The following is a 57671-nucleotide window of genomic DNA, read 5'->3' on the forward strand; positions in this document are numbered from 1 at the left end:
CGCTACGTCTGGAAATATTCTTCTCTGTCGTAACCGATGACATTCTTCAATCTTTTAATGCTTTTAAGACCCGTTTAAGCACGGAAAGCTCGTAGAGGAAACAGGAGAAAACAGCGAAGATCTTTGGTACACCGACCGAGACGGAATGCAAAAAGGGAAACATGCCCTTAAGCGTCCACCTCTGAATTACATCCTGAAATGACCACTTTGGACGCGGTTTCGCTTTTTGCATGGAGGCGGGCAGTCAATCCCACAGCGGGTGGGACAAGAAGCTGAGCGTTTTCTCCTGTTTCCTCCCCACGACTACAGTAACGTTATACTTGTTCTCTCTTTTAAGATTCTCTATTCATACGGTGGCTATGTGCATGAGACGAAAACTTGGCGCAGAAGTAGTGGTTGAGGTTCCTCGTCAAGAAGCGTACAATTAGTACGAATTGAAAGGCCTACAAGCAATGACGTGCTTGTTCTTCATAGGAGAGCGCACCGATAAAAGGAGTCAATCAACATGTTAAACGACTGGCGTATGTATACAGATGGAAGTGGAATGGAGCAAAAGCATGTAGCTTGGCATGAAGTGCTGAAGGAAATCGCTCAATTGGACGGAGTAACGCGGACGTTGGTACACGCAGCGTATGGAGACCATGTGGATTTGGTCGTAGCAGGCGGGAACAACGGCAAAGTATTAGTGCAATGGAAAGAACACGAGCCGGTTGAGCAGCACTTTGTACTTGCGGCAGACAAGCAATCGGCGGTAATGTCCACGCTCGTCATCGAGGGTAGTGAAGTTGCCTTTCCCCTTTCCTGGTGCGTTCCGCTTGAGCAAGTTGTTCCTTTGTGCGGAGATTTACTACGAACATGTGAAAAAGGGGAGCCAACCGAACTCGAATGGCTTCCGGTAGAAATGTAGGCAGGAGGGCAGCATGGAACTACAAACGTTGCAGCAGTCCATCCTCATCATGGCCGTCATCATTGGGATCGGTAGCTTAATCGGCTACCGGCAACCCTTGACTGCGGACTCCCGCCAACTCGTCATCACGATTATTGTAAATGTTGCCATGCCGTGCATTATTTTAGACGGGATCTTTCAGACAACCATTGATCAACAAATTTTATACCAAATTTTTGCAATATTCTTCATTTCGATTATCCTAAACTGCCTGGGCATTTTCATCGGCTGGCTAGGTGCGCGTGCACTTCCGCTTCCGGTAAAAAAACGTCGGGAGATCGCGCTCTTGTCCGGCTTGGGGAATACAGGCTTCATCGGTTTACCGCTTTGTGCGGCATTGTTTGGACCAAAAGGGGCGCTCTTGGCCGCTATTTTCGACGCAGGCGTAGATGTTGTGCTATGGACAGTGGGTGTGATGATGCTCCAAGAAAAAGGAAGCTTCTCCTTGAAAGGGCTCAAGACACTCATCAACATCCCGATGATTGCAATCGTTTTTGGACTCGGTTCTGCCATCATCGGGTTTGTGCCACCTGAGCTTGTGAAGCAACTGTTTGGAACGCTGTCCAAGCTCGCTTCTCCGTTAGCTATGATGTACATTGGTATGCTCTTGCCTATGTTTTTGCGCAATAAACCGCAAGTGTCATTAAAGCTTTTGAGTATGCCACTCACGTTTAAATTAGTTGTTTTTCCGCTGATGACGGCTTTTCTTTTGTCCGTTTTTTCAATCGACAGCGATATCGTCAGCGTTTCCCTTGTGCAAGTAGCAATGCCCACCCTGACATTGGCCTCGATCTTGTTCGGGCGCTACGCGGCAGATGAGGAGATGGGTGCCATGACGACGGTTTGTTCTACCTTGCTGGCGCTCTTGTCTATCCCGGTTGTTCTGATCATGGGAAATTGGCTCTTGCACTAATTTCTCGCCAATCTCAGTCATAGTGAAACGAATAAGAGGTAACCTATGTCTAACAAGTAAAGAATGACGAAAATGATGATCAGGGATGGAGGAACAACAATGAAAGGCAAATCGATTTTGGCAGTTGCACTGACACTCCAGATATTGGCAGCATACCCTGTGCAGGCGGCAGGGGCTAGCACAGCACAAACAGAGACAACTGCGATCCTGGTAAACGGAGAGCAATCTACCTTGGCAAAAGCACCGATTCTCGTCCAGCAGCGTACGTATGTCTCTGCCGAGGATGCGAGCCGGATTTTAGAAGGCACTTGGAAACAAGACGCAACGAATGGAGAAATGAAGCTGGCAAAAGGTACGCTGACGTTTCAACTGGCTACAGGAAAAGTAGCGTTGAATGGCAAGTCGCTGCAAGATGGGCAGGGCGCAATCGTGCGTGACAAGCAAGTGTATTTGCCGTTGAGATGGATGGCAGAGCAGGCCGGACATCAAATCACGTGGAATGCCGAGAAAAAGGCGGTGGAAATTGTGATGGCCGGAGAAGAGAGTGGTTTTACGCTTGTCGATGCCGATAAGCTGACGGAACAGGAACGTACATTTATTGACTCGGTAAAAGAACAGCAAGGCATTCACAAGCAGGGAGATCTTTATGTCATCGCACGCGGGTCCTCACCGAATCCTGGCTACGGACTGCAAGTAACCAAAGTCGAGCAGAGCTGGGAGCAGCTTTTTGTGTATGTCAAACAAACGCTGCCTGATCCGGGGAGAATGTACCCGCAAGTGATTTCCTATCCGTACTTGGCGGCAAAAGTGAAGCTGCCACCTTACACGACGATTGTCTTCTTGGATGCAGAGACGAAGAAGCCGCTGTTTGCCACAGACGGCAACGGAAGTCGATAAGAAAATCGGGCAAACGACGTAGAGGGTCTGCTACAGCAGGCCCTCTTGTTTTTGTGTGACTCCTGATGTAAGATATGGTTGTGATTTCCTATCCCTTGAGAAATGGAGGTGTGTGTACGTGTTCGGAACTCTGCAAGCATGGTTTGTGGTAGAAACTTCCAGTATGACGCATGATTTTGTATTCAACGGGACCAGTCTGTCCTTTTTTGCGCATACAACTGAACGGAGTTTCCATAGGCGTACCATGCATCGATCAGGGACGGTTTGTTCTTGTCTATAATGGGTAACTGACGTAAGGTCGGTCCCTTTCACGATGCCGCAGGTAATGGCCTGCGGCTTTTTTGCGTCCACTCGCACGTGCGGGGTGGTCTCAAAAATTGTGCCGGGGCCACCAGGAAATCCATTAATTTGAACCGTTACCAACATTTCAAGGAGGAAACAATCATGATTATTGTCGCGACGCAGCAATTACAGAAATCGTACGGAGCAGATCCGGTTTTACAAGATATCACGTTGGAAATCAAGGCAGGAGAACGCGTTGGGATCGTCGGACCGAATGGAGCAGGCAAAACCACGTTGTTCAAGCTACTGGCAGGTATCGAAGGCCCCGATTCGGGTGAGCTTTTTCGGGCAAAAGGAACGATTTGGGCGTACCTACCGCAAACGCCGCAGTATCCAGCTGAGTGGACGGGGACGGATGTTGTAGCCAGCGCGTTTACCGATGTCATCAAGCTACAGGAGCAGATGCGCGAGCTCGAGCAGCAGATGGGGTTGCTTTACGAAAATGAACAAGAGCTAAACCGCCTCATGCTACGCTATCAAAAGCTGCAAGATGAATTTGAACAACGGGATGGCTATCAGTGGGAGACGAAAATGACCCAGGTGACACAGGGCTTGGGCGTTAGTGCAGAACTGTTAGCGACACCTTTTGCCCAACTCAGCGGTGGGGAAAAGACAAAGGCGGGCCTTGCAAAGCTACTCTGCCAGAAAAGCGATGTTTTGCTCTTGGATGAGCCGACCAACCATTTGGATGTGGAGTCGATGGAGTGGCTAGAGGAGTTTTTAAAAAATTATCAGGGGACGATCCTGATTATCTCCCATGACCGTTATTTTTTGGATGCGGTCGTCACGTCTGTCTATCATGTGGACGGAGGAGAAGCCGAATTCTATATTGGCAATTACAGCGCATTCGCTACGGAGCGTGAAGAACGCTTGCTGCGCCAGTTTGCCGCTTATCAGGAACAGCAGAAGCAAATCAAGAAAATGAAAGAAACGATCAAACGGCTCAAGGAGTGGGGCAATCGTTCCAATCCGCCGAACGAGGCTTTTCACCGAAGGGCAAAAAGCATGGAAAAGGCGCTAGCGCGGATTGAGCGTATCGAGCGACCGAAAATGGAAGCGGATCGCATGGGCTTGCAGTTTATGAAGACCGACCGAAGCGGGCAGGATGTGCTGAAAGCGACGGGGGTACAGAAAACATTTGGCGGAAAACAGTTGTTTGCGGACGCTAGCTTTTTGTTGCGCTACGGGGAGCGAAAAGCGCTGCTTGGACCAAATGGCTGCGGGAAATCTACGTTGATTCGCATGCTACTAGGAGAGGTTGAGCCAGACGTAGGTACGCTCAAAATTGGCAGCAGCGTTAAGGTGGGCTACTTGTCACAGCAAGCTTTGGAAGGGGATCAAAATCAGCGGCTGATTGACGTTTTCCGTGAGGTAGCCAGAGTGACAGAGCCGGAAGCACGACATTTACTGGCACGGTTTATGTTTTACGGCGAACAAGTTTTCAAGCGGATCGGGCAGTTGAGTGGCGGAGAGCGGATGCGACTGCGCTTGGCCCAAATGATGCATCAGGAAATCAACCTGCTCATTCTAGACGAACCGACCAACCATCTGGATATTGAAGCGCGAGAAACATTGGAGGAAGCGTTGGCGGATTTTCACGGATCGTTGTTTATCATCTCGCATGATCGCTATTTCCTGCAAAAGATGGCAGATGGTGTGTTTTGGGTGGAAAATAAGCGGCTGGTTCACGATGTGGGTACCTATGAGGAAGCAAGGGAAAAGCAAAAGCAGCGGATCGCAGCTCGTGCCAGTAAGCCGGAGGAACTAGAGCGAAAGCAGCCAGCAGTCAAGCAAGTTCAAGAGGCGGCCGTGACGAATGCGACAGCCAAACGTCCGAATCCATACAAGCTGGCAGAGCTTGAACAAAAAATAGCTTTGTTAGAAGAAAGAAAAGGTGAATTGACAGCCTTGCTCCAAAGTGAAGGGGCAGATTATGAGCAGTTAGTGGCTTGGCAACAATCGATCAATCAGGTGCAGCAGGAGATAGACGGAACCTTTTCGGCTTGGATGCAGCTACAGGAACAGTAGGCTGCAATAAAAATAGCACCGCCAGCAAAGTGTTGAATGCTGGCGGTGCTTCATTTTGTATCGCTTACGATTGTGCTTGAGTGCTTGGTTCTGGCAGGCGACGATAGCCGCTGACAAACCAGAGAAGGAGCAATACCATCAAGACTCCTCCGAGGAAGAACGGCCCACTGTGGGAGACCTGGTAAACCGCTCCACCAGCTAATGGACCCAAGATGCGTCCTAGGCTGTCCATCGAGCTGATTGCCCCACTCGTTACGCCTTGTCCTTGTGTCGTCCGTTGGGTGATCATCGCTGTGGCTGTCGCTCTGATCATTCCTTGTCCCGCTCCGAATAACGAGAGGATCAGCGCCAGCACCCAAAAATTACCCGACAACGGAATGGCAAAAAATCCAATACCGTAAAGAATCATCCCAATGACGAGGACGCTTGCTTCCCCTAGCTGCTTGACCATTCTTCCAATGAGCCCGCCTTGTACTGCGGCAGCGATCAAGCCCATGACGAGAAACATATAGCCGAGGTCTTTGGAGGTAAAACCGTACAAATCACTTATGTACAGGGCAAAAGTCGTTTCCAGTCCGGAAAAAGCAAAGGAGACGGTGAACAAAATACCGTACAGCAAGGACATGGAACCAAACAAAGAGACAAGCGGATTTTGCCGCTGTTCTTTTTGTAGATTCGCCCGCTTTTCTTTCGGCAAGCTCTCCGGCAAGGCAAACAGGATCAGGAAAAACGTAAGCAACGCCACGATACCCGAAGCGTAGAAGGGAACGGCGAAGCCAAATTCACTGAGCAGTCCACCAATTACCGGACCGAAGACAAAGCTCAGTCCAATCCCGGCTCCAATGATTCCCATCCCTTTTGCCCGTTCTTCTGAAGGGAAGAGATCCGCCACCATAGCGGTTACAGTTGGCAATGCGGCAGCCGAGACGATTCCACCTAAAATGCGATACAGGAGCATTTCCGTATAACTGTCAGCTAGTCCAAACAGGATAAAGGTGATGGAAAAGCCGAACAGCCCGAATGATATGAGTGGCTTTCGCCCGATTCTGTCTGAAAGTGCTCCCCAAATCGGTGCAAACACCAGCTGCATAATATTGTAGCTGGCAAAAAGGACACCGATTTGAAACGATGTCGCACCCAATTTTTCCGCGAAAAAGGGAAGAATGGGGATAATGATGCCAAAACCGAGCATGATGAAAAAAGCAATAAAGAACAAGAGGGCAAGGTGCTTCTTATTCACTACGTCTACCTCTTTTCGCACAAAAATCTTTTCAAGCGGATTGTTTGCTTTTTCCACCTTACGTGAAGGAAAAGGTGAAGTCAAGCCAGCAACGTGGGCAGTTCTGGCGAGACGTGCTATAATAGAAAAGAAATGGCTACTTATATTGTCAAGTATATATCCATGAGGTGTTTGTTACATGTCTACTGCGATGCTTTACTACCTAGCCTGGCATGAAGATGATTGGCTGGATGAAGTGCTCGATCGTTTTCCTGAGATCAACGCCCTTGTGCCTTCGGTCAAAACGTTTGAGTTGCTGGCTAAACAAAGAGAGTCTGGAGAAGTTGAGCGAGCTGTCCTCGTCCTGAATGCGGCTGTCGAACAGGAGAGAAGCAAGGAGTTTTTACGCTTGTGTCAAGAACACCCACAGCTGTCCGTGGACCCTTTGTATATCGTCGGATTGAAACCGGAAGAGGAGGAGGCGTGGCAAGAAGCGTATCCACACGCGAAGATCATCGTCATTACCGGCTTTGCTGTCGAGTTTGATTACGATGCCGTCCTCGCCAGGATGGAAATCGATCTGGAGGGAGCTCATTGAAAATAAACCCGAATGAATTCGATTTGAAGGCGTTTCTGCACCGTTTCGGATTGGTTATTTATACTGGCGATCCTGAAGGGGATTTGCTGTTGATAGAAGATGAAATTCGGGAGCTATATGAGCTGAATGTCATTGACAAGGAAGAGTTCATAGAAGCCATGTCAGCGTTGCGCAGCAAGCGAAAGGTTGAGGGAATAGAATAAAGAGTAAGAACGTGTTTGCCAAGCCGTGTGTATGCGGGAGATGGTGAACACGTTTTTTTTGTGGTCGATACCCCATAGTGAAATGTAATTTTATTAGTTCAGTGTCCGAAACTTACCGTATGGGCATTATTTCCTTTTTATATATAGAGTGGATATTGGTCTTCATCTATTAGCACGAGCATCTTCCATCTGTATAGGAACCTTACAGAGAGGAGGAGACTGTATGCCCAATATTGAAGGTATCTCCGTCCAAAAATCGAATGCGGAACGCAAGAGCTATGTGGTTGTTGGTGCCATTTTATCATGCAGCAGCGGAAGTCAGTTAAGTCGGCTGAAAATGCCGTTCAGTCATGGTGTTTTTGTAAAAGGGAAGCCGCAAATGAACATCTTGGACTTCGTTCCCAACGTTAATATCATGCCATTTGGAAAGTGCAGCAGCTTGAAGAATCCCGCTGTCGCTTCTGCCACCGCAGCAAATAATGGTGTACTAACGCCAATGCCGTGCACACCTGTGATGACCATGCCATGGATAGATGGAAAGCCGGACAAAATGGTTGGTGGACACCCCGCATTGCTGAACAAATCCACGAATATGTGTTTCCATTGTGGACTGATCAAGATTGAAGCGATGGGCAGGATTTGGGTGGTGTAACGATAGGGAATCAATCGTCAGCTAACAGTGGGCCTTCAGATGCCAGTTTTGGACAAGGACCAGCTTGCGAGAAGCCGCAGGAAAAGCCAACCATGTGGGACAACTTCGTCAAAGGAATATCAAAGCTGGGAGATGTTCCTGCTGCAATGCAAAAAGCGGCAAGTGAGCTGCCAGGAGCTTTGGAGAAAGCGGCAAATGATTTGCCGAAAGGTTTGCAAAAGGCGGCAGAGGATTTACCTAAGGGTGTAAAACTATTTGTGCAAGAAAGCTATGTTAAGCCGATCCAGGAAGACTTGGATACGTTGCGGGATGATCAGCTAAACCTCGCCGATGCAGATGCAGTCGGTGGCATACAAGAACCTCTGGAGCGCCAGTTGATCAAGGAAACACCTGGGTAATTCAGAGAACTATACCAGGTAGTGGAGGACAAAAACCAAAGTCATTTTACAAAACTGGAGAAGATGAATGGGTGGAAGGGTACAAATGGTATGAAGCAATAGCTGCTAGAAAAGCGGGAACCGCTACACCTGAACAAGTAAGAATATTAGATCAAGGTCATTGGAAGGAGTAATATTATGAAATCAGAAGCGATAAATGATTTATATTATGTTGGATTTGAAGGAGAGCCTGAGATAATCTTTATGTATGAAAAATCAAATGAAGTGCAAGTGCTCAAACTTTGGAATGGGTATTTTGAATCATTGCTAGATTGCTTGGTCCAACAGGCTCCCGTTCAAGATGGAATATTACATGAATATTGCGTTCATGAAGGATGGTATGAAGAAAGTCCTTGGGAAATCACAAATGTTGAAAAAGCAGTACAATTGTTTAAATCATTTGATGTTAAGAAAGTTACAGAAAATGAATCAAGTAATATTATTCCAGTGCTCCCGGCTATTACAATGGATATTATTATCTTTTTAGAGCAAGCAATTCAAAGTGGAAATAGAGTGTTTATTGTGTACGAATAAGTGCTTGTGCAGACCAGTTTCCAATTTTAATAGCTAGATCGTACAATACAATCCAAACCAAACAAAAAAACTTGACAACCAAGCATGATTCATTTTCAAAGCTCATTCTACTTTAAACACAAAGGAGGAATGAGCTTTTTTGCGCACTTCGTAAGAAATTCTTCAGAAATCCTTATTCATTTCTTAAGGAATTCTGTCTTCTTTTGAAAGGTTTACCCGTTAGGATAGAGTGCAGAGAGAAAGGAGGCGGCACAGGTGGAGTTTACAGGGTATTACGAGCTATTCTGGGAGATGGTTACAGGCATGCTGGGAAAATTCATTCCTGATGAGATTACGGTCATGACCGTGGGGGCGCAGATTGCCAATACAGGAGCGGACTTTTTTACTGCATTTGCGGTCATATACCCCGTTTTTTTCCTTGTTTCTTACGCGGGGTACTTACTGGGAGCGAAGGCATTTAGCTGGATGGTCCGGAATCTGGGCTTGCGTGCTGATTTCCTGTCGGCATTGCGCGGGTCAATGGGCTGGCTGCTTGTTTTTGGTATCTTTCTTCCGATTATTCGTCATATCGTGCCTATCCTCGCCGGTGCCAGCCGAATGTCGTTTCGGCAGTTCCTTCTATTCTTTATGCCGAGCAGTATTGTATGGACTTTGCATTACTTTGTCGCAGGCTATTGGTTCTCCGATCAACTGGAAATAATGGTTGCGGGAGTTTATCAATATAGCAAAATTACGTTGACGATCGTTTGTTTCGCAGGGTTTTCGTTCCTCATGATTCGCCAGTTGCAGCGTCTTGGTGGAATGAAAGAACCTCGAACGAATAAGCAACCACCTGTTTCGTAATTTTTACGAATTTCTAGAGTACGGCGTCTACTATCCACGAACTATTCGGATGGCAGGCGCCTTTTTGTTAGGTGGATTTATTTTCTTTATGTTCTGACGCTTTTAAAAGTTTGTGAAAAAAGAAGTTTACATATGGTAATAGTGGGGTAGATTACCAAATGTCGTCGTGTCATGAATTTCCATTTTTTCAATTTGTGTGATTGGAGGCTTTTGCATGAGGAGCATAAAAAATGTGCTGGTAACCATTTTGGCTGCCATCACCATCGGTATTTTTATTCTTCAGCTAGTGTTTGGTTTTCTCCAGTTTGAGCAAATTATCTCGAATGAAGTAGAAGCAAAGCTACAAATGCAGGTAGCCAAAGAGGCGGCTTATCTGAATGGTATGCTGGACAAGACAGGCAAGCTCTCGGAAACACTCACTTATTCTGTCTCTCATGGCTCGAAGGAAACCATCAAGCATCTCGAAGGGACGCTGGTCGATGTCGTAGCGTCTGAGCCGTTGATTGTGGGCGGTGGATTTTGGATGGAGCCATACAGCTTCGACAGCTCGCAAAAGCTGTACGGCAGGTACGCTATCCGCAATAACGACAAAGTAGAGCTCGATCCGGCTTACAGCGACGGTAGCTATGATTATCTTGCGCAGGATTGGTACAAAGCGGGGATGGTTGACAAACCATATGTGTGGACTGAGCCGTATGCCGACCCGATTTCCAAAGTTCCTATGGTTACAGCCATTGCGCCCATTAAAGTGGGAGGTAAGATCAGCGGTACGACGACATTGGATATCGGACTTACGGAGCTTAACAAAAGCATCGAAAATCTGAAGGTTGGCGAAACAGGTTACGGTTTTATCGTTTCCAAATCGGGCATTTACGTTTCCCATCGCGATGCACAAAAGAACTTGCAAGTGAAAATGACGGACGAGTCTGAGACGGGGCTTAAGGACATTGCCCAAAACATTACCGAAGCAACCGCAACGGGGATGATCCAGGCTACCATAGGTGGGCAAAAGCAATACGTCACCTTCGCTCCAATCGGGGAAACGGGCATGACGCTAGCTACTGTCATGCCCGCAGCAGAGATTAATGGGCCGATTACCCAATATCTTTACATCAGCCTGATTATTTTTGGTGTCTCCATCAGCATTTTCCTCGTGTTCTTGTACTGGTTCATTAATCGTCAGGTAGCACGTCCACTGCTGCAACTGAAAGCAGGCATCGTTAATTTGGTGGAAAAAAAGGATTTAACCCAGACGATCCCAATCCGGCGAAAGGATGAGATTGGCGACGTAGCGACTGCAGTGAATGCATTCATTGAAGATCTTCACGGAATGATGAAAAATATTAGCGGCTATACCGGTCAAGTAGGAACAGTCTCGGAAACCTCCACAAAGAAGGCCCATGAAGCAAGACTTGCCTTTGGCCAGGTGGCCTCGTCGTTCCAAGAAGTAGCAACCGGCACGGAGAATCAACAGCATAGTGCCGAAGAAAGTGCGCGGGCTATGGAAGAGATGGCGATTGGTATTCAGCGGATTGCCGAAGCCTCCTCCACGATGGCCGAATCATCGAAACATATGGCAAACGAAGCGGTGGCGGGCAACCAATCCGTAGAAAAGGTGTCAGGACAGATGGATTCGATTAACCGATCCGTAAGCCATTCTGCCGATGTCGTTCGTTCGCTGGATAGCCGCTCAGCAGAAATCTCACAGATCGTGGAAGTAATCGCAAGCATCGCATCCCAGACGAACCTGTTGGCACTCAATGCGGCGATAGAAGCTGCTCGTGCAGGAGAACAGGGCAGAGGTTTCGCTGTGGTAGCGGATGAAGTGCGCAAGCTGGCAGAGCAGTCCAACGACTCGGCCAACCAAATTGCCAACCTGATTACCGAAATCCAGCGGGAAACGACGTCAGCGGTACAAGCTATGGATGAAGGAACACGCGAGGTTGAAACGGGAATCCAGATCGCCCATGAAACAGGGGAAGCATTCCGCCGAATCATGGATTCTACCCAGGATGTAGCGGATCAGATTCAGGAAATTTCCTCGGTTGCAGAGCAAATGTCAGCGGCTACGGAACAGGTGACCGCATCCATTTTGCAGTTGTCTTCCATTGCAAAGGAATCTGCCGCAAGTGCATCGAATGTGGCTGCTTCAACGGAAGAACAGCGCATCTCGATGAACCAGCTCTCTACATCCGCAGAGCAATTAAACCAGATGGCAAAGGAATTACAACAAATGATCAACCGTTTCACAATCTAACCACTGTTTGCAAAAAAATGCAAAATGATGAGCTGCTGCTATCATACGATGGGAGCAGTTCGTTTATTGACAGAAAAATACAAGTCAGAATATAATGAATACGAAATAAAGCAAACAAAAGCAATGTTTTGCAAACAAAAATCCGAGGTTGGTGGAACAGAATGCAAAACCATAAGTACGACGTTGTGGTGATTGGTGGTGGAGTAGTCGGTACAGCCATATTACGCGCCCTTTCGTTTTATCAACTGAAACTGCTTTTAATCGAGAAGCAGCCTGACGTTTGTGAAGGGACAAGCAAGGCGAACAGTGGGATTGTTCATACCGGGTTTGATGCAAAGCCAGGCACGGTTGAGGCAGAGTGCCTTCGCCGCTCCCGCAGCTTATGGCCAATATTGGTTGAGAATCTGAGAATCCCCTTCATTCCATGTGGCGCCGTAATGGTGGCGACAAACGAAGAAGAAAAGCAGATAATCGAAACCACCTATGTTCCCAATGCAAAGGCGAATGACGTAGATGTTCACTGGATGTCTGCTGAGGAGATTCTCGAGATGAATCCCGCTGTGACAGCCGAGGTAACAGGCGGATTGGCAGTGCCAGGTGAAGCAATCTGCGATCCATTCTGGGCCACCAGAGCCTTCGGAGAGATAGCAGTGCTAAACGGTGCGGAGGTTGTTCTTGGGCAAGGCGTCTCCCACATCGAGACAGTATCGAATGGAGAGGACTTGCGCCTTACGCTGGAAAATGGTGAAACGGTCACGACCCGATATGCGGTGAATGCTGCCGGATTATGGTCTGATGAAATTGCCCGGATGGTGGGAGATGAGAGCTTCTCGATTTCACCGCGTAAAGGCCAGTTTATCTTGACCGAAGAGGCGATATCCATCTCCTCGATCATCCTGCCTGTTCCTACGAAAACCTCCAAGGGCGTGTTGGTTTCACCAGTCGTGTTCGGCGGTTTTCTACTTGGGCCAACGGCGGAGGATCAAGAGGACAAATGGGATCGTTCCACCTCTCAGGCCGGCATGGAATCGGTACTGGCAGGCTGTGAGAAGCTGGTTCCCGACTCTCGGCAGTTCTCTACGATTCGTCAGTTTGCCGGAGTCAGGGCAGTTTGCAGCGAAGGAGATTTTGTCATCCGTCCATCCGCTGTACAGCCACGCATGATTCATGCCGCCGGGATTCGTTCCACTGGACTCTCTGCTTCGCCTGGCATAGCAGAGCTGGTAGCGGCAACTCTCCAGAAAGCCGGGCTTGAGCTGCAAGCAAACGAACAGGCACAGCATGCCCTGCCGGATCTTTTTTCAGAAGAGCAGGAAACAGGAGAAATCATTTGTCTGTGCCGCTCCATTACCCGGAGTGAGATCGTCAATTCCTTAAAGCGTCCACTCACCCCACAGACCATTGATGGAGTGAAGCGGCGGACGGGCGCCACCTTAGGAGAATGCCAAGGAAACTGCTGTATTCCCAAAATCATCGATGTTATGGCCGAGACCTATCCTGAACACACCGGGAAGCAGCCTTTAAAAGGAGTAAGAAACTCCTATCTAGCTGTAGCACAAGGAGAGAAGCAGGCATGATGTATGAATTGGTGATCATTGGAGCAGGAATCTCGGGATTGACAGCAGCCCTTTCAGCGTGGGAAAGAGGAGTCAGCTCTGTTCTGATGATCGATTACCAGAAGAGAAGAGGTGGCTTCACCTTACCGTATTGGAGCTCTGATGAGTTTGCTCCAGAACGGGAACTGCTGGAAAAAGCCGCGTCCCTTCCCTACGAGATTCACGAACAATCAACTGTCGTCGGTTTTTTCCCAGGGGCAAATGGTCAACTGCACCAGTTGTACGTCCAATCGCCGATGGGCACCTATTCTATTGAGGCAAAAAAGGTACTGATCGCCTCAGGCTCGCTGGAAAAACCGCGTGAGGCGCACAAAATTCCGGGGACACGTCCAGCAGGAGTCATGACGCCGATGATGGCGATGCAGTTGATCGAGCGAGGATATCAGCCGGGCCGCAAGATTGTGTTGATCGAGAATGGCAGAATCTCTCGCAGTACAGCGGTCCTTCTGGAAAAAGAGACGAGCAATCTAGTCAAATATGCTGAATCAGATTGGGAGCTTACCTCTATCAAGGGATTGTCCCGTGTAGAAGGAGTACAGCTGCGAAATCGGATGACGGATGAGATAAACGAAGTGGCGTGCGATACGCTCATTTTTGCAAAAGGTCGGGTGCCCTGCACGTTTTTCTTGAAAGGAGCGCCAATCGAGCGTGATCAACACGATGCCATTATCGTAGATGCCACGGGGAAAACGAATTTGCCAGATATTTATGCAGCAGGGAGCTGTACCTGCCTTGGCGACGATGATCACACCAATTCGATGGAATTGGCTAAAGAAACAGCCAAGCAACTCTTTTAAAGCGATCATCAGAAGGGAGAGTTCATGATGAAGCTATCCGACTCGTTTACCATTCAGGCAAGCAAAGCGGATGTATGGTCCGTCTTTATGGATGTTGAAAAGCTGTCAGGCTGCGTACCAGGCTGCAAAGAAGTAAAAATGAGTAGCCCCACCCGTTATGAAGCGAACATGGAAGTGAAAATACAGTTTATGACGATTCAATTCCGCGTCACGGGGGAATTAAAAGAAGCGGTAGATGGAGAAGCCCTGCAAGTGGAGATGACTGGACAACCGGTAGCGTTGGCAGGATTGTTCCGCAATCAATTGCACCTTCAGCTAAAAGAGGAACAGCCGGGAACCACACGGGTGCAATATGAGATGGATTTGCAAATGACAGGACGACTGGCATCATTAGGAGATATACTAATGAAAGGGACTGTGAAGAAAAAGGCAGAAGAATTTGCGACGAACGTCCAGACCCTGTTCCAGTCTAGTCAGGAGATTTACAATTAAGAGAAGATGGTGATCATCCATGCTACAAGAAGAAAGACAGCAGCTGATCCTGCAAATGCTACAAGAAAATCAATCCGTTCGTATTGCGGAGCTATGCAGCCGATTAACGGTGACGCGCGAAACAATCAGGCGTGATTTGTATGAAATGGAGCAGCAGGGACTACTCAAGAAGGTGCATGGTGGCGCTATTCTGAATAAAACCAACGTGGAACCTCCTTATGCCAAGCGTAGTGGATTAAACTTGGCGGAGAAGGAGGCGATTGCGGTCGCCGCTGCCTCCTTGGTGGAGGACGGCGACGCGATCTATATTGATTTGGGCACGACGACACAATTGTTCGCCAAACACCTTTACCATAAAAAAGGAATTACAGTGATAACCAATGCGCTACTGGTGGCATTGGAACTATCTCATCACCCAGATGCGAAGGTGATCATGAGTGGGGGTGAATTGCGCGCAGGGGATCTAGCCATGTCCGGTCCGATCGCCAGGAAAAGCCTCGAGGGTTTGTTTGTAGACAAAGCGTTTATTGGTGTGGGGGGATTGGCAGCAGAAACTGGTTTTACGGATTACCATGTGGGCGAGTCAGACATCAGGCAGCTGATGCTTACAAACGCCAAAGAAACATATGCACTGATTGATCACTCCAAAATAAATGTAACCGCTTTTATGAGGGTGGCAGAGCTATCCGACATCGACGTAGTCATTACAGATGAGGAACTACCCCAATCTCTTGCTGGGCGACTCGCTCAGGAAGGATTGCAAGTCATCGTTGCTAAGACATCCGTGTAAAGCAAATGGTGAGGGAGGCAATCAATGGTGAAACAATCGGTACAAGCAAATGATTCGCAAGATATGCAAACGTATCATTATAAGCAAGAATTGAGACGGACATTAAAACTGTTCAGTTCGTTTGCCGTCGCGTTTTCTTTCATTTCCATTACCACAGGCATTTTTAGTAATTATGGATTTGTGCTTAGTACGGCAGGGCCGGCTGGTATCTGGACCTGGCCGATTGTAACCATTGGGCATTTGTTAGTTGCCATTATTTTTGCAGAGCTGGCTGGACGCATTCCATTGAGCGGTTATTCCTATCAATGGGTGACACGTCTTGCCAACCCGGGGCTTGGTTGGTTTGCTGGCTGGATTGCCTTTTGCTTTCTCGTTATCGTGGTTCCAACCGTTGACTATGCGCTGGCGCCCATCATTGCCGAGATGTTTGGCTGGGATTCAGGCGCAAAGACGCTGGTCTGGATCGTGATTGGTACACTGGTCGTACAAGCTTTATTAAACATTTATGGAGTGAAACTGGCTACTCGCATTAATGATATCGCCGTATACACCGAAGTGATCGGTATGGCTGGGATCGTTGTGGTGCTGGGGGCAGTGGTGATGTACAACGGGGCAAATTGGAGCATGCTGACCGATATCGGTACCGCTGCAACTCAATCGGACGGTTCATACCTAGGCGCTTTTATCATGGCTGCCCTGATGGGGTCCTTTACATTAGTAGGTTTCGAGGCTGCTGCAAATCTCTCTGAGGAGACGATCAATGCAAAGAAAACGGTTCCTCGTGCCATGATTTTATCCGTATTACTAAGTGGTATGATCGGTTTCTTGCTGTTGATCGTCATTTCAGTTGCCATCACGGATCTGCCGGCTGTGCTCGGTGTAGCGAATCCGATTCCGTACATTTTGCAAACAAGTCTTGGCTCTGCTGTATCCAGCTTCTTTTTGGTGCTTTGCCTCATCTCCATCTTCGCGTGCGGCTTGATCATCATGGCTTCCGCTTCCCGACTCATCTATGCGTTGTCACGCGACAATGTATTCTTCGCTTCCTCCATCTTCAAGAAGGTATCACCCCAGACTTCCGTACCAACAAACGCAGTTTTACTCGTTTTAGTGCTAGGCATTCTCGCTGTGTTATTCGCAGATTCCCTAACCCTTCTGGTAGGGGCCACCTCGGTTCTACCTGCCCTTCTCTATCTGACAACGATTGCTGCTTATGCTTGGAAACGCAAGGAACTGCCCAAATCGAAGTACTTTGACCTGGGCAAGTGGCGCACACCGCTCACTTTCCTTGCTATCGCTTGGTTGATCTTTGAAATTGGCATCTTGACCATTCCGAAAAATTTCCATAGCGTAGCGATCGTCGCAGCTACCTTGCTCGCTGTTGGCGTCATTTTGTATCATCTGCTGTTCCGCAAAGGGATTATGGAGGGCCGTATCGGTATTAAAGACAGAACATTCCGATTTGATGAAGAGAAAGAAGATCATTCAGCCTAGAATAATGAAAAAGGAGTCTGCTGTATGGAAAAGTATTTGCTGTCGATCGATCAGGGAACAACTGGGACCAAGGTGCTACTGGTAAATCACCTTGGAAGGGTTGCTGCCGAAAGCTATCAGAAGCACACGCAATATTATCCACAATCCGGATGGGTGGAGCATAACCCGGAGGAGATATGGGAAAAGGTCTTGATGGGTGTCGCTGACGTGCTGCTCAAGGGACGTATCGAACCTGAGCAGGTGGAAGCGGTAGGCTTAGCTAATCAGGGAGAAACGGTCGTCTTCTGGGATTCGGTCAGCGGAGAGCCGCTTTATCCAGCTGTCGTCTGGTCGTGCCGCCGCTCCGATCAAATCGCCGAGCGTTGGAAGGCGGATGGTGTGTGGGCACAGAAGGTAGCCGAGAAAACCGGACTTTTGATTGACCCGTATTTTTCTGCGACTAAGATTAGATGGATGATGGAGGAAGTGCCTCTGGTGCAAGAAAAGATCCGACAGCGGCAGGCTTATTGCAGCACGCTTGACTCTTGGCTGATCTGGCAGATGACAGGAGGTGCCTCGTATGTAACCGATGCTTCCACCGCTGCCCGAACGCTGTTGTTTGCTCATCGGCAGGGGAATTGGGATGAGGAAATATTGCGGTATTTGGAGATAGAGGAAGACTGGTTGCCGCAGGTTCGTCCAACAGTTGGCTCGTTTGGCCGTACAGATCCGGTTACATTTTGCGGCATTCAAGCACCGATTCTCGTCAGCCAGGTGGATCAACCAGCCGCCCTTTACGGTCATCTCTGCATAGAGCCGGGTATGTCCAAATGCACGTATGGCACGGGCTGCTTCGCTTATATGAACGTGGGAAACGAACCGCCTGCTACGAAAGAGAGCGGACTCTTGACGACGCTTGTCTGGAAACGCGGGGCCAAGCATACTTATGCGCTGGATGGAGCGATTTATGCGGCGGGGTCTGCTGTCGAATGGGGCAAGGAGCAGCTTGGGCTGTATCAGGATATAGACGAGCTGCAACGATGGTCGGAGCAGTGGTATGAAGAACTTTACAAAGGAGAAGCCCCAACCACTCTTTTATTTATCCCGGCATTGAATGGGATCGGCACGCCATACTGGAACTCGGAGGCGAGAGGGGTGTTTCTCGGACTCTCCCAGCATACTGACCGACCGCTGATGGCAAAAGCGATGCTGGAAGGGATCGCTCACCGTGTAGCGGATGTGTTTGTCACAATGGAACAGGCAGTCGCACAAAAGATTTCACTCTTGCGTGTAGATGGCGGCTTGACGGACAATCCGTATTTGATGCAGTTTCAGGCAGACCTGCTGGGTGTTCCGATTGAGGTGCCCCAGATCAATGAAACAACAGCGATGGGGATTGCGTTTCTACTCGGGGAAGAGTGCGGCTGGTGGTCGGTGAAAGACTTGGAAGCGCGAATGAAGGTAGGGCGTCGCTATGAGCCGCAGATGGACGGAGCGGTGAGGAAAAGACTGCGTACTCGTTGGAACAAGGCGGTTCACCTTCTGTTACAAATAAGCGAAGGATAATGTAAAAAAGCAACCAACTGCCAATGCGAGCACAATGCTTTTGGCGGATTGGTTGCTTTTTATTACTTCTTCAACTCGAATGCAGGCTCCCAGCCAAAGCTGTCAAACCAATGCTTTCGTCTAAAGTTCGAGAGAGCTTGTCTCACATAAGGAATGACGTTCGGGGGTAATTTATCCATGTCCGCCCATACGAGCTCATCGCATTTATTCGGCTCGGCATTGATAATTTCTCCGCGCCATTTTGTGGCAGCGACAAAAAAATCGATGCGCTCATCATTGGAGCGACGATGCATGACGCCTACCATCTCCAAGCTCGCTGGATCGATGTCAATTCCGCATTCTTCTTTTGCCTCGCGGATCGCGGCTGTCTTCACTTCTTCATTCCCATCCAGATGTCCAGCGGGAACACTATAATTGCCGTCTTCGTAGCCGGTATTGTAGCGGCGTAATAACAGGACTTGCGCACCCTTCACTAGGAAAAGGTGAACGGCTACCTGCATCGCGAAGCGCTCTATCTGCATGCGAATTCTCCTCTATTAATGATATTCTTCCGGGCGATGATTCTCGGCAGCCTGTCTACGGCGTTCCAGTCTGTTTTTTTTCAAAATAGGTGAGCTGGTCAAGCCCATAAGCAGCATAATAATTCCAGCAGCACCCAGGACGATTCCGATTATAAGATAAAGCCAATTCATTGAAAAAGACCTCCTTCATTCATGCAAAGCGAACATGATTCTAAATGGGAACTATGCTATAATGGCACAGTGTGTTTTTACCCGATACTCGGTAGTTATTTCTAGAAAACGCAGGGAGGATTTTGCGAGATGACTCAGCATACGTCTGTTGATCAGCTATCCATTAATACCATCCGCACGTTGGCGATTGATGCCATCGAGAAGGCGAATTCCGGTCACCCGGGAATGCCGATGGGTGCAGCCCCTATGGCACATGTACTGTGGAGCCGCTTTATGAAAGTAAATCCGAGCAATCCAAAATGGATTGACCGTGACCGTTTTGTCCTCTCAGCAGGACATGGCTCTATGCTATTATACTCGATGTTGCATTTGATGAAATACGATGTTTCACTGGAAGACCTACATAACTTCCGTCAATGGGGCAGCAAAACGCCTGGTCACCCTGAGTTTGGACACACGGCGGGTGTTGACGCGACAACGGGTCCTCTGGGACAAGGGATCGCGATGGCTGTCGGTATGGCGATGGCTGAAAAGCACATGGCAGCTGTTTACAACCGCGACAATTTTGACATCGTTGACCATTACACATACGTAATCTGCGGCGATGGTGACCTGATGGAGGGGGTATCCAGCGAGGCTTCTTCTCTGGCTGCTCACCTGAAACTGGGCAAAATGATCGTGCTCTACGATTCGAACGATATCTCTCTGGATGGGGAGCTTTCCCGTTCCTTCTCTGAAAACGTAGCGGATCGCTACCAAGCGTATGGTTGGCAATACATTCGCGTAGAAGATGGCAATGATCTGGCTGCTATTGACGCGGCTATCGCAGAAGCGAAAAAAGATTTGGATCGTCCTACCTTGATCGAAGTAAAAACCGTCATTGGATACGGAAGCCCGAACAAAGGCGGCTCCAGCTCTTCTCACGGCGCTCCGCTTGGAAAAGACGAAGTGAAGCTGACAAAAGCAAACTACGAGTGGCACCACGAAAGTGAGTTCCACGTACCACAAGAAGTGACTGACTTCTTTGCAGGCTTGGCTGATGCTGGAGAAAAAGCAGAAGCTGCTTGGCGCGACCAGTTTGCTGCTTATGCAAAAGCGTATCCGGAACTGGCGCTGCAATTTACGACTGCACAAGAAGGTCATCTGCCTGCTGGTTGGGACAACCATATGCCGACGTACGAAGTTGGCGCGAAGCTGGCGACACGCGTTGCTTCCGGTAATGCGATCAATGCATTGGCAAACAGCGTTCCGTTCTTCTTGGGCGGATCTGCTGACTTGGCACATTCCAACAACACGGTGATTAAAGAAGCGGGCAACTTCCTGCCAGGCTCTTACGATGGCCGCAACATTTGGTTTGGTGTTCGCGAATTCGCGATGGGTGCAGCCCTCAACGGTATGGCTCTCCACGGTGGCGTAAAAGTATACGGCGGTACGTTCTTCGTATTCTCCGACTACGTGCGTCCAGCGATTCGCCTCTCTGCATTAATGAAGCAGCCAGTTGTGTACGTATTTACACATGACTCGATCGCAGTTGGTGAAGACGGACCGACGCATGAGCCGATTGAGCAGCTCGCTTCCTTGCGTGCGATGCCAGGCTTGACCATTCTTCGTCCGTCTGACGCAGTAGAAACGAACGAGGCTTGGAAATATGCTGTATCCCGCACCGATGAGCCAGTTGTACTGGTGCTGACTCGTCAAAACCTGCCAGTCCTGCCTGAGACCATTGAGAAAGCGGCAGAAGGCGTGAGCAAAGGTGCGTATGTTCTCGCAGACGCGCCAAGCGGCAACCCGCAGCTCATCCTGTTGGCAACTGGTTCTGAGGTATCCCTCGTGATGCAGGCGCGTGAACAACTCCTCTCGAAAGGTATTGAAACACGCGTTGTTTCCATGCCGAGCTGGAACCTGTTCGAGCGTCAACCGAAAGAGTATCGCGACGCTGTAATTCCACCGGCTGTAAAAGCACGCGTGGCGGTAGAAATGGGCTCTCCAATGGGTTGGGAGCGTTACGCTGGTGATAGCGGTACGGTCATCGCAATCAATCAGTTTGGCGCATCTGCACCAGGTGAGCGCATCATGAAGGAATACGGCTTCACGGTAGAAAACGTTGTGGCTGAAGCAGAAAAACTGCTGAAATAAATCGTTAACCTTTAGGAAAAAGCCTATCTTCTGTTTCAGGAGATAGGCTTTTCCAGTGACAAACGGAATTTTGTATGGAATGATAGACTACAACCCAAAACAGAAACTTTTTTGAAATGAGACCGTCTATATAAGATGTGGGGGAGAGAGAGAAGACCAGGAGGTAAATAATGGCAGCAAAGGCCAAGAAGAAAGTCAGGAAGAAAAAGAACAACTTGCTGATGATTGCCGTATCGTTTGCAATATTCCTTTTCCTTAGTGTTATTGGGGGCTACTTCGCCCTGTTGTATGCGGGAGATCGGATGATTGAGCAAAACGTACAAAAGCTACAGGACTTAAAAGCAGAACCAACTGTCATATATGACAAAAACGGGAACGAGATGACGAGTCTGATTCGTCAGAAGAACCGTATATACAAACCGATTAATGAAATGCCAAAGACTCTGATCGATGCTTTCCTCGCCGTAGAGGATAAGCGCTTTTATGAACACAAAGGCGTCGATATGGTCCGGATCGGTGGCGCCATCGTCAATGACATCAAAAAAGGATCGTTAGCTGAAGGGGGAAGTACCATTACCCAACAGCTGGCAAGAAACGTCTTTCTCACCCTAGATCAAACGTTCTGGCGTAAAACAAAAGAAATGAGTATCGCGATTGGCTTGGAGCGCAAATATTCGAAGGATCAGATTCTAGAGATGTACTTGAACCGCGTTTATTTGGGCGAAGGGGAATTTGGGGTAGAGGATGCTGCCCAGTATTACTTCGGCAAGTCGGTAAGCGATGACAAGTTTTCCGTTGCGGAAGCAGCGATGCTGGCGGCCATTCCAAAAGCACCGACCACTTATTCACCTTTTAACAATCCGGAAAAAGCGAAACTGCGTCGAGACACCGTTATTCGTCTGATGTATGAGCAAGGAATCATTACCGATGAGCAAAAAGAAGCAGCGCAAGCAGAGGCGTTGCCGACCGAACCGCATGAAGTGGCGGGTGCGAGCTTGAAAAAAGGCTATCGCGCGTTTTTTGACCATATGGTGGAAGAATCCGAAGCTACGTTTGGCGTGACAGAAGAAGAACTGTACCGCGGAGGCTGGAACATTTACACGACCTTCGATCCGAAAGTACAGGATGCCATGGTAGAGGAATATGCCAAGGCCAAAAACTTCCCGAAAGACGGCGCCAAGCGCGGTGTAGAATCATCGATGATTGTCATCGACGCGAAAACGGGCGGAATTGCCGGGATGGTGGGCGGACGCAACTATGCGGCAAAAGGCTTTAACTATGCGACAGACATGAAGCGTCAACCGGGCTCCAGCTTTAAGCCGATCGCGGTGTTCGCTCCAGCAGTCAATAAAGATATCAACAAATGGAACGCGAACTCGCAACTTAGCAACAAAAGGCAGAGCTTCAATGGCTACGAGCCGCGCAACTACAATAACCGATACACGGAAACGGTGAGCATGAACCGGGCGATGATCGACTCTGCGAATATCCCGCCGGTTTGGTTATTAAATGAAATTGGTGTACCAGCAAGTTTGGAATACCTCAAGAAAGTCGGCATTGAGCTGACTCCGAACGATCGAAACCTGGCAATTGCCCTCGGGGGCTTGAGTGTAGGTACATCCCCGCTGGAAATGGCTCAGGCATATACACCTTTTGTGAATGCAGGGGTAGTGTCCGAGGCGCACTCGATCGCCAAGGTTGAGAACAAGGATGAGGGTGTCGTCCGTGAATACCAGCCAAAACAATCTGAGGCACTGAAGCCTGAAGCAGCGTGGGAGATTCACACTATGCTGGAGAAAGCGGTTCAGGAAGGGACAGGGAAGGCAGCGCGTATCTCTGGCCGCCATGTTGCAGGTAAAACCGGTACGACCCAATCGATAGCAGGCGACAGCAAAGCAAACAAGGATGCTTGGTTCGTCGGATATACACCGGAATACGTCGGTGCAGTCTGGATGGGCTTCGATCCGGAGGACAAACAGCATTTGATGCACCAAGGAAGTAGCATGACGGCGCAAATGTTCTCCAAAGTGTTGGGAACAGCCTTAAAAGGTGTGCCGTCATCGGACTTCGTTCGACCAGAAGGCGTCGTACAACATAAACAAGAGGAAGTTGAACCGGAAATCGAATTGGCTGCAGACATGACATTGGATAATAACCAATTGAAGGTAGTGCTTAGCTGGATTGGCGGAGCTGAAGGTGGTACGTACGATTTGTACCGCATTAGTGAAAACGGCGAAAGACAACTCATCTCTGCGGGTATGAAGGAAACCTCGTTCGTAGATGTGCTGGATAGTCCAAGACAATATCGTTATCAAGTTGTTCCGAGAAATGCGCAAGGTGAGGAAGGGACACCATCAAAAGAAGTCCCGATCAACTCCAAGAAGCTGGAGAATCTGATTAATCAAGATCCAGGTCATAACGAGGAAGGTAACGATCAGGGACAAAATCCGGGTGGTACGGAAAATGGCAATGGTGAAATTCCACCTGACCAAGGTACCGGAGGAACTGGTGAGCATACAAATAATGGAGATGGTGGGCAATCGCCAAATCCGGGAACAGGTGAGGTTCCACCGGATATCGTGAATCCAGAACCTAGTCAGACAAATGGTTCCTCCAACGAAATCCAATTACCGCCACCTCCACAAGAGGAGGGGCAGAACCAGTTCCCAGATGCATCAAACGGCTAAAGATTAGCCCAGCAAGAACGATTCAAAACCGATTCGACTATTTGCACAGGTTCTTTCGCGTGGTACAATACCAATAAATCGGGAGACAGGGGGGACAGTCCATGTCTGGCTACGCACAAAGAGATCTACCCACATTTTTCAAAGAACAGTTACGCCAAACCAAGGTGAATTTTGAGCGAGCTCTTGACTGTAAACACACCGATTTCGATGATCTGTACCCATACATGAACGAACAGCCACAGTTCTTCTGGTACAAACGTTACGTGGCTTGGTCAGAATTGCTGACCGTCGTACGTCTAGCTGAACAATTGGGTATTGAGTGGACAGAGGATTTCAGTGAGCAGCAGGTAGAATTCATTCAAGGCAAAGTTCTGCAAGGAAAAGTGCTCGATTATTGGAACCCAGAAGAAGAGCAAGAAGAATCGATGAGAGAATTGGAAGAAGAAAAATAGATGTGAAAGTAAAACATGGCGCGTTCCCACTTCCGGGAACGCGCTTTTTTGCGTGTACAAAGCAAAGTTCGCTTTTCATAGTAACGGTGTCTAATATCTCATACATGTTTATGAAAATTTGTAAAAAAATGTATACATCCTCACTCTTCTTTTCTGTTATATGTATTGGCACCATAATTGCAATTTTAACAGCGTGTATTTTATTACATTCCAAATGGAGAGAAGGTGAATCTGCACAAAACAAAAAATACGGTTCCTCGCAACAAACGAAAATGCGGTTACCATTCAAAGGAGGTTTGCTCATTCATGAAGAAAAAGCGTGACACAGTACACACTAGCCGCATGATGGCTGGTGTCCTTCTCTCGACATCATTTCTATTGGGGATGGTTGGTAGTCCTGTCCAAGCCTTGGCAGTCAACGATTATGCAAGTACGATCGGTAGGGATGAGAGTCAAAACGTTCCGCCTTCTGGAAAATATGTGGAGAGAAAGCTGGACCCGATCACCTCGTTTCAGCATCAATCCAGTGACGAAGCAGGAGAATATCCGCATCCAGTGGAGCCGACCTGGAATGTAGAGGAGCAAGAGCCTTCTAACGAACAGCAACGGAGCATGAAGGCAAATGTCGAAAAGTACGCGATGTCCGATTTGAACAAGCTCAGCTACGACGAATTGGTCAATGTACTGGTGACGATCAACTGGGAGCAGATTCCTGAATTATTTGATTTTACCCCCGATTCGTATGCCTTTTACAACGATCGTCAGCGCGTTCAAGCCATCATTGACGCATTGCAAGTCAGAGGCACACAATACTCCAGCAGCGATTCCAAAGGAATTGACACCTTGGTTGAGGTGCTTCGCTCTGGATATTACCTCGGCTACTACCATCAGGAATTATCCTATCTCAATCAGAGAAGCGAGCATCAAAAAGTGTTCCCTGCTTTGCAAGCCATTGCAGACAATCCGAATTTCAAATTAGGGACAGATGCTCAAAATGAGGTAGTAGGTGCATTTGGTGGGCTTATCGGAAACACTTTTGTAAGCGCTTCCCTCGTGGAGAAAGCTGCACCGATCATCCGTCAATACGAAGAACAAATGGGTACTTTCATTACGCAGCGGAGTGCGGGTGATGCTGTTTTCCGTATCATGAGCCAGTTTAGCTATATTCTGATGTGGAGAGTGGATGAACCAACCAAGCAACAGGAGTTTTACGGCAAAATAGATACGTATCTGAACGAGTTGGGAAATCTCGCCTTGCATGGCGATACAGATGAAGCGAAAGAATGGGTCCTCGACAATGGTTTTTATCACAGTGCTTATTTGGGAGAATACCATTCCAATCCGAATAAGGGTAACGAGGTCCTCACAGAAGCGTTAGAGCTTTATCCGTATGTGGGACTACAGTATATGCAGGTAGCGAAGCTGATCCAGACGGTCTATGGCGGAAAAGATGCGCAGGGAAGGGACATCCAGTTTAACAAGATTCGTGAGGATGCCATCGAAAAATATCTGCCCAAAGAATATGCGTTTGATGACGGAAGCATCGTCATGAAAACAGGTGGAGATGTCACAGAAGAAAAAGTGAAACGGTTATATTGGGCGGCAAAAGAGGTAAAAGCTCAGTTTCATCGGATGGCAGGACGAGATGAACCGATGGAAGAAGGGAACCCCGACGATATTTTGACCATCGTCCTTTACAATAGTCCTTCAGAGTACAAGATGAACAACCCCCTGTATGGCTATGAAACAGACAACGGGGGTATGTATATCGAAGGGAGAGGAACTTTCTTCACTTACGAACGAACACCGCAGCAGAGTACGTACACACTAGAAGAATTGTTCCGTCATGAGTTCACGCACTATTTGCAAGGGCGCTACGCTATACCTGGTTTGTGGAATGAAGGCCCGATTTACAGAGACGAGAGACTGTCGTGGTTTGAAGAAGGAGGGGCGGAACTCTTTGCAGGCTCCACGCGAACAACAGGTATTCTGCCTCGAAAATCCATGGTCAACAATCTGATTCGCTTTGGACAAAAAAATTGGTACACGGCGTCTCAAACCTTGCACGCACGCTACGGCTCGTGGGACTTTTATACGTATTCATACGCCTTGCAGTATCACATGATGAAAGAGGACTGGAACAAGCTCGATGATATCATGGACTACATAGAGGCCAATAACGTTGACGGTTATGACCAGTTAATCCGTACGCTTAGCAATGATTCAGAGCTAAATCGGGATTACCACCGTACCATGGAATGGTTGGTAGACAGCTATCCTGATCTGACCGTGCCGCTGGTGTCGGATGATTATCTGGTAACGCCGTCCCCCAAAGCAAGTGCGGAAATCTTCCGGGAAATTGAAGATGTCACCGGATTGCAAAATGTGTCTACCAAAAGGCACGATTCAGGGTTCTTCCAAACCTTTACGTTAACAGGGACGTACACGGGTACGCAGGCAGAAGGGGAGAAGAAAGACTGGGAAACGATGAGTCGCATCACAGACGAGTTTCTAACCACACTTACTTCCCATCCATGGAACGGCTACAAAACCGTAACCGCCTACTTTACCAACTACAGAGTAAATGCGTCCAATCAGTTTGAATATGATGTCACCTTCCACGGGGTACTTCCAGAACAAGGAGATGGGGAGAATCAGCCGCCTGTTATTGTCATGAACGGTCCGTCAAAAGCAGCCGTAAACGAGGAGGTTGCATTCAGCAGTAACGGAAGCTCCGATCCGGATGGTAGCATCGTATCCTATCTGTGGGAATTTGGAGATGGCACAAGCAGCAGTGAGGCCAATCCTACGCATGTCTACGAAAATAAGGGAGAATATACCGTGAAACTGCGAGTAACGGATGACAAAGGAGCGGTTACTGCGAAATCGATGAGCATCACGATCGAGGAGCAGGGTGGAGAAATTGGAGAAAAGGAACAAGAGCCAAACAACAGCTTTTCAGAGGCAAATCTGTTGAAAAGCAATGTGGAATTGAGTGGTCAAACAAGCAAACAAGACGACAAGGACATTTTTGCTTTGAAAGTATTGGGCAACGGAACAGTGAAAATCAACGTATCGAGTGAGCATGATTCTGGTTTGAACTGGGTCGTTCACCACGAGGATGATCTGAATCAATATGTCGCTTACCCCAATACCTCAGGAAAAAAGCTCTCCGGTGAGTTTGAAGCATCTCCGGGTACCTATTATTTGTCCGTGTACAACTTTAACGGTGAAACCATTCCATACAAAGTAACCGCTGAATTGCCAGAAGAAGAATCAGAACCATCCGAAACGGAGCCAAACAATTCATTCGATGAGGCTAATGTGCTACGATTGGGCGAAGAGATAAGTGGTCAAACCGATCGTACAGATGACAAGGACACGTACCTCATTCAGGTTAAAGAGGAAGGGATCGTTCAAGTTACGGTAAGTAGCGAGAAGGACGAAGGCTTAAACTGGGTGGTGTTCCATGAAGATGATCTCGATACGTATCTGGCCTACCCCGAAAACGCAGGTAAGAAATTGACTGGAGAATTTGAGGCAAAACCAGGGAAATATTACTTGTTAGTCTACAACACGAACAACACGACGATTCCGTACAGAGTTATCGTAAACGCAGAGTAATCCCCCAATCAAACGAAAAAAGCCCTTTCTCCCCCTTTTTTAAATGGGATAGAAGGGCTTTTTCCGTCTAATAAACGTCTGGTAAAAATCAGCGCGTAACGGGATAGCGTTCCGTACGTCTTTTCTTTACGTAGCCTAAAGAATTAATGGAGCCAATTGTAAATGACTTGTGGTGTCTCTTCCTCAGGGCCAGCCGGGAGAACGAATGGAACAGGGTTGCTCCAAGGCTGGGCAGAGGACGGGGCATTGGAGATAATGAATTCTGTCCCTAATGAAACAAAGCTGTACAGCTCCTCGACAGCGGCATTGTACAAGCGAACACATCCGAGCGAAACAGATGAGCCGATGCTCTCGGGATGGTTTGTCCCGTGGATGGCATACCCGTTCTCCTGAAAGACCATGCCCCTCGTTCCATAAATATTGTCATGTCCGCGGGGCTGATTGATTTTTTGTTGAATGGTATAGTAGCCTTCGGGTGTAGAACCGTTTTTGCCTATGGCTACGGGATAGCTGCGTACCAGATGGGAACCGCTGATGAGCTTCATCGTATGTGTCGAGGTAGTCAAGTGAAGCTGTAACGGTTCGAAAGGCGCCACTGGCTCCGGATAGCCGGGAAGCGGCAGCACATTGCGCAAGCTGTCCCATGCGGACTCTGGCAAGAAAGCTTTGGGATGATACGGATAGCTTTTGAGCAAAAGTCTCTTTGGTGGTACTGGAATTTGCGGCAAATAATTCCCTGGATAAGCGCCAGCCAGATCAGACAGCTGGGCAGGCAACGTACCCGTTTGCTGATAATAGCGATACAAGGCGTTTCGCAAGATCAGTACATGCTGGAGGGTTAGCTGCTCATCCGTGAGTTCTGTCTTACCTGTGGCAAGTGTCGGTTCTCGTTCCAACTGCACAGGTTTCTCCCACCATTTTTCACTGAGAACAGTCCGACTCGTCGGATTGTAACGCAAGATGCCTCGAACTTCGCGCGGCTGATAAAACAGCAAGGGACGAAACAACGGCGAACCAGGCACTTCTGGGACAACCATCACTGTAAAAGGCTGCGTAAGAGCAGGACGCCGTGACTCTACATAGCGCCGGACCTGCTCAGATAGCTCACGGGCACTGAGTGTTGGAGGAACTGCGATGACCTCGACATGTGGCTGCGTTTGTGCAGTTGTCGGTACGGGCTGTTTGGCAGCCTGTGGCGTTGTCTTGGTTGACGCATCTCTCAACGGTCCTGGTGAAAAAGCGAATTGAAAATAGAGAAACAAGAGTGACGCCAAGAGTAAACGTGTTCGATGGCCCAACGTATTGCGCTGTCGCTCCCGCAGTAGTCGTTGATAAGCGTCACGGGTCTCGTTGTAGTACGAGCCTTGCTTGGATACCAGACCACGCCTGTACGCTTCGAGAGCCTGTTCTGTATTTCCTTGTGTCTCCCGTTCTTGGCCAAGGTGAAACCAGCCGATGGCTTCGGTTGGATACTGAGTCGTATACCACCGGTAAAAGGCGAGGTCGCTCTGATCCGGATATTTCATATGAAATGTACTTTTTTCCTGAAGAAAGGAAACCTTGTCCACGGATACTTCTCCCCCAAATAAATGAGCGTTAAAAAGGCGCCCTTATAAGGATGTATCGGCGTGAGTCGGGAAAATAATGAGAGTGGAGGTAAAAATGGTCTATTTGCGAACGATCAAGCTGCTGCGTGAGGAATTTCCTAATACGAAAGAATATCCGTTTCACCTGCCATCCTTGCGCAAGCTGAAAACGATTGACCTTGAAGCGAGTGTCACTTTTTTCGTAGGAGAAAATGGCTCTGGTAAATCTACGATGCTCGAAGGGGTTGCCTATCAATGCGGGTTTCATACAGCTGGTGGGTCGCGGAACAATTATTATGACGTAGATCGCTCGGATTCGAGCTTGGGTGACTACATACGTCTTTCCTGGCTACCCAAAATGACGAATGGCTTTTTTCTACGGGCGGAGAGCTTCTATCATTTTGCCAGTCATATTGACGAGACGGAGCGCATTCGTGGCACAGGATATTCTGGCTACGGCGGACGTTCTCTGCATAATCAGTCACACGGAGAATCTTTTTTCGCTCTATTTGCTAACCGTTTCAATGGTAGGGGTATTTATTTATTAGACGAGCCCGAGGCTGCTTTGTCGCCCAAGCGTCAGATTGCCTTCCTGTACCTCATGCAGGACTTGGTGGAGGAAGGGGCACAATTTATCATCGCGACGCATTCACCGATACTACTGGGCTACCCAGACGCAAAAATTCTCAATTTCGATGAATCCCCCGTCCAAGAGGTGAATTATCGGGACACGGAGCACTATCAATTAACGCGGAGATTCCTAGAGAATCCGGCTATCTTTTTAAATGAAAAATAATTTGATCTTTCCTGTCACAAAAATCGTCTTGGCGGTTTCTATTAGATGAACGAAGCAGTAGAGGCATTCGTCAATGGCGCACGCAGGAAGGAGGAATCCAGTGGAGGTGCAAGCAAACCTGGTGATGAACCATGCTCGAGTAGAGGATCAAGCAGATTCCTTTCAAGAAATGTTTACAACCTATTATCCGTTTGTGGTCAGACAGATCATGCGTATTGTGAAAGATCAACAAACGGCAGAAGATATTGCACAGGATGTATTTCTCTCCTTTTACCATACTGATCGCTCGGTGATCGAACATATCCCGGCATGGCTGTCCAAGTCCGCGCTCTACGCAGCGTACAATTATCTTCGTTCAGAAAAACGCAGGTACGCAAGACAAGAGCGAAGTGCATCTGAGCAAGAGCATGTCAGCCCTTCTACAGAAGAAATGTGGCTTGCAAAAGAGTCCCAGAGTATCGTTCGCGAAGTGCTAGAGGAGCTAGACGAGCGGGAACGAACCTTACTGGTCATGAAATATTCCGGATTTCCTTATGCGGAGTTAGCGAAAGCGACTGGCACGCAGATCAGCTCGGTGGGAACACTCCTCGCCAGAGCGAAAAGTAAATTTCGTACCATCTATGGCCGGATGAGGGGGGAAGAGGAATGAAATGTGCCGATACAGGCTTTGTCCAGGCGTTCTTAGACGGTGAATGCAGCTCAAAAGAAAGTGAGCAATTCCTGCTTCATCTGGAGTACTGTGAAACCTGCCGTACACAGCTGGACGAACTGTCCGCTTTGGATAGCTGGACGCGTGAGAAAATGGAGCATGCTTTTTCCGAGAAAAACGATGTGAAGGTCAATACGGAAGCAGCGTGGCAGCGATTTTCGCAAACAATCGAGAAAACGACTGACACATATGCACAAGAGCGACAAATGATAACCAATCGAGCAACAATCAGAAGGAGCTGGAATCAGATGAACAAGCAAACAAAAAGATGGGTGACAGGTGCTTCGGCAGCAGCAGTATTGGCAGTGTCCCTTTCTTTCCCCCAAGTACAAGCAGCAGCGAACGATTTTCTGTCCATTTTCCGTATGGATAAAGTAGAGTTTGTCAAAGTGACGCAAGAGGATTTGCGAGAGCTGGAACAATGGATCGCAAACGGCAATGTGGGCGAGATGGAACTGAATGGGATCGGAAAAATCTGGATAGATGAAAACGATCAAGAAAAGCTCGAGCAAAGAAACTATTATTACAACAGCAAGGAAGCCGCTGAAAAGGCTGGCGTGAAGCTGCTACAGCTGCCGAAGGATGTCACGGTGGATAGCGTAAACGTCAATTCCCCTTACACCATGCATTTGGAAATCGATGCCGATCGTGCAAACAAGCTACTGGGGCAATTGCAGGTAGAGGCGCGCTTTGATGAAAAGCTGAGTGGCAAACGCTTCTCCTTGAAGATCCCACAGATGCAGAACGTCTGGATGACCGCAGGAAAAGAAAGCTATGGCTATTCTGTCATGGACGCACCTGAGCTTACTGCTCCAGAGGGAGTTGATCTGGCACAGCTTCGCGAGACACTTTTGGCCCTGCCGTTCATTCCGGATCAAGTGAAAAAGCAGATGATTAGTATCGAAGACTGGCAGCATACCCTCCCGGTGCCATACATGGCAGACGGCGAGAGCAAGATGAAGGAAGTAAAAGTGAACGGTCAAAACGGAATGCTGATCACAGGTAAATACAATGCACATTTGATGTGGCAACAGGATGGACAGATTCACATGCTGGAAGGCAGCGAAAAGAACGCTGATGGGCTGTTGGATTTCGCAAAACAACTGAAATAAGTAAACAAATAGTGGGGCATTGGCAGAGTTTTCCTGAAAAAAGGAGGGCTCTGCTTTGTCCCGTTTGCAATGGAGAAAGTGAGGTAAGCGATGTCAGATTATGTGATAGAGACCTGGGAGTTGACCAAGCAATATAACGGGAAAGCCGGCTGCAAAAATATTACGCTACAAGTACCACGCGGCTCCGTATTTGGTTTCCTCGGTCAAAATGGAGCGGGTAAAAGTACCTTTGTCAGGACGATGCTCGGGTTATTGCACCCGACGGATGGCAAAGCGGTTATGCTTGGGCAGCCGATTGGCAGTGTAGAATCGCTAAAAAAGGTAGGGTACTTGCCTGAGCTGTTCCGCTATCCTGATTGGTTGACGGGCCAGCAGCTCTTGGAGCATCATGCCGAGTTGTGTGGATTAACACATCGCGAGAGCAAATCAGTGATAAAAAATGTCGTCGAGCTGGTCGGAATGGCTGGACGTGAGCGTGAACGCATCCGGGGCTATTCCAAAGGCATGCAGCAGCGTATCGGGATTGCCTGCGCCCTCTTATCCGATCCAGAGCTGATCTTCCTCGATGAGCCGACCTCCGCACTGGACCCAATCGGGCGAAAGGAAGTACGTGAGCTGATCGCGCGGCTGCGTGACCAAGGAAAGACGATGTTTCTCAACAGCCATTTACTGAGCGAAATGGAGAGCGTGTGCAATCACGTTGGGATCATTCACCGCAGCGAGTTGGTTGTCCATGGCGAATGGCGTAAACTGAGCAGTGTTCAGCCACAAATTGAGCTGACAGTGGACAAGGCCAGTGGAAGTCTTCAGAATGTGCTTCCTTCCTTCGTCACAGCGAGCCAACTCGTCAGACAAGAAGAAGACCGTGATTCTTGGTTGATGACCCTGGATCAAGACAATCGAGTGCCGGCTCTCTTGCAACAGTTGATAGCATCCGGAGTTTCGGTTCATGAAGTCGTGCGCAAGCAGCAATCACTGGAAGACGTATTCCTGTATTGGGTGCAGAGAAAGGAGGGAGAACGACATGTGGCCGATCATCAAAATCACGTATAGAGAAATGATCTCCAAGCGTATTTTCACGATTACGCTGATCATGTCGCTGGCCTTCCTGCTGTTGTTTGGACTGGCAACCGGCTATGCGGTTAAAGAAATGAAGGAGATGCTAGGAGCCGCTAGCGTGGAGAGATTGTTGGAAAAGCAGGTTCTCTCCACGCAGATACTGGGCATGGGCTTGTACTTTGGTTCTGTGATTACGGCACTCCTGGCAATTTTGAGCAGTGTAGGAAGCATTGCCTCTGAAATTGAAAGCCATCAAATCGATACGTGGCTGGCACGAGCGCTTCCTCGCTACAAATATGTGCTGGGGAAATTTTTCGGGTTGGCGAGTATGCTGGGGTTGTACGCACTCCTGATGTTCCTCGGACTATTGGGGATCAACCAATGGGTAGGTGAAGGTATGCTGGCTGTTCAGGTGGATGCTGGACAAATGCTGAAAGCAGCTGCCTTCTTCGTTAGCATGCCGATCATTCTTGTCTGTGTAGCTATGCTTTTAAGCAGTATCACCACAACAGTGACGGGTGGTATTATCCTGATCATTCTGTACGGGATCAGCTTCGTTGGCGGCTTTATTGAGCAGCTTGGTGCGGTCTTTAGCAATAGCTCGCTTACCAATATCGGGATTATTTCCAGTCTGCTCTTTCCAGCTGATTCATTGTTCAGGCAAGCGACGCTTTCGCTATTTGATTCGGCTGACGATCCGTTGTCCTTTGCTTCGCAAGGCATTTTCGGTACGACTTCTCCGCCGAGTACTGCTATGCTCTTCTACACGGTTCTCTATGGCATCGTCGCGTTGGGGCTGTCCATTCGAGTGTTTCAAAAACGAGATGTATAAGAAAAACAAGAGAACGGCTGATTCGTGCCGTTCTTTTTCTTTTCGAAAGCTGGGTCTATTGATCCAGCCGAGCAAACCACTGTCTATATGCTGCCACTACACGCCGACAACGGGCGGAGAAGTCAAGAAAACCATAAATGGTTTGTAGGCAGCGAGCTATCCGCTAAATAAGAGAAGAGAATTTCAACAACATATTTGTTTCGCGATCTCCCAGGCATGTCCTGCCGGATCGACGAATGAAGCCGTTCGCACTCCCCACGGCCGGTCGATCGGACCGTTTAGTAGAGCAACCCCACGTTTTTTCAATTCTTTACAGACCTCATCCACGTCATCGACCCAAATGGTGAGTAGGAAACGGAATCCGGATTCACGCGTTGCGACTATTCCCGGTTTCATCAATTCGTGTGACTCGGAAATATCTAAAAGGTTCACGCTCATATTCCCGAAGTTAAACACCGACGAGACCTCGTCTTCATATATGGCTTGAAATCGTTCCATTCTTTCACATAAGCCGCGCATTCCTTTCGGATGGTGTCGTCGGCATTCAGCCTTCGAATCATCGCCTGTTAGCTTAATGAGTCTCATTTAAATTCAAGAGTTAAACCCACTCCAACCTCCAATACATTCGCCACATCTGATAATGCAATTTTCGATTTCAAATCTGTACAATGACAAGCATGTAAATATTTCGGTTTGACAGTCTGAAAATATTCCACGGTTTTATTCATCTGATATTCTCCAGGGTTTAGCAGATGAAATCCTCCGATTATATCGAGAATTCTATCGTCTCCACAAACTTTTTTGGCATATTCAATGGTATTGCAGATTCCTGAGTGTGAACATGCAACAATGATGACAAGTCCGTTTTCAGCTTTATAAACCAGTGCAGAATCATCCAGCAGGTAGTCCTCTGAGATTTCGCCATCTCTTGCAATGTGTCCAATAGCGTTATCTGCTTCAAAAGGCATAGTCCTTTCAATTTCACCTAAGAAGACCAACTTCTCCGTCAGCCACAACGGCTTTTTGGTATATTCCAATTTAAAATGCCTACTGATTTTCTCAGCAGTTAGCAAACTCCCTATTTCTTCACCATTCAAGAGTTTGCTGTAGAATACATCGGGATGAGCAATAATGGTTGGAAGTCTGAATTCTAATTGTTCAAGTTTCGCTTCAGAAAACATTCGAATGAGCGGATCTAATCCCCAGGTATGATCGTTATGTCCATGTGACAGCGCAACGTAATCAAGTTTTCTCAAATCAATTCTCATCTTTTCTGAATTGCGAATGAACGCATCTGAGTATCCTACGTCGAACAGTATCCTCTTATCTTCATCTTCGATTAAATAAGAAACAGCTGGCTCACCAACAAAGTAGCGGTCGATGTAAGTGTTATTATCAACCAGCACTGTTAATTTCATTGAGATATCCTCCTCTTCATGTCATAAAGATCTAATGTCCCTTCACAAAACCAAGCAATTATATTATACCGAAATTTCTGTCACTACATTTCATTCAACACTAATTACTTTATCCCAATTGCCGGGTGGATTATATTTCCAAACTATCTTATCAGGAACAGTTACTCGTGGTAGAATGCTGTCAGACAGCGCCTTGTAGACGAAACAGGCGCAGAGGAGGAATGATTCAGTGAAGCCTTGTCCTTCTTGTGGAGCACAAATCGAGGCAAACGAAGGATATCCGTTTTGGTGTGAACACTGTGACTGGAATCTAGCGGTTCCATCGAAAGAACGCCAAGGTAAAGCTTGGGAGCGCCTTGAGAGGAAAATGCGTGATACATACGGTCAAGCCTTATTCAAAGAGCTAAAGGGCCGCACCGAGCTCGTAACCAAACAGGGGGTGAGCGAGAGAGTGGCATCCGCTTACTCACTCGTCGTTATCGGATGTTCCGTTGCAGGCTTTCTCTTTTCTTTGTACGGACTTGTCGCCTGGTATAGCAGCCCCTTTATCCTCATAAGCTGTCTGCTAGTCCTCCTGTTCGCATGGTTGTCGCGGCCTCGACCCCATCCGTTTCCGAAAATGACCATTCTTTTGAATGCTGATGAACACCCAACCACCATGAAGATATTTGAAACCGTGGCGCAAAAGATGGGGGTCGAAAAAAGAATACAGTTCGCGCTCTCTCCTTACTATGAGGCGTATACCACTGAATATGGATGGCGCAGAAGGAGGGTGGTTGTCATCGGTTATCCACTATTGTTTGCGTGCACACCGGGAGAGTTGACCGCACTGCTTGCCCATGAGCTGGCTCATTGCCGTAACAATGACATTAGGCGGAGCGCTCTGGTATCGCATGCACAGCGTATTCTCCTGAATTGGTGCGATTTGCTTGACCCAATCCAAGACGAGGATGATGAATACCATTTTTCATTCATCGCCACGTTCAGCAGAGGCATCATGCGGCTTCTACTTTGGATTCCCTATCGTTTGCTGGCTGTTCTCATTCATCTTTATTGGAATCAGAGTCAACGTGCTGAATATGAGGCGGATCGTATGGCGGCTCAGCTTACAGGCAGCCAGCATCTCATTTCCCTGCTGCAGATCATCCACATGAACGATGTGGTGGAGCCACTGATCGCGAGACATTCCTTGCAGAAGCAAAGTATGACACTGGGTCAGCATTTGCATGAGACTTTTTCTAAGCTGCCTGGAAAGGAAAAAATGCGCATAGTGCGCATCCTGGAAAGAAGTCAACAAAGCATGGACACGACACACCCTGCGACTCATATGCGGATCGCCATGCTGCTGCATCAAGATGCTCCTCCTGCTTATAAGATATCCGATTGGGAATACAACCGGATATGCCAGGAAATGACCGACCACCTACAGGAAAAAATGGAGCATCGAATCATAGATGACTATCGCGCCAAGCTCGTTTAATTTGACGGACGTAAGGCTTCTCGATGATTATTTCTGTCCAAATGATTCTCCTTATGGTTGTAATGTGATTGTTGGTTGTTCGGGTGCAAAACGCTGAATGGACGAAAAGGCCTTGCCTGGGAGCTCTTCTCTCTCAGGTGGGGCCTTTTTTTATGTACTTGTATGGCCGATCACCATATGCGCATGTCGTGATTTTTATGATGTTAATAGAGGAAATGCGGTTAAAACAGTTTATGCGCATATTCTATTCGGATTTTTACGAACATTGTTATAATGACAGCACAATATGACAGCGCATTCGTAATGGTTGCTACAACATCATTGTAAGCGCATTCTTGCAAGGGGGAACTAGCGTATGCTGGCATTACTTGGATTTCTCATGGTAGCCGTTTTCATGTACTTGATTATGTCGAGACGGCTTTCGGCATTGGTTGCTTTGATTGTTGTTCCTGTTGTTTTTGCGTTAATTAGCGGATTTGGTGCGACAGAAATTGGCGACATGATGCTTGCAGGTATCAAGAAAATTGCGCCTACGGGAATTATGCTGTTGTTCGCCATTCTATATTTTGGAGTCATGATGGATGCGGGTCTGTTTGATCCATTAATTAAGAAAATCGTGAAAATGGTGAAGGGTGACCCACTGAAGGTGATTGTAGGTACAGCGATTCTCGCTACCTTGGTCGCATTGGATGGAGATGGAACCACGACGTATATGATTACCGTTACCGCGATGCTGCCTTTGTATCGCAAGCTGGGAATTAGACCGATGATTTTGGCCGTCATGCCGATGCTCGCACTCGGTGTCATGAACATGACGCCTTGGGGTGGACCAACAGCACGTGTCATGAGTGTACTCCATATGGATGTTTCTGAGATTTTCGTCCCTGTTATTCCTGTGATGATTGGCGGAATTGCGTGGGTTATGATCGTAGCCTGTATTTTGGGCAAACAAGAGCGCAAGCGTCTGGGGATTATTGAGATACCAGATGAAGATTTGCAATCGCTTGCAGGACAAGAAGTAGCGGCTACGGATGAGACTGCTGCACTGAAACGTCCGCGCCTGATCTGGTTCAATCTGTTGTTGACAGCAGCCCTGATGGTCGGTCTGATTACGAGCTTCTTGCCACTGCCGACGATGTTCATGCTCGCTTTTGCCATAGCCCTGTTTATTAACTACCCGAAAATGCAAGATCAGAAAGAGCGGATTGCATCGCACGCAGCTAACGCACTGGCTACGGTATCCATGGTTTTCGCTGCGGGAATCTTTACAGGCATCCTGACTGAAACGAAAATGATCGATGCAATGGCGAGCACACTCGTTTCCTGGATTCCAGATTCACTTGGTTCTCATATGCCTCTACTCGTGGCGCTGACAAGCATGCCATTCACATATTTCATGTCTAATGATGCGTATTACTTCGGGATCGTTCCCATCCTGGCAAATGCGGCAGCAGCTTACGGAATCGATCCAGCGGAAATTGGTCGCGCTTCCATCCTGGGTCAACCGCTGCATGTACTCAGCCCGTTGTTTGCAGCACAGTACCTGTTGATCGGAATGGTTGGGGTCGATTATGCGGAAACCCAAAAGTTCATCCTGAAATGGGCGTTTGGAACATCGATCGTAATGATTGCGCTTGCTCTTCTTACCGGAGTCATCTCATTCTAGTCAACTATAAGAAGGAAGAAATAAGAAAAGAGGCCTGTTCATGGCCTCTTTTTTCGTCATCGAGCGAAATGAGATACAATGAGAAGAAGAGGAGGGAACGATGTGCGTTTTCACAGCAAGCTGATGTTGATTATTTGCTCGCTCCTTTTTGGTGTGACGGTCATACTCGGTACGATGTTTGAACAGATGCTGGCGGGCGTATTAGAGCATGAGATCGGGACGCGCGCGCTGCATACCGCCAAGACCGTCGCGCAGATGTCCGAGATCAAACAGGCGTTTGACGCAGAAGATCCTGCCAAGATTATCAATCCAATCGTGGAAAAAATACGCGTGGACACGAATGCGGCTTTTATCACAGTGGGAAATTTGCAAAGCATCCGCTATTCACATCCTGATCCAGAGCAGATCGGCAAAAAGATGGTGGGAGGCGACAATGAGGCAGTATTTGAGGGGCAATCCATCATCTCCGAGACAGTCGGTTCGCTTGGCCCCGGACTCAGAGGAAAGACACCGATCTATGATGAGGAAGGAAAGGTGATGGGGGTCGTTTCTGTCGGCTTTTTGTTTGAGGATATAAATGAAACGATTGAATCATATCGCAATCGAATCTTCGTCATCGGCATCGTCACCTTGCTCTTGGGTGTGGTGGCTACGCTCATTCTTTCACAGAATGTAAAGAAAGCGATATTTGGTTTGGAGCCTGAACAAATCGGGCGATTGTATCAGGAAAATCAAGCCGTGTTGGAATCGATTCGTGAAGGCATTGTGGCGATCAATAAGGAAGGGGCGATCACGCTCGCGAATCAGACGGCTCTCCATATGCTGGGGCAAGCGAAGGATAAAGACAGTATCATGGACAAACAGGACGAGCTGGTTCGTTCGCTGGGCCTACATGAGGTGATTGAGACTGGGAAAGCCGAATTTGACCGCGAAACGAATGTGGACGAGCACGTATTAGTCGTGAACCGCGTCCCGATTATGGATAAGGAGCGCCATGTTATGGGCGCGGTAGCGAGCTTTCGCAATCGGTCCGAGCTGTTCGAGGTCACACAGGAGCTATCACGGGTAAAGGAGTACGCGGAAGTCCTTCGTTCCCAGACGCACGAGTATTCCAACAAACTGCATCTCATATCAGGACTCATCCAGCTTGAATCGTATCAGGAAGCCATTGAAACGATTTCTTCTGAGCTAAATGTGCATGTCCACAATACGACGTTTATTATGCAAGAAGTTCCCGACCCACTGATAGGTGGATTGTTGCTTGGGAAGCTGAATCAAGCCAACGAGCGCAAAGTGGAATTGAAAATAGATCCGGAAAGCAACTTCCGCGACATTCCTGCCTCGATTGATCGCTCACAGCTGATTGTCATTCTTGGCAATTTGATAGATAATGCGATGGACGCTGTAAAAGCTCCAGGTGCATTTGCACCAGACATCACGATCTTTTTGCTCAATATGGAAGAGGTCTTGCTCATAGAGGTAGAGGACCTGGGGCCAGGCATCTCCGAAGAAAATGCTGAACGAATCTTTGAGCTGGGCTTCTCTACCAAACAGCAGCCGAATCATGGCTACGGATTGCACTTAGTCAAACAAGCTGTTTTACATGTACACGGCAATATTACACATACGGGAAATCCGGTAGGCGGAACGATTTTTACTGTGACGATACCAAAGGACGCACGCACGGCAGATCGGAAGGAGGCCGTTATTGATGATTCGGGTACTGATTATTGAAGACGACCTGAGAATCGCAGAGGTAAACCGACGCTTCGTGGAAAAAGTGGAGGGGTACGAGGTGATTGGCATTGCCACGAATGGGCAAGAGGCCAAGGACCAAATGGAAATTTTGCAGCCTGATCTCGTGTTGCTCGACATTTATTTTCCGGATATGGACGGCCTCGATTTTTTGTCGATCATAAAGGAGCAGTTCCCTACAACGGATGTCATCATGCTGACAGCAGCCAAAGAAGTGGATGCGGTCGTAGAGGCGATCCGCTATGGCGTATTCGATTTTATTACCAAGCCACTTATCTTTGCACGCCTGCAACAAACGTTACGGAATTATCAGGAGTTCAGGCAAAAGGTGAGTGATTGGAAAAAAGACACCGATCAGATCAGTCAAGCCCAAATCGATGAGCTCATTACCCGGACGGGACAAAAGAAGGCAACCGAGACAAGGGCAGTCAAAGGAATTGATCAAATTACGTTGGACAAGATTTCAGGCTTTCTCATGCAGATACAGGAGGCTACGACGGATTTGGTCAGCAAAGAAACAGGCATTAGCCGTTCAACAGCAAGGCGATACCTAGAATATTTAGTAGCCAAAGGAGACGCTATCGCAGACCTTTCGTACGGTGTCGTTGGACGACCAGAGCGCGTATACAAGAGCGTCGGTCGGCAAAAAGAATAATAAAAACCCTCCGTGCTCACAAGTAAGGTTCAAAGCCTACTTGAGAGTGCGGAGGGTCTTTTTGTATTAGATAGGCATTTAGAAAGTACCGATGAACAAACAAAGCTGGCGAGAAGAAAAAGCACAGATCTCGCAGACCTTGACAACGCCTACCTAGTCGGAACTTCAAAAAGGGGACCCGCTTGTCGAACACTTCTTCTTTGAAAAACTTCCGCCCGTAGGGTGGCTTTGGCTCGACGGTCCCCTTTTTGAAATGGAGACGGCCAGTCAATCCCCCATGCTGGCGTGTCAGAGTCGAAGAGAACTGTGCTTTTTCTTCTCCTCCCCTATGTTGACTCAAACCAGGGTCTACTTAATCACACAGCTCGCTTCCACCCGATAAATGCGCTGCCCACGAGAAGAAAAGCGCTCCTCGTACTCCGTCATTACATTATCTGCCGCCAGCTTGGACTGGTGCAGGTCAAAGGTGATATTGCGCATCTGGAAGCGTTCCGCAGCGAATTGGTTGAGTGAAAACTCAAAAAGGTTCTCGTTGTCTGTCTTCATATGAATCTCGCCGTCTTCTACAAGTACCTGACGATAGGTGTTCAAGAAGTTTTTGTAAGTAAGACGGCGTTTCGCATGACGGGTTTTTGGCCACGGATCACTAAAGTTCAGATAGATGCGAGAAATTTCATGATCGGCAAACAACTCGGTCAACTTGGAAGCGTCGTACTGGACAAAGGCCAGATTCGGAACCGTTTTGTACTCCGTACGCTGGACAGCGCGCAGAACGACCTCCGCCTTCAGTTCAACCGCAATGAAATTGATGTCAGGGTGACGCTCGGCCAGTGTATTAATGAAGCGTCCTTTTCCACAGCCGATCTCCACATGAATCGGGTTGTTATTCCCGAAGCGTTCCCTCCAATTTCCTTTATAGGAAAGGGGATTGTCTACGAACGTCGGATATTCTCTCAGGGCCGCTTCGGCACCTGGAATGTTACGCAGTCGCATATGTGCCTCCTTCAAAACGAACTCCTATCTACTTTACGATGACTCCCTGCTAGTTGCAAGTAGAGAGAGAAGAAAGGAAAGAGAGATTCCAAATGCAGATTACGTGAAAAAGGAGGGAAAAGGGGTTTTTTGTAAACGGAACTAGGACGAAAGTCGCATGGGACGCGGATTTTAACAAATGAGGGCTGGATAAATTTTGCCAATTTGAGAGGGACATTATGGCAAGAAAATAGACTGAAAATTTGAGGAATGCCTGTTAAATCAAGCGCGAAGGCGTCAAGCGGTAATCGTATCCAGTTGGAAAAATAGTTTTTGGTAAGTTTTTGGTAATTTCATAGAGGGTGGGCTTTGGTAAAGTAGAGAACAAGTGAGAAGTCAGCCAAACTTTGCATAAAATGGTCCCTTGTTGAGCAGGGATCTTTTTCACAAGAAAAGGGAGGATGAACAGCATGAAATTACATAAAGCCCTCATAGGAATCGTAATGGGAGTAGCATTGGGAGTCACAGCGATTGTCGCTCCACTGCCAGGAGAGCAAAATGTAGCCGAGGCTGCGTGGACACAATCCAAGGCGGACAAGGTCATTGCCACGGGAAGAAAGTATATGGGTACGCCTTATAAATTCGGTGCGAGTAGTAATACCACAGCTGTATTTGATTGCTCTTCCTTTACACAGCGCGTATTGAAAGTCGCAGTTGGCAAGAGCATACCACGCACTTCTCGCGATCAAGCAAAGGTAGGAACGAGTGTGTCCAAGTCGAACCTGAAAAAAGGAGACCTGGTGTTCTTCAAGGCGAGTACAACGACGACGTCCAAACGGATTACACACGTGGCGATTTATGCAGGCAACAACAAACTCTTACATACATATGGAAAACCAGGAGTGACGTATTCGACCTTTAAAGGCACATCATGGGAGAAGCGCTTCGTTTCGGCACGGCGAGTCTTGTAATCTACTCGTTTGGCTCTCTACTTACTAATACGTCTCGCACACTGTAAAGTTGCGAAGAGTGAATATGCAAGTTTTGTAAATACGATACGGAAGAGGGATGATCCATTGCAGATCATCCTTTTTGCTTTCGCGAATAATTCAATCGGATCTCTTTGCAGGCCGAGCGTACTTTTGCCGCCAATAAAAGAAACAGGAAGCAATGAAGAGAGGGATGGAGGCAAGCAGCATCACTTCCTTGGCCGTTAGTCCGCATGCGATCAAAAGACTCGTCATCGCCTGTGAAATCGGCTGCAAACCTAAAGAGGAGAGCGAGACCAAACTCATGACTTTCCCCAACGAGGCTTGTGGTACCTTTTCCTGAACAAAAGAGAGGATCGGAATATTAATGAGAGAAAACGTGACGCCAAGCGTAAAAAGAATAAGCAAGCTTAGCCAGAACTGTTGAGTGAGACTAAAAGCAAAGAAGACAAGCGCTTGCATCATCATGAAAAGAAAGGCGATCTGCAACCTGTTTTGACCCAGTGTCGTGAGTGCGAGCACGATTGCCCCGGCAAGCATGCCAAAAGCGAGTGCCCCTTCCAAAAAGCTGTACTGCAGGGTAGAACCAGACAACACCTGATCTACAAAAATCGGCAAGCCGATGTATAAGGGGCCCATCAAAAATACATTTAGGCAGATGATGGAGGTCAATAGCAAGGGAAGGAAATTTGATTGCCTGACATAACAGAAGCTTTCCTTTATCGATTCCTTGAGCCTTTGCTGTGGTTTTGAAAGAATGGCTGGTTCCTGTTTCGGCATGCACCATGCGGATACACTTGCAACCAGAAGAAGCAGCCCAACAAAGCCGTATAAAAAGGGGTAACTTCCCCACTCAATCACAAAACCGGCAAGAACAGGACCGAGCAGCTGTGAGGTTTGGTTTGTCGTTTGCAGCACCGAATTCGCACGCAAAAGGGAAGAAGAGGGTACGATTGACGGCATAAGCGAATTTTGAGCTGGCCAATAAAAGGCATCAATGGTACCGAAGAAGAAAGCGAACCAAACAAACAGCGCAAGCGAGGAATACCCCCACCAGATGATACCTCCAAGCAACAGCATCAAACATGCTTTCATCATGCTTGTGATCGACAGGATTCTCTTTTTGCTCATCCGATCAGCGAGCGTTCCGCCTATGAGCATGAAGACGATTCTGGGAATGGTTGCCGCCATAAATACGATGCCTAATGAGGCTTCCTGAGATAAAACCTGGATGATATACCAGGTTTGCGAGAAAAGAAAGAGTGAGATACTGAGTCCGGAACAAAGGGCGGACAACCAAAGAAGGGTAAAGGGTTTCGTAAACAAGCGGGATGTATCCGCCGAGGGAAGGCTAGATTGCTTGGGGACAGCTTCCATGGAAATTCACTCTCCTTATTATTAACCGGTTAAAAAATATTAACCTAATGTCCGAAAGAAAAACCTACTCGAATAGGTTTTTCATACACAGGTGGAATTATCGTATGACAGTTTCCTTTGTTACTGCTGTCCATCCTTTTTGAATAATGGTTCATCAATTTGAAATCCCGTAATCATCAGGTAGTAATCCTGCATGGAAGATGGGTCATCCAGGGAGCTTTGCTGCAATTCGTGGAGCAGGTTCCGGTATTTTTGCAAAAAGGACACAAACGCCTGCTCGCTGACTCTGACTTCAGACTGCAGGGAGATGCGCGGCCATTTCTCGACTTCCGTTGACGTCAGCGCAAAGGCTTCTTCAGGAGCACTGAGCGCTCTTGTTTTCGCACGTTGCAAGACTTCGACGTAAGATTGTCTGGTAGCCTCTTTCGATTCCGTATACGTGAGTAGATGATCAGCGGGTATGAAGCCTCTTGCCACCGCCTGATAGTACTTGAGAATGTTGCCGCCCTTTTCTTCTTTTTTAACCAACTGGATGATGCCGTGCTTCTCCAGCTCACGCAGGTGGTAGAGAATCTTCGCGCGGGACAGTCCAAAAAGTTGGGAGAGCTGTTGCCCTGTGTGCGGTTTTTCCACCAGACGCATCAGCATTTTCGTGCGTAACGGGTCACTGATCACTTTTAGCTGATCGTAGTTTTCGATGATAAAAATCGACTTTTGCTCCAATATACATCACAATCCTTTTTAACCAGTTAAAATTTATTAACTTGATTGTAGAAGGGAATAGCTGGAAAAGTCAATACAAAATACAAAAACCCTTCCTGAGTAACGGTGATTTACAGAGGAAGGGTTTTGCCTTTACTGAAACACTAGATTTTCAAAATACCACCCATGCTCGCATTCGTTACCAGTTTGGAGTAACGAGCCAGATAGCCAGTTTTTACTTTTGGCTCGAATTCTTTCCAGTCTTCTTTGCGGCGAGCCAGCTCGGCTTCATCCACGAGTAGTTGCATCGTGCGCTCCTCGAGGTCAATGGAGATGATATCTCCGTCTTGTACGAAGGCAATTGGACCGCCTTCTGCGGCTTCTGGAGAAACGTGGCCGATACTGATCCCGCGAGAAGCACCGGAGAAACGTCCATCTGTGACGAGAGCGACTTCTTTACCGAGGCCCATACCCACGATTTGTGAGGTAGGAGCCAGCATTTCTGGCATGCCTGGGCCGCCTTTAGGTCCCTCGTAGCGGATGACGACAACGTGACCGGATTTAATTTTGCCAGCAGCGATTCCTGCCAGAGCGTCCTCTTGGGAGTCAAAGCAGATCGCTGGACCTTCGTGCTTTTTAATAGAAGGATCGACACCGCCTGTTTTGATGATCGAGCCTTGCTCCGCCAGGTTGCCGAACAGAACAGCGAGACCGCCGGAAGCACTGTACGGGTTGTCTAGGCGACGAATGACTTGATCGTTTTTGATTTCGGCGTCAGCGATGTTTTCGCCAAGGGTTTTGCCTGTGACAGTGATACGGTCTGGATGGATCGCGCCTGCTTTTTTCGCGATTTCATTCAGAACGGCTGATACGCCGCCTGCCTCGTGGCAATCCTCGATATGATAGTCTGAGGAAGGCGCCAGCTTGCAAATATGCGGAATGCGCTTCGCTACTTCGTTGATGCGCTCGATCGGGTATTCGATGCCTGCTTCTTGTGCGATCGCCAGTGTATGGAGAACTGTATTGGTTGACCCACCCATCGCCATGTCGAGTGCGAATGCATCGTCGATTGCCTCGAGTGTCACGATGTCGCGTGGCTTAATGTCGCGTTCAATCAGATTTTTCAGTTTTTCAGCAGATGCTTGCACCAGCTCGCGACGTTCAGGAGAGACAGCGAGTACGGTACCATTGCCAGGCAGAGCCAAACCGATGGCTTCGAGCAGACAGTTCATCGAGTTCGCTGTAAACATACCAGAACAGGAACCGCAAGTCGGGCATCCATATTGCTCCAGCTCTTCGAGTTGCTGGTCGTTGATCAAGCCTGCTTGGTGAGCTCCGACACCCTCGAATACGGAGGAAAGTGAGATGGAGCGACCATCACTCGTTTTTCCGGCTTTCATAGGACCACCGGTTACAAATACGGTTGGAATGTTGACACGAAGTGCGCCCATGATCATCCCAGGTGTGATCTTGTCACAGTTCGGTATACAGATCATGCCATCAAACCAGTGAGCAGCGACTACGGTTTCCAAGCTGTCTGCGATGATCTCGCGGCTCGGGAGGGAGTAGCGCATCCCGATATGTCCCATAGCAATTCCGTCGTCAACACCAATCGTATTGAATTCGAATGGAACCATGCCAGCAGCACGAACGGCTTCTTTGACCAGTTTTCCAAACTCCTGCAAGTGCACGTGACCTGGAATAATGTCGATGTACGAGTTGCAAATGGCGATGAACGGTTTATCGAAATCCTCATCCTTTACACCTGCTGCACGAAGCAAGCTACGGTGCGGTGCGCGGTCGAATCCTTTTTTGATCATGTCACTGCGTTGTCTGGCCAATTTGAAAAACTCCCTTCCCATACGGATAATGCCTGTCTTATGTTTTGAACTATCTTATCAATTTTTAATAACAGAAACAACCGTAAAAGTCTGAACATTTGCTCAGTCTCGAGTGGTTCGGACAGCTGCTCTCGATTGGCATAAGTTTAGGAATCATAGCGAAATCAACTTGTTTGGTATAAAATAGAAGAATCGATTCCATTTCGGTTGGAGTGAACAAAATGTTAGATGAGCTAAAAAACATCTGGTCGGACGGGAATGAAGAAGAGCGCCGCATTCTCGAGCTGGCTGTTGCTGCCATTCAGCAGAAGCGGGAAAGGAATAGCGCGTTTATCTCTGGATTTCTTGGATTAAAGGGAGAGTTCATCGACGACGAAAGACAGTCGTATCGCTTCGAATTGCCTCTGACCCCTTTTATGCACAATTCAGGTCGAGTTGTTCATGGAGGGATTCTCGCGACTTTGATCGACTCAGCAATGGGCTCCTTGATCAATCGGTCTTTGCCACCAAATCAGTATGCAGTGACCACAGAGCTGAAGGTCAATTATTTACTTCCGGGAATAGGAGAGCGGCTGCGCGCAGAAGCCAGCTTTTTGCATCGCGGACACACGTTGGTCGTCATGGAGGGCAGTGTCTACGATGATCGGGATAGGCGGATCGCCCATGGTACAGGAACGTTCATCGTGCTATCCAGAAATGATCGGAAATAAAAAGCCCTCGCTCCACACCAAAAAGGCGAGAGCGAGGGTTGACGGTGTTATTTGATGACAACGAGACCGCTGTATTCCGAAATATAAGCGAGCATTTTGGTGGAAAGCGGCACGATAAACTCCATGTTTTCTTTTTCGACGATACCGGATCGAGAAACAATCCGCGCCCATTTAGCTGTCAGCTTGTAGTAATCGGAACCAAATGAAGCATGAACCCCCTCACTCTGATGCCGAAACGTGACAGGGCTAACGTCCAGCTTCATCGGGACCATGCTAATGATATCCTGCAAAAACAAATGGTAGGTCATATGTGGCTTGAAAAAAACGAGCTCCTTCGTGGTGACAGAGAAGCCGTAGCTATTGTTCATTTGGGTGAATTTGAGTTCACCGTCCATATTTTTTAGCCGAATGAAGTCGGTGTTCATGTTTATCCCCCTCCTTCGGGTGTCTTTCTATGATAGTAATCTTTCCTGCACAAGTGCAAGTGGAAGGTTGTTCAAAAAGTCGTCTTTTGATCACGAAGTAGTCCAGAAAGCGAATTCGACATCGAATATGGCGTTCACCTCCGAAGTCCGGTGCTCATGTAGATTGCCTACACTCCGCTCCTCCTTCGTTCAGTTCTCGCCATCTTCTCGGTGCTGAAAAGCCGACTTATTGAACTCTTATTTGAAAGGTTGTTCCAAAGAGAAAAAGGAGCGAAATATCATGATCGAAATTGCAAAAGAAGCAGCAAGTGTCGCGGGTGCGTTTTTGAAAGAACGTTTTCTCGAACAGCTCGTGCCCGATGAGGAATTGCATAACGACGTGAAGCTGCCAGAGGATAAAGGCAGTGAAAAGCGCATCATTGAGGTCCTGCATCGCCACTTCCCGACACATACCATTTTTTCTGAAGAGGTCGGAATGGTTTCCCGCGAGGAAGAGTATCTGTGGATTATTGATCCTTTAGATGGAACGAATAACTATTTTATCGGCTATCCGTATTTCTCGATCTCGATTGCCTTGCAGCACAAGGGCGAGCTGGTGCTGGGCGTCGTCTACAATCCGGTAGCGGGTCAAATGTTTTGGGCGGAAAAAGGAAAAGGAGCCTATTTGAACGGAAAACGATTGAACGTCAATAACCGTCAAGACCTCTCACGTGCAGTCGGTACGTACATCCGTGGACGCGACACGGTAACGAAGGAAGAAGAGATGGCTTTTACAGAACCGTTTGTATTCCAGACCAAGCGTCTCATGCGAAATATTGCGCCTGCGCTGGACTGGTGCTTGCTGGCAAACGGATGGCTCGATTATATCGTGATGCAACGTTCCAATATTATGGATGTGGCCGCCGGAATTGTTATCGCCCAGGAGGCGGGTGCAACGGTTACGGACTGGTCTGGAAAACCATATCAGCATGAGCCATTCCAACAAGATCACACGCCTTCATTAGTGGCGAGCAACGGACATTTGCATGAAACGATTCGTGGTATGATTCGACAGTAACGGGAACGAAAGAAGTAGGACTTATGTAGCGGTTTATGGCTCAGCTGGATTTCTTTTCATTTATTGGCAACCAAATGTTTCGGCGCACGTATAAAACTGTTGCGCATGATTTGTTATTCTGTGATAGGTAAAAGAGGTGAGAAAAATGGCACGACTGGAATATCGGCTGCTGGATGAGGCGAGGGGATACCCTGTTCAGTTTTACTACGACAACGTGAACAAAGACGAGGTCTCCTTGCGTTTCGCTTGCGATTATTTGGTGAAGGGGCATGTCGTTTATGAAAAGACGTCCTGTGCAATCGAAAACGGCACGTATGTCATTTACGTCAAGCGCTCAACAGAAGAGCAAGCTGTCGATTATGCGGAGGCTGTGACTGCACGCTGGGGCAGCATCCAGATCGAAATGCGTGAATATCAAGAAAATGCACGCGTTTATCCGCTTGTACACACGTTTTACTTCAAGGACGATGACGATGCTCTCTTGCATTTGCAAAGCGACTATTTGTACGTGAATGGACGCGAATGGGAGAAGACATCGGCCGAAGTGGATGAAGATCGGCAGGTTTATGTTTACTACGCGAAGCCAGTGTAGGAGGAAGAAAGATGGCACAAACGAAATCGAAAAAAGTAGTCGGTCTGTTCGTCGCAGCTGCACTTGCGATCAGCGGTTGTTCTTCCGGGGACGACTATGATGATGATTGCTACGATAACGACAATGACGGCTATTGTGACGATAGCAGCAGTGGGGGTTCGAGCTCTACTTACAGGTCTTACAAGAGCAAATCCGGAGTATCGAGTGGGATAAGCACGAGCAGCTCCAAGGGCGGTATCGGCAGCTCGGGCTATTCCAGCTCCGGGTGAGGTGATGGAAGTGGAAGACCATAACCGACGAGAACGAGAGGCGCTGTATGGTCCGATGCGGGAAGAGGGCGTATTTACCTGGGATTGGATGTATGGCGAGGAGTATGCGCTTTATGATATCCACCTGATCCCGCCCTCCTTTCGAGAGGAAGTCGCGATGGCAACCGAGCGGCTTGGGCAAATTTTTACCAAGGTCGTTCCGGTATTGCAGCGTGCAGAGGACTCCCTGTTGTTGGAACTAGGAGTGCCAAAGCAGGCTTTGCAGGCAGTTAGGATCGTCGTTTCCCAAACAGTGCCGACTGTGATTGGACGCTTTGATTTTGCCCAGACAACAGAAGGATTGAAGATGCTTGAGTGCAACAGCGATACCCCTACAGGAATCGTCGAGGCTTTTTATGTGAACGGTCGTGCTTGTCGCCATTTCCAGCGTGAGGACCCGAATGTAGGGATGGAGCGGCAGTTGCGTTCGGCATTCAGCAAGGTGGTCGACGCGTATCGGGCACAGGGCTATAATACGGACTCTGTCTGGTTTAGCTCGCTCGACTGGCATGAGGAAGACAAGGGAACGACATTGTACTTATTGAACCAATCGGGTCTGTCTGCTCGGTTTGCCGCTTTGGAGCATTTGCGTGTTTGGCAAGATCGTCTCTATGTAAAGGAGAATGAGGAGCTACTGCCAGTCGATGTGCTGTACCGTTTGCATGCTTTGGAAAAGCTGGCGGTAGAACAGGATGAAGATGGCTACCCGACTGGTGAGCATGTGCTTTCGTTGATTGCCCGCAAAAAACTCGCCATTATTAATCCTCCTTCTGCGTTTCTCATTCAGACGAAGGCTTTGCAGGCGCTCATCTGGAACTTGCATGAGGCGAATGAGTTTTTTACAGAAGAGGAGCACGCGATCATCGAAGCTTATATGCTGCCGACTTATTTTGAAAATCGGTTTGCAGGCAGGGAGGACTACGTCACGAAACCGATTTTTGGGCGGGAAGGTGGCGGTGTCATGCTGTTTGCATCAGATGGTACGCTGCAAGAGAAGGATCAGGAGGAGTTTTACTGGGAGCAGCCGATGATATATCAGAAACGAGTGGAGCTTCCACAGATAACGGTTCAGACGATGAAGGGAGCTTATGCTGGACGGCTGCTCTGGGGGTCCTTTTGGATCGGCACAGAGGCATCAGCAATTGTAGCCCGTGTCGGGGGACCGATTACAAACAACCTATCCTATTATTTGCCGGTCGGCATAGATAAGTAGCGAAAGGAGAGGACAATTTACATGTTGGGACAATTGGATTACGTATTGAATTTTTTGGCGTATTTGGCAGTAACCATTCCGATATTGGCTGTGGGAATTTTTGTGTTTACAATCACGACTCCTTACAAAGAATTTGATCTGATCAAGCAGGGGGCACAGACTGACGATCCGAAGAAAATGGCAGCGGCAAAAGCAGCCTCGCACGATTTGGGAGGGAAAATCATCGGTTTGGCAATCGTCCTCGCTTCGGCTGTATACCACTCCGTTAACTTGTGGGATTTAGTCATCTGGGGTATTGTAGGAATGGTATTTCAAGTCATCGTTTTTTATTTGTTCGAATGGGTCACACCATTTAAAGTCGTGTCTGAAATTCCGAACGGGAACGTATCCGTCGGTATTTTCGCTTCGCGTTTGAGTATTGCAGCGGGCTTGTTGATGGCTGCGCTGATCAGCTACTAAGCATGGAAAGAGGCGTTCACCTTAGAAGTCTGGTGCTCGTGTAGGTTCTCTACATTTGGCTCCTCCCGCTTCAGGTTCTCGCCTCTTTTTCGATGCGGAACAGATCATATTTTGAGTAGGCACTTATGAGCACAGGGAGGAGTCTTTTTGTTCTGGCGCGTCATGTATGAGATTTTTATCATTATGCTAGTAATTACGTATGCGATCCTGTTGTTCGCAGACTTCTCCAATCACCCTCTGTTGACTGATGAACTGATGAACAAGGTAGACAATGCGCTGATCATCATGCTGATTGTCGAGTATTTGGTCCGGCTCTGGAGGGCGAAAGATAAACGAAAATTCGTATTTGCCAACTGGTTCGACCTGATCGCGATGATTCCATTGGACTCTTATTTGTATTTAGCCAGAATTATGCGCGTGCTTCGGCTAGTGCGTATCGTGCGTGCTTCGCCGTTTTTGCTGGGAATCATTCGATCAGGCCCGATGCGTCAAGTAGTTGGTGTCGTCACGATCATCATGCTGTGGAGTTCGACTGCTATTTATTTGCTCGAATACGGTGTAAACGAGAACATCAAAAGCTTCCCGGATGCGCTGTGGTGGTCGATTGTGACAACCACGACAGTCGGCTACGGTGATATTTCGCCCGTGACGGCAGGTGGAAGGATCATGGCGACGATCTTGATGATAACGGGGATCGGAATGCTTGGAGCCTTGACGGCGAATTTTGCTACGCATTGGACAGAGACACATGAAAGCAAAGGCCCGGATGAGAAAGATCGCTTGACCGAAGAGATCAAAAAGCAGGCGATTGCAAATATCCAACAGATCGAAAACTTGACCGAGCACGAGTATGAGACGCTCAAAGAAAGTATGGATTTGCTGTATCGTCGAACGAGGAAAAAGAGTGAGGAATAAGAGGAGCTGTCAGGTATTGGCCTGACAGCTTTTTTATGTGATTATCCCGAGAGCGTAATGCTGTACAACAAATTCACGAAAGGTCTGTGCAGCAAGTGACAAGTAGTGCTTTTCATGCCAAACCAAATGAGGAGTCCATTGGCAAACAGGCTCCTCAATATGAAGGAGCGTAAGCGGTGGCAATTCCTTTTTGGCGGCGATTGGGATAAAAGCAACACCAAGACCAGCGCGTACCAAGCCGCTGATGGCTGCAGGCTCGTCCCCTTCACATACGATATTGGGTATAAAACCAGCCGCTCGACAGAAATCATCGGTGATTTCACGGAAGCTGTAGCCCGGTTTTAGACTAATGAACGGATCAGTTGCTACTTCACTGAGGTGGATACGCTGGCGGTCTGCGAGACGATGTGTACTTGGTACAGCCAGTACGATCTCTTCCGTCAATAAGGGTAGATTACAGATTCCCGGCCGATCAATCGAGGAAGTAGCGAGGCAAAAGTCGATTTCACCTTTTTCGAGCAGTTGAACCTTCAATTCGTCTGTAGTTGCTTGGGTGATGCGAAAGCTGATGTGAGGATATAAGGATAGAAAAGGTGCTAGCAATTCAGATACCCGATTCAAGGTTGTCGTAGCTAACAAAACACTTCCACGTTCCAATCCAGCTAGGTCTGCAATTTCGCGTTTCCCATCTTCTAATGCCCCAAGAGCGATATCCACCTTCTTGAGAAAAGCTTTTCCGAAAACATTCAGGCGGATTTGTCGCCCAATCCGATCAAATAAGGGGACTCCTAATTCTTCTTCCAAGCGAGCGATGGTAACACTGAGAGCTGGCTGGGCTATACGGAGTTCCTGTGCCGCTTTTGTCATATGTTCCGTACGGGCGACTGTCTGAAAATACTTGAGTTGAAGTAATTCCATAGTACATTTCCACCTTATATTGATATATTCAGGGTTATTAATATGATAGTTAAATATATATTTTTATTTATCAATGATCAACCTTACAATGAAAGTACAAATCGAAACATTATAAAAAGTTAAGTATATAAATGGAGGTAAAAGATAGATGGACACTCAAAAATATTTAGAACGTATTCAGGCGCAGATGCAGAGCGAGCTAAATCTCGCGTATTTGTCCCATCTTCAAAAACAACATGTACTCAACGTTCACTTTGAGAATCTCGACATTCTTGCAAGGAAACCCCTCTCTTTGCGTGAAGAGGATCTGTATCAAAAAATTGTCCAAGCAGAGAAGGGTGGCGTGTGCTACGAGTTAAACGGAATCTTTTATTTTCTGTTAAAGGAACTGGGATTTAAGCCTTATCTGATGGCAGGAACCGTCTATGTAGGAAATGGAGTCTGGGCTCTGGAAAACGCCCATTTGTTCAACATCTTATCGCTAGATAACGAGCCATACTTGGTGGATGTAGGATTTGGCGGAAATTCACCACGGCTCCCTGTTCCACTGAGTGGAAAGGAAGTTGTTGATAGTGATGGTATTTACCGCGTCTATAAGGATGAATCCGAATCGCTCTACTACATGCAAAAGAAGACCGATGAGGAGTGGGAAACCCAATATCGTTTTGAGGAACCTTCCAATCAGTGGAACTTTGAAAATATCCATCCAATTTGTGTGCTAACGGAAACATCCCCTGAGTCCATGTTCAACAAAGTGTATTTCCTTTCGAGAGTGACGGAAACGGGGCGTATCACCCTGTTGGGAAACACATTGATCATCGTCAACGGAAAAGAGAAAACAAAAGAAAAACTAGAAAAACATGAGATTGAGGAAACCGTTCGTCGCTACTTTCACTTCTCCATTTGATGAGAGAAGCCATAGTCTAAGAAGATACGATTAGATACAACAGCCATCCACGAAATGGGGTGGCTGTTGTTTTTACCATTCAAAAGATTTTGTTATTGACGGAGCAATCCATCCCAATTATAATTCCGAGTAAACATATATGAATTACAAAATAAGTTTGGATAAGGGGATTATCCGATGGCGAAAACAGCGGTTTTGGTAATTGCTCACGGTTCACCCGATCCTGACTGGTTGGCGTTGGTGGAATCAGCCGTTTGGCAGTGCCGCACTGATTTGCCAATTCGGGTAGCTTACTTGGGAGGAGTGGAAGGACGAAGTATCAGCGAGGAAGTGAAACGTCTGGAAGCATCAGGAGCGACAACGATTGTCGTCGTTCCGCTATTCGCTACGGCAGGAAGCAATCACGTAGGGGAAATCCGCGCGATGCTTGGACTAGACCCATGGCCGACAGGAGAGACAGACCTGATTCGCGTTCCGGTTCAGGCAAGAATTCTCTGGTGTCCACCATTGGAGGATCACGGAAATGTCGAGCAGATCGTGGCAGAGCGAATCGCAAGTCTATCACGCTTGCCTAGTCAGGAGGCTTTGTTGCTCGTCGGGCATGGCAGTGACTTGCCTGGATGTCATGAGCGGTGGGAAAAGCTGCTCTTGCGTCTGACATTCCGCTTGCAAAACCGCTATGCATTTGCCGCTGCCGGATATGCGACACTGAGGCCCGATACTCTGTACGATCAAGCCTGTTCACTGGCACAAAAAGGGGATGTCATCGTGCTTCCTCTGTTCGTCAGCCAGGGCTATTTCACGCGACAAGTAATCCCGAAACGGCTTGCGGGCTTGGCTTATCGCTATGAGGGCAGTGCGTACTTGCCCCACCCCCTGATTGCGGACTGGATGAGCCAATCGATTCGAATGGCATTGGTAACTGACATCTTCACACAAAGGAGCATGTACGAGCATGGCAGAGAGAAAGCAGTGGAAGTGGGCTGCTGATCCATCCCTCAACAAAATGGAGTTTACGAAGCTGGAAAAAGACGGACTAGACGTCATTGAAACGATCGTAAACACCTATTCCAAAGAAGGGGTTTCGTCGATTGAATCTTCTGACATGGATCGATTTAAATGGGCAGGCATCTATCAGCAGCGACCAAAGAACGGCCACTTCATGATGCGCGTGCGCATACCTGGAGGCATTTTGAGCAGCGAACAAGCTCGGGTGCTCGCCAACATCGCGGAAGATTGTGGACGTGATCTGGTGGATGTGACCACACGTCAGGCCGTGCAATTTCACTGGCTCACGGTAGAATCGCTCGCTGACATTTTTGATCGGCTCGCCTCTGCGGGACTATCCTCTTTTGAAGCATGTGGAGACTGCCCGCGGCAAATCATGGGGAACCCACTGGCAGGAATTGATCCGCATGAAGTGCTGGATACACGTCCTATCGTAGCGGAGCTGGAAAAGTTCTTCTTGCTCAATCGTGACTTCTCCAATCTGCCACGCAAGTACAAAATATCGCTTTCTGCCAATATTCATAACGCCGCGCATGCGCAAATCAACGATCTGGCTTTCACTCCGGCTAAAAAAGTCATTGCTGGCGAGGAAGTAATCGGCTTTCATGTATGGGTAGGTGGCGGCTTGTCAGCGAAGCCATACTTGGCGAAGCAACTGGATGTGTTCGTTCGACCAGAGGAGGTCGTCAAAGTGGCGGCAGGAGTTACGACTCTGTTCCGCGATTTCGGCTACCGTCAAAAACGTACCCATGCACGTCTTAAGTTTTTGGTCGCTGACTGGGGACCGGAAAAGTTCAAGGAGCAATTAATGGAGCTGATTGGCGAGCTTGAGCCGGGTGGTATCGATTTAACCTCGGGCTGGAATGGTGGATATTTTTACGGCATTCACGAGCAGCGCCAAGCAGGACTATATTACGCAGGCTTGTCTGTTCCCGTTGGACGGATGAATGCAGGGGAGCTAACTGAACTTGCCCGTCTGGCAGACGAATATGGCGATGGAACGATTGGCACCTGTAACACCCAAAATGTCCTGATACGCAACATTCCCGAAGCGAAGGTCGCAGCTTTCCGCAATGAGCCGATGATTGTGAACCGTTTCAAATTGCAGCCCAATACGTTTGTCGGGTATGCCGTATCGTGCACAGGTACTGAATATTGCAATCTGGCTATCGTGGAGACCAAGGAGCGGATGCGTTCGCTGGCTCAATTTTTGGATGATACGGTCGTTCTCGAAACGCCGCTGCGCATTCATATGATCGGTTGCCCGAATTCTTGCGGTCAGCGCCAAATTGCGGATATCGGACTGCAAGGCTCACTGGTCAAGACATCGAACGGAATGGTAGAGGCGTTTGACATCTACGTAGGTGGGACACTGGAGGAGCCGCAATTCAACCGCAAGCTCAACGCGCGGATTACTGTAGACAGACTCGGTCCGTTCCTTGCCCAATTGATTACGCTGTACAAGGCGGATCGTCAGGAAGGCGAACCATACTGGCGCTATGTGGAGCGGGTAGGACTTTCCCATATCCAAGCACAGGTTGACTCTATTCTGCAACCAGCGTAATACAGGTGCGGGTATAGCCAGGTTAGGGGGGACATGTCATGGCAGAGGAAACAGAGAGCTACCTTTACAAGCTGGAAGCCGTGCTAGAGGAAGGTCGGTTACTGACGGTAGTGGTCATCGCCAAAACGGATGAGCGAGCCTTCACTTCAGCTGAGAACAATCTCTTGCGACATACGATAGTGCCACCGCGTATCAAAGAGATGAGCTTGGTTGAAAAGAAGCCGTTCGGACGCCAAGGAGTCGGGTACGTAGTGGAAACCTCTACGTTTACTTAAATATGGTGAGGGCTCTTCCTGTGAAGGAACCAAGCAGCAAGGAGGACGGATTCGTAATGAACACAGGCAGAGTCGTTTTTGTCGGAGCAGGGCCTGGTGACCCCAAGCTGCTGACGATTCGCGGCATGGAGTCGCTTCGGCTTGCGGATGTGATTGTGTACGATCGCCTAGCAAGCC

At 48.1% G+C, this 57671-nt stretch carries 56 protein-coding genes (1 of these 56 running past the window's edge); 44 read left to right on the forward strand and 12 right to left on the reverse strand.

What is annotated here, in order from left to right; genetic code table 11:
• Positions 1-505 precede the first annotated feature (505 nt).
• From C7R92_RS24880 to abc-f, 4 genes are all read left to right on the forward strand, one after another.
• Positions 506-907 (forward strand): hypothetical protein, encoded by a 402-nt coding sequence (locus C7R92_RS24880; RefSeq protein ID WP_017250604.1) that lies wholly within the window; start codon positions 506-508, stop codon positions 905-907.
• Positions 908-920: 13 nt separating this feature from the next.
• The gene (locus C7R92_RS24885; protein ID WP_106836002.1) at positions 921-1859 is read left to right on the forward strand and encodes an AEC family transporter; all 939 of its coding nucleotides are present in this window, start codon (positions 921-923) and stop codon (positions 1857-1859) included.
• A 99-nt stretch (positions 1860-1958) separates the two neighbouring features.
• On the forward strand, positions 1959-2756 hold the full coding sequence (locus tag C7R92_RS24890; protein WP_106836003.1) for a stalk domain-containing protein: 798 nt from the start codon (positions 1959-1961) through the stop codon (positions 2754-2756).
• Positions 2757-3200: 444 nt separating this feature from the next.
• Entirely contained in the window at positions 3201-5126 is a 1926-nt protein-coding gene (abc-f, locus tag C7R92_RS24895; protein WP_106836004.1) for a ribosomal protection-like ABC-F family protein, read from the forward strand.
• 64 nt (positions 5127-5190) lie between these two features.
• On the opposite strand, the gene C7R92_RS24900 is transcribed toward abc-f, so the two are convergent.
• Positions 5191-6522 (reverse strand): MFS transporter, encoded by a 1332-nt coding sequence (locus C7R92_RS24900; RefSeq protein WP_106836005.1) that lies wholly within the window; start codon positions 6520-6522, stop codon positions 5191-5193.
• Positions 6523-6544: 22 nt separating this feature from the next.
• Between C7R92_RS24900 and C7R92_RS24905 the strand changes: the two genes are divergently transcribed.
• The 13 genes from C7R92_RS24905 (at position 6545) to C7R92_RS24970 (ending at position 18603) form a co-directional block, all read left to right on the forward strand.
• Positions 6545-6943: a hypothetical protein gene (locus C7R92_RS24905; protein WP_017250599.1), complete on the forward strand. Its 399-nt coding sequence runs from the start codon at positions 6545-6547 to the stop codon at positions 6941-6943.
• Positions 6940-7146 (forward strand): YqgQ family protein, encoded by a 207-nt coding sequence (locus C7R92_RS24910; RefSeq protein WP_017250598.1) that lies wholly within the window; start codon positions 6940-6942, stop codon positions 7144-7146. The genes C7R92_RS24905 and C7R92_RS24910 overlap by 4 nt, the downstream gene beginning before the upstream one ends.
• Positions 7147-7369: 223 nt before the next feature.
• The gene (locus C7R92_RS24915) at positions 7370-7798 is read left to right on the forward strand and encodes a DUF4280 domain-containing protein (RefSeq protein WP_106836006.1); all 429 of its coding nucleotides are present in this window, start codon (positions 7370-7372) and stop codon (positions 7796-7798) included.
• Complete coding sequence (locus C7R92_RS24920) at positions 7786-8196, forward strand: hypothetical protein (RefSeq protein ID WP_146147628.1); 411 nt, start codon at positions 7786-7788, stop codon at positions 8194-8196. The genes C7R92_RS24915 and C7R92_RS24920 overlap by 13 nt, the downstream gene beginning before the upstream one ends.
• Positions 8197-8373: 177 nt before the next feature.
• Positions 8374-8769 carry a hypothetical protein gene (locus C7R92_RS24930; protein ID WP_106836008.1) on the forward strand — a complete coding sequence of 132 codons (396 nt, stop codon included), beginning with the start codon at positions 8374-8376 and terminating at the stop codon, positions 8767-8769.
• Positions 8770-9024: 255 nt separating this feature from the next.
• A complete protein-coding gene (locus C7R92_RS24935) occupies positions 9025-9612 on the forward strand; it encodes a DedA family protein (RefSeq protein ID WP_106836009.1) in 588 nt (195 codons plus the stop codon).
• Positions 9613-9826: 214 nt separating this feature from the next.
• Complete coding sequence (locus C7R92_RS24940) at positions 9827-11869, forward strand: methyl-accepting chemotaxis protein (protein WP_106836010.1); 2043 nt, start codon at positions 9827-9829, stop codon at positions 11867-11869.
• 161 nt (positions 11870-12030) lie between these two features.
• The gene (locus tag C7R92_RS24945; RefSeq protein WP_106836011.1) at positions 12031-13446 is read left to right on the forward strand and encodes an NAD(P)/FAD-dependent oxidoreductase; all 1416 of its coding nucleotides are present in this window, start codon (positions 12031-12033) and stop codon (positions 13444-13446) included.
• A complete protein-coding gene (locus C7R92_RS24950) occupies positions 13443-14282 on the forward strand; it encodes an NAD(P)/FAD-dependent oxidoreductase (RefSeq protein ID WP_106836012.1) in 840 nt (279 codons plus the stop codon). Before C7R92_RS24945 ends, C7R92_RS24950 begins: the two co-directional genes overlap by 4 nt.
• Positions 14283-14306: 24 nt before the next feature.
• Positions 14307-14774 (forward strand): SRPBCC family protein, encoded by a 468-nt coding sequence (locus C7R92_RS24955; RefSeq protein ID WP_238144500.1) that lies wholly within the window; start codon positions 14307-14309, stop codon positions 14772-14774.
• Positions 14775-14793: 19 nt separating this feature from the next.
• Positions 14794-15564 carry a DeoR/GlpR family DNA-binding transcription regulator gene (locus C7R92_RS24960; protein WP_017250589.1) on the forward strand — a complete coding sequence of 257 codons (771 nt, stop codon included), beginning with the start codon at positions 14794-14796 and terminating at the stop codon, positions 15562-15564.
• Positions 15565-15588: 24 nt separating this feature from the next.
• Positions 15589-17058: an amino acid permease gene (locus tag C7R92_RS24965; RefSeq protein ID WP_106836013.1), complete on the forward strand. Its 1470-nt coding sequence runs from the start codon at positions 15589-15591 to the stop codon at positions 17056-17058.
• 24 nt (positions 17059-17082) lie between these two features.
• A complete protein-coding gene (locus tag C7R92_RS24970; protein WP_106836014.1) occupies positions 17083-18603 on the forward strand; it encodes an FGGY family carbohydrate kinase in 1521 nt (506 codons plus the stop codon).
• A 62-nt stretch (positions 18604-18665) separates the two neighbouring features.
• Here the strand turns inward: C7R92_RS24970 and C7R92_RS24975 are convergent, their stop codons facing one another.
• Both C7R92_RS24975 and C7R92_RS32440 read right to left on the reverse strand, forming a co-directional pair.
• Entirely contained in the window at positions 18666-19124 is a 459-nt protein-coding gene (locus tag C7R92_RS24975; RefSeq protein ID WP_106836015.1) for an NUDIX hydrolase, read from the reverse strand.
• A 15-nt stretch (positions 19125-19139) separates the two neighbouring features.
• Positions 19140-19295 carry a hypothetical protein gene (locus C7R92_RS32440; RefSeq protein ID WP_167403233.1) on the reverse strand — a complete coding sequence of 52 codons (156 nt, stop codon included), beginning with the start codon at positions 19293-19295 and terminating at the stop codon, positions 19140-19142.
• A gap of 129 nt (positions 19296-19424) precedes the next feature.
• Here C7R92_RS32440 and tkt point away from each other — a divergent pair, with 129 nt between their 5' ends.
• The 4 genes from tkt (at position 19425) to C7R92_RS25000 (ending at position 28194) form a co-directional block, all read left to right on the forward strand.
• On the forward strand, positions 19425-21431 hold the full coding sequence (gene tkt / locus C7R92_RS24980) for a transketolase (RefSeq protein ID WP_106836016.1): 2007 nt from the start codon (positions 19425-19427) through the stop codon (positions 21429-21431).
• 170 nt (positions 21432-21601) lie between these two features.
• Complete coding sequence (locus C7R92_RS24985; RefSeq protein ID WP_106836017.1) at positions 21602-24118, forward strand: PBP1A family penicillin-binding protein; 2517 nt, start codon at positions 21602-21604, stop codon at positions 24116-24118.
• 101 nt (positions 24119-24219) lie between these two features.
• Complete coding sequence (locus tag C7R92_RS24990; RefSeq protein ID WP_007721499.1) at positions 24220-24570, forward strand: hypothetical protein; 351 nt, start codon at positions 24220-24222, stop codon at positions 24568-24570.
• 306 nt (positions 24571-24876) lie between these two features.
• Positions 24877-28194: a collagenase gene (locus C7R92_RS25000; RefSeq protein WP_106836019.1), complete on the forward strand. Its 3318-nt coding sequence runs from the start codon at positions 24877-24879 to the stop codon at positions 28192-28194.
• Between the two features lie 143 nt (positions 28195-28337).
• On the opposite strand, the gene C7R92_RS25005 is transcribed toward C7R92_RS25000, so the two are convergent.
• Positions 28338-29762, reverse strand: a complete 1425-nt coding sequence (locus C7R92_RS25005; RefSeq protein WP_106836020.1) for a L,D-transpeptidase — start codon at positions 29760-29762, stop codon at positions 28338-28340.
• 94 nt (positions 29763-29856) lie between these two features.
• On the opposite strand from C7R92_RS25005, the gene C7R92_RS25010 reads away from it, so the two are divergent.
• The 6 genes from C7R92_RS25010 (at position 29857) to C7R92_RS33445 (ending at position 34459) form a co-directional block, all read left to right on the forward strand.
• The gene (locus C7R92_RS25010; RefSeq protein ID WP_017250581.1) at positions 29857-30576 is read left to right on the forward strand and encodes an AAA family ATPase; all 720 of its coding nucleotides are present in this window, start codon (positions 29857-29859) and stop codon (positions 30574-30576) included.
• A 100-nt stretch (positions 30577-30676) separates the two neighbouring features.
• Complete coding sequence (locus tag C7R92_RS25015; RefSeq protein ID WP_106836021.1) at positions 30677-31225, forward strand: RNA polymerase sigma factor SigX; 549 nt, start codon at positions 30677-30679, stop codon at positions 31223-31225.
• Positions 31222-32397 (forward strand): anti-sigma factor family protein, encoded by a 1176-nt coding sequence (locus C7R92_RS25020; protein WP_106836022.1) that lies wholly within the window; start codon positions 31222-31224, stop codon positions 32395-32397. The genes C7R92_RS25015 and C7R92_RS25020 overlap by 4 nt, the downstream gene beginning before the upstream one ends.
• Before the next feature lie 90 nt (positions 32398-32487).
• Entirely contained in the window at positions 32488-33450 is a 963-nt protein-coding gene (locus C7R92_RS25025) for an ABC transporter ATP-binding protein (protein WP_106836023.1), read from the forward strand.
• Positions 33422-34288: an ABC transporter permease subunit gene (locus C7R92_RS25030; RefSeq protein ID WP_106836024.1), complete on the forward strand. Its 867-nt coding sequence runs from the start codon at positions 33422-33424 to the stop codon at positions 34286-34288. The genes C7R92_RS25025 and C7R92_RS25030 overlap by 29 nt, the downstream gene beginning before the upstream one ends.
• Positions 34289-34312: 24 nt before the next feature.
• Complete coding sequence (locus tag C7R92_RS33445) at positions 34313-34459, forward strand: DUF1541 domain-containing protein (RefSeq protein WP_106836025.1); 147 nt, start codon at positions 34313-34315, stop codon at positions 34457-34459.
• Positions 34460-34471: 12 nt separating this feature from the next.
• Here the strand turns inward: C7R92_RS33445 and C7R92_RS25040 are convergent, their stop codons facing one another.
• A complete protein-coding gene (locus C7R92_RS25040; protein WP_328141572.1) occupies positions 34472-34807 on the reverse strand; it encodes a VOC family protein in 336 nt (111 codons plus the stop codon).
• Between the two features lie 62 nt (positions 34808-34869).
• Positions 34870-35706: an MBL fold metallo-hydrolase gene (locus C7R92_RS25045; RefSeq protein ID WP_106836026.1), complete on the reverse strand. Its 837-nt coding sequence runs from the start codon at positions 35704-35706 to the stop codon at positions 34870-34872.
• A 229-nt stretch (positions 35707-35935) separates the two neighbouring features.
• Between C7R92_RS25045 and C7R92_RS25050 the strand changes: the two genes are divergently transcribed.
• The 4 genes from C7R92_RS25050 to C7R92_RS25065 all read left to right on the forward strand — a co-directional run bounded on the left by C7R92_RS25050 (position 35936) and on the right by C7R92_RS25065 (position 41262).
• Positions 35936-37186 carry a M48 family metallopeptidase gene (locus C7R92_RS25050; protein WP_106836027.1) on the forward strand — a complete coding sequence of 417 codons (1251 nt, stop codon included), beginning with the start codon at positions 35936-35938 and terminating at the stop codon, positions 37184-37186.
• A gap of 355 nt (positions 37187-37541) precedes the next feature.
• Entirely contained in the window at positions 37542-38852 is a 1311-nt protein-coding gene (locus C7R92_RS25055; protein ID WP_106836028.1) for a CitMHS family transporter, read from the forward strand.
• A 102-nt stretch (positions 38853-38954) separates the two neighbouring features.
• Positions 38955-40586 carry an ATP-binding protein gene (locus tag C7R92_RS25060; RefSeq protein ID WP_425266661.1) on the forward strand — a complete coding sequence of 544 codons (1632 nt, stop codon included), beginning with the start codon at positions 38955-38957 and terminating at the stop codon, positions 40584-40586.
• Positions 40564-41262: a response regulator gene (locus C7R92_RS25065; RefSeq protein ID WP_017250566.1), complete on the forward strand. Its 699-nt coding sequence runs from the start codon at positions 40564-40566 to the stop codon at positions 41260-41262. Before C7R92_RS25060 ends, C7R92_RS25065 begins: the two co-directional genes overlap by 23 nt.
• A gap of 348 nt (positions 41263-41610) precedes the next feature.
• Here the strand turns inward: C7R92_RS25065 and trmB are convergent, their stop codons facing one another.
• Positions 41611-42255, reverse strand: a complete 645-nt coding sequence (gene trmB, locus C7R92_RS25075) for a tRNA (guanosine(46)-N7)-methyltransferase TrmB (RefSeq protein ID WP_106836030.1) — start codon at positions 42253-42255, stop codon at positions 41611-41613.
• A 449-nt stretch (positions 42256-42704) separates the two neighbouring features.
• On the opposite strand from trmB, the gene C7R92_RS25085 reads away from it, so the two are divergent.
• Positions 42705-43205, forward strand: coding sequence for a C40 family peptidase (locus C7R92_RS25085; protein WP_017250563.1), 501 nt, complete (start codon positions 42705-42707; stop codon positions 43203-43205).
• A 138-nt stretch (positions 43206-43343) separates the two neighbouring features.
• On the opposite strand, the gene C7R92_RS25090 is transcribed toward C7R92_RS25085, so the two are convergent.
• The 3 genes from C7R92_RS25090 to ilvD all read right to left on the reverse strand — a co-directional run bounded on the left by C7R92_RS25090 (position 43344) and on the right by ilvD (position 47143).
• The gene (locus C7R92_RS25090) at positions 43344-44600 is read right to left on the reverse strand and encodes an MFS transporter (RefSeq protein WP_106836031.1); all 1257 of its coding nucleotides are present in this window, start codon (positions 44598-44600) and stop codon (positions 43344-43346) included.
• Between the two features lie 120 nt (positions 44601-44720).
• Complete coding sequence (locus C7R92_RS25095) at positions 44721-45323, reverse strand: ArsR/SmtB family transcription factor (protein ID WP_017250561.1); 603 nt, start codon at positions 45321-45323, stop codon at positions 44721-44723.
• Between the two features lie 143 nt (positions 45324-45466).
• A complete protein-coding gene (gene ilvD, locus C7R92_RS25100; RefSeq protein ID WP_106836032.1) occupies positions 45467-47143 on the reverse strand; it encodes a dihydroxy-acid dehydratase in 1677 nt (558 codons plus the stop codon).
• Positions 47144-47364: 221 nt separating this feature from the next.
• On the opposite strand from ilvD, the gene C7R92_RS25105 reads away from it, so the two are divergent.
• Complete coding sequence (locus C7R92_RS25105; RefSeq protein WP_106836033.1) at positions 47365-47853, forward strand: PaaI family thioesterase; 489 nt, start codon at positions 47365-47367, stop codon at positions 47851-47853.
• A 47-nt stretch (positions 47854-47900) separates the two neighbouring features.
• Here the strand turns inward: C7R92_RS25105 and C7R92_RS25110 are convergent, their stop codons facing one another.
• On the reverse strand, positions 47901-48278 hold the full coding sequence (locus C7R92_RS25110; protein WP_106836034.1) for a hypothetical protein: 378 nt from the start codon (positions 48276-48278) through the stop codon (positions 47901-47903).
• Between the two features lie 280 nt (positions 48279-48558).
• Between C7R92_RS25110 and C7R92_RS25115 the strand changes: the two genes are divergently transcribed.
• The 6 genes from C7R92_RS25115 to C7R92_RS25140 all read left to right on the forward strand — a co-directional run bounded on the left by C7R92_RS25115 (position 48559) and on the right by C7R92_RS25140 (position 52822).
• Entirely contained in the window at positions 48559-49335 is a 777-nt protein-coding gene (locus tag C7R92_RS25115) for an inositol monophosphatase family protein (protein WP_106836035.1), read from the forward strand.
• 145 nt (positions 49336-49480) lie between these two features.
• Entirely contained in the window at positions 49481-49927 is a 447-nt protein-coding gene (locus C7R92_RS25120; RefSeq protein ID WP_069847754.1) for a hypothetical protein, read from the forward strand.
• 11 nt (positions 49928-49938) lie between these two features.
• Positions 49939-50196 carry a hypothetical protein gene (locus tag C7R92_RS25125; RefSeq protein WP_069847752.1) on the forward strand — a complete coding sequence of 86 codons (258 nt, stop codon included), beginning with the start codon at positions 49939-49941 and terminating at the stop codon, positions 50194-50196.
• 4 nt (positions 50197-50200) lie between these two features.
• Positions 50201-51448 (forward strand): glutathionylspermidine synthase family protein, encoded by a 1248-nt coding sequence (locus C7R92_RS25130; RefSeq protein ID WP_208636235.1) that lies wholly within the window; start codon positions 50201-50203, stop codon positions 51446-51448.
• Between the two features lie 21 nt (positions 51449-51469).
• The gene (locus tag C7R92_RS25135; protein WP_069847749.1) at positions 51470-51907 is read left to right on the forward strand and encodes a DUF350 domain-containing protein; all 438 of its coding nucleotides are present in this window, start codon (positions 51470-51472) and stop codon (positions 51905-51907) included.
• Between the two features lie 147 nt (positions 51908-52054).
• Positions 52055-52822 (forward strand): potassium channel family protein, encoded by a 768-nt coding sequence (locus tag C7R92_RS25140; protein ID WP_106836036.1) that lies wholly within the window; start codon positions 52055-52057, stop codon positions 52820-52822.
• 33 nt (positions 52823-52855) lie between these two features.
• Here the strand turns inward: C7R92_RS25140 and C7R92_RS25145 are convergent, their stop codons facing one another.
• Positions 52856-53740, reverse strand: a complete 885-nt coding sequence (locus C7R92_RS25145; protein ID WP_106836037.1) for a LysR family transcriptional regulator — start codon at positions 53738-53740, stop codon at positions 52856-52858.
• Between the two features lie 148 nt (positions 53741-53888).
• On the opposite strand from C7R92_RS25145, the gene C7R92_RS25150 reads away from it, so the two are divergent.
• From C7R92_RS25150 to cobA, 5 genes are all read left to right on the forward strand, one after another.
• Positions 53889-54647, forward strand: a complete 759-nt coding sequence (locus tag C7R92_RS25150) for an arylamine N-acetyltransferase family protein (protein WP_069847745.1) — start codon at positions 53889-53891, stop codon at positions 54645-54647.
• 177 nt (positions 54648-54824) lie between these two features.
• Positions 54825-55637 carry a sirohydrochlorin chelatase gene (locus C7R92_RS25155; protein WP_106836038.1) on the forward strand — a complete coding sequence of 271 codons (813 nt, stop codon included), beginning with the start codon at positions 54825-54827 and terminating at the stop codon, positions 55635-55637.
• Positions 55603-57219, forward strand: coding sequence for a nitrite/sulfite reductase (locus C7R92_RS25160; protein WP_106836039.1), 1617 nt, complete (start codon positions 55603-55605; stop codon positions 57217-57219). Before C7R92_RS25155 ends, C7R92_RS25160 begins: the two co-directional genes overlap by 35 nt.
• A 38-nt stretch (positions 57220-57257) precedes the next feature.
• A complete protein-coding gene (locus C7R92_RS25165; protein WP_106836040.1) occupies positions 57258-57494 on the forward strand; it encodes a DUF3906 family protein in 237 nt (78 codons plus the stop codon).
• Between the two features lie 56 nt (positions 57495-57550).
• Positions 57551-57671, forward strand: the 5' end (the start) of a protein-coding gene (gene cobA, locus C7R92_RS25170; RefSeq protein WP_244195812.1) for a uroporphyrinogen-III C-methyltransferase. 1370 nt of this gene lie beyond the right edge of the window; only the first 121 of its 1491 coding nucleotides appear in the window; it begins with the start codon at positions 57551-57553; its stop codon lies beyond the right edge, outside the window.

The organism is Brevibacillus porteri (genome assembly GCF_003013475.1).
GTDB lineage: Bacteria > Bacillota > Bacilli > Brevibacillales > Brevibacillaceae > Brevibacillus > Brevibacillus porteri.

What these genes read in the sequence shown, in the direction of transcription:
- C7R92_RS24880 (WP_017250604.1), top strand. Translation starts at nt 506, where the DNA reads ATGTTAAACGACTGGCGTATGTATACAGATGGAAGTGGAATGGAGCAA.
- C7R92_RS24885 (WP_106836002.1), top strand. Translation starts at nt 921, where the DNA reads ATGGAACTACAAACGTTGCAGCAGTCCATCCTCATCATGGCCGTCATC.
- C7R92_RS24890 (WP_106836003.1), top strand. Translation starts at nt 1,959, where the DNA reads ATGAAAGGCAAATCGATTTTGGCAGTTGCACTGACACTCCAGATATTG.
- abc-f (WP_106836004.1), top strand. Translation starts at nt 3,201, where the DNA reads ATGATTATTGTCGCGACGCAGCAATTACAGAAATCGTACGGAGCAGAT.
- C7R92_RS24905 (WP_017250599.1), top strand. Translation starts at nt 6,545, where the DNA reads ATGTCTACTGCGATGCTTTACTACCTAGCCTGGCATGAAGATGATTGG.
- C7R92_RS24915 (WP_106836006.1), top strand. Translation starts at nt 7,370, where the DNA reads ATGCCCAATATTGAAGGTATCTCCGTCCAAAAATCGAATGCGGAACGC.
- C7R92_RS24930 (WP_106836008.1), top strand. Translation starts at nt 8,374, where the DNA reads ATGAAATCAGAAGCGATAAATGATTTATATTATGTTGGATTTGAAGGA.
- C7R92_RS24940 (WP_106836010.1), top strand. Translation starts at nt 9,827, where the DNA reads ATGAGGAGCATAAAAAATGTGCTGGTAACCATTTTGGCTGCCATCACC.
- C7R92_RS24945 (WP_106836011.1), top strand. Translation starts at nt 12,031, where the DNA reads ATGCAAAACCATAAGTACGACGTTGTGGTGATTGGTGGTGGAGTAGTC.
- C7R92_RS24950 (WP_106836012.1), top strand. Translation starts at nt 13,443, where the DNA reads ATGATGTATGAATTGGTGATCATTGGAGCAGGAATCTCGGGATTGACA.
- C7R92_RS24955 (WP_238144500.1), top strand. Translation starts at nt 14,307, where the DNA reads ATGATGAAGCTATCCGACTCGTTTACCATTCAGGCAAGCAAAGCGGAT.
- C7R92_RS24960 (WP_017250589.1), top strand. Translation starts at nt 14,794, where the DNA reads ATGCTACAAGAAGAAAGACAGCAGCTGATCCTGCAAATGCTACAAGAA.
- C7R92_RS24965 (WP_106836013.1), top strand. Translation starts at nt 15,589, where the DNA reads ATGGTGAAACAATCGGTACAAGCAAATGATTCGCAAGATATGCAAACG.
- C7R92_RS24970 (WP_106836014.1), top strand. Translation starts at nt 17,083, where the DNA reads ATGGAAAAGTATTTGCTGTCGATCGATCAGGGAACAACTGGGACCAAG.
- C7R92_RS24975 (WP_106836015.1), bottom strand. Translation starts at nt 19,124, where the DNA reads ATGCAGATAGAGCGCTTCGCGATGCAGGTAGCCGTTCACCTTTTCCTA.
- C7R92_RS32440 (WP_167403233.1), bottom strand. Translation starts at nt 19,295, where the DNA reads ATGAATTGGCTTTATCTTATAATCGGAATCGTCCTGGGTGCTGCTGGA.
- tkt (WP_106836016.1), top strand. Translation starts at nt 19,425, where the DNA reads ATGACTCAGCATACGTCTGTTGATCAGCTATCCATTAATACCATCCGC.
- C7R92_RS24985 (WP_106836017.1), top strand. Translation starts at nt 21,602, where the DNA reads ATGGCAGCAAAGGCCAAGAAGAAAGTCAGGAAGAAAAAGAACAACTTG.
- C7R92_RS24990 (WP_007721499.1), top strand. Translation starts at nt 24,220, where the DNA reads ATGTCTGGCTACGCACAAAGAGATCTACCCACATTTTTCAAAGAACAG.
- C7R92_RS25000 (WP_106836019.1), top strand. Translation starts at nt 24,877, where the DNA reads ATGAAGAAAAAGCGTGACACAGTACACACTAGCCGCATGATGGCTGGT.
- C7R92_RS25010 (WP_017250581.1), top strand. Translation starts at nt 29,857, where the DNA reads ATGGTCTATTTGCGAACGATCAAGCTGCTGCGTGAGGAATTTCCTAAT.
- C7R92_RS25020 (WP_106836022.1), top strand. Translation starts at nt 31,222, where the DNA reads ATGAAATGTGCCGATACAGGCTTTGTCCAGGCGTTCTTAGACGGTGAA.
- C7R92_RS25025 (WP_106836023.1), top strand. Translation starts at nt 32,488, where the DNA reads ATGTCAGATTATGTGATAGAGACCTGGGAGTTGACCAAGCAATATAAC.
- C7R92_RS25030 (WP_106836024.1), top strand. Translation starts at nt 33,422, where the DNA reads ATGTGGCCGATCATCAAAATCACGTATAGAGAAATGATCTCCAAGCGT.
- C7R92_RS25040 (WP_328141572.1), bottom strand. Translation starts at nt 34,807, where the DNA reads ATGCGCGGCTTATGTGAAAGAATGGAACGATTTCAAGCCATATATGAA.
- C7R92_RS25045 (WP_106836026.1), bottom strand. Translation starts at nt 35,706, where the DNA reads ATGAAATTAACAGTGCTGGTTGATAATAACACTTACATCGACCGCTAC.
- C7R92_RS25055 (WP_106836028.1), top strand. Translation starts at nt 37,542, where the DNA reads ATGCTGGCATTACTTGGATTTCTCATGGTAGCCGTTTTCATGTACTTG.
- C7R92_RS25065 (WP_017250566.1), top strand. Translation starts at nt 40,564, where the DNA reads ATGATTCGGGTACTGATTATTGAAGACGACCTGAGAATCGCAGAGGTA.
- trmB (WP_106836030.1), bottom strand. Translation starts at nt 42,255, where the DNA reads ATGCGACTGCGTAACATTCCAGGTGCCGAAGCGGCCCTGAGAGAATAT.
- C7R92_RS25085 (WP_017250563.1), top strand. Translation starts at nt 42,705, where the DNA reads ATGAAATTACATAAAGCCCTCATAGGAATCGTAATGGGAGTAGCATTG.
- C7R92_RS25090 (WP_106836031.1), bottom strand. Translation starts at nt 44,600, where the DNA reads ATGGAAGCTGTCCCCAAGCAATCTAGCCTTCCCTCGGCGGATACATCC.
- C7R92_RS25105 (WP_106836033.1), top strand. Translation starts at nt 47,365, where the DNA reads ATGTTAGATGAGCTAAAAAACATCTGGTCGGACGGGAATGAAGAAGAG.
- C7R92_RS25110 (WP_106836034.1), bottom strand. Translation starts at nt 48,278, where the DNA reads ATGAACACCGACTTCATTCGGCTAAAAAATATGGACGGTGAACTCAAA.
- C7R92_RS25115 (WP_106836035.1), top strand. Translation starts at nt 48,559, where the DNA reads ATGATCGAAATTGCAAAAGAAGCAGCAAGTGTCGCGGGTGCGTTTTTG.
- C7R92_RS25120 (WP_069847754.1), top strand. Translation starts at nt 49,481, where the DNA reads ATGGCACGACTGGAATATCGGCTGCTGGATGAGGCGAGGGGATACCCT.
- C7R92_RS25125 (WP_069847752.1), top strand. Translation starts at nt 49,939, where the DNA reads ATGGCACAAACGAAATCGAAAAAAGTAGTCGGTCTGTTCGTCGCAGCT.
- C7R92_RS25130 (WP_208636235.1), top strand. Translation starts at nt 50,201, where the DNA reads ATGGAAGTGGAAGACCATAACCGACGAGAACGAGAGGCGCTGTATGGT.
- C7R92_RS25135 (WP_069847749.1), top strand. Translation starts at nt 51,470, where the DNA reads ATGTTGGGACAATTGGATTACGTATTGAATTTTTTGGCGTATTTGGCA.
- C7R92_RS25145 (WP_106836037.1), bottom strand. Translation starts at nt 53,740, where the DNA reads ATGGAATTACTTCAACTCAAGTATTTTCAGACAGTCGCCCGTACGGAA.
- C7R92_RS25150 (WP_069847745.1), top strand. Translation starts at nt 53,889, where the DNA reads ATGGACACTCAAAAATATTTAGAACGTATTCAGGCGCAGATGCAGAGC.
- C7R92_RS25155 (WP_106836038.1), top strand. Translation starts at nt 54,825, where the DNA reads ATGGCGAAAACAGCGGTTTTGGTAATTGCTCACGGTTCACCCGATCCT.
- C7R92_RS25160 (WP_106836039.1), top strand. Translation starts at nt 55,603, where the DNA reads ATGGCAGAGAGAAAGCAGTGGAAGTGGGCTGCTGATCCATCCCTCAAC.
- C7R92_RS25165 (WP_106836040.1), top strand. Translation starts at nt 57,258, where the DNA reads ATGGCAGAGGAAACAGAGAGCTACCTTTACAAGCTGGAAGCCGTGCTA.